Annotated in this window: 52 protein-coding genes (2 of these 52 cut by a window edge); 31 read left to right on the top strand and 21 right to left on the bottom strand. The window is 38.6% G+C overall.

Annotated features, from left to right (window positions below; translation table 11 throughout):
- A protein-coding gene (secA, locus tag OQ267_RS04320; RefSeq protein WP_265835033.1) for a preprotein translocase subunit SecA crosses the window boundary here: on the bottom strand, nucleotides 1-102 show its beginning. Its footprint begins 3,201 nt before the window's first position; 102 of the gene's 3,303 nt are visible here — the first part of the coding sequence; its start codon is at nucleotides 100-102; the stop codon falls past the left edge of the window.
- Between the two features lie 139 nt (nucleotides 103-241).
- Nucleotides 242-541 carry a hypothetical protein gene (locus OQ267_RS04315; RefSeq protein ID WP_088302588.1) on the bottom strand — a complete coding sequence of 100 codons (300 nt, stop codon included), beginning with the start codon at nucleotides 539-541 and terminating at the stop codon, nucleotides 242-244.
- Nucleotides 542-810: 269 nt separating this feature from the next.
- On the opposite strand from OQ267_RS04315, the gene OQ267_RS04310 reads away from it, so the two are divergent.
- From OQ267_RS04310 to OQ267_RS04290, 5 genes are all read left to right on the top strand, one after another.
- Complete coding sequence (locus OQ267_RS04310; RefSeq protein ID WP_265835032.1) at nucleotides 811-1,557, top strand: hypothetical protein; 747 nt, start codon at nucleotides 811-813, stop codon at nucleotides 1,555-1,557.
- A 152-nt stretch (nucleotides 1,558-1,709) separates the two neighbouring features.
- Entirely contained in the window at nucleotides 1,710-2,807 is a 1,098-nt protein-coding gene (locus tag OQ267_RS04305; RefSeq protein ID WP_047798931.1) for a vWA domain-containing protein, read from the top strand.
- Between the two features lie 86 nt (nucleotides 2,808-2,893).
- On the top strand, nucleotides 2,894-4,381 hold the full coding sequence (locus OQ267_RS04300) for a sigma 54-interacting transcriptional regulator (RefSeq protein ID WP_265835031.1): 1,488 nt from the start codon (nucleotides 2,894-2,896) through the stop codon (nucleotides 4,379-4,381).
- Nucleotides 4,382-4,390: 9 nt separating this feature from the next.
- Entirely contained in the window at nucleotides 4,391-5,140 is a 750-nt protein-coding gene (locus OQ267_RS04295) for an AAA family ATPase (protein ID WP_265835030.1), read from the top strand.
- A gap of 55 nt (nucleotides 5,141-5,195) precedes the next feature.
- Nucleotides 5,196-6,440 (top strand): metallophosphoesterase, encoded by a 1,245-nt coding sequence (locus OQ267_RS04290; protein WP_265835029.1) that lies wholly within the window; start codon nucleotides 5,196-5,198, stop codon nucleotides 6,438-6,440.
- Between the two features lie 206 nt (nucleotides 6,441-6,646).
- Here the strand turns inward: OQ267_RS04290 and OQ267_RS04285 are convergent, their stop codons facing one another.
- From OQ267_RS04285 to OQ267_RS04275, 3 genes are all read right to left on the bottom strand, one after another.
- Complete coding sequence (locus tag OQ267_RS04285; protein ID WP_088302583.1) at nucleotides 6,647-7,336, bottom strand: response regulator transcription factor; 690 nt, start codon at nucleotides 7,334-7,336, stop codon at nucleotides 6,647-6,649.
- A gap of 81 nt (nucleotides 7,337-7,417) precedes the next feature.
- The gene (locus OQ267_RS04280) at nucleotides 7,418-9,085 is read right to left on the bottom strand and encodes a sensor histidine kinase (protein ID WP_088302582.1); all 1,668 of its coding nucleotides are present in this window, start codon (nucleotides 9,083-9,085) and stop codon (nucleotides 7,418-7,420) included.
- A gap of 3 nt (nucleotides 9,086-9,088) precedes the next feature.
- On the bottom strand, nucleotides 9,089-10,975 hold the full coding sequence (locus OQ267_RS04275; RefSeq protein ID WP_265835028.1) for a S9 family peptidase: 1,887 nt from the start codon (nucleotides 10,973-10,975) through the stop codon (nucleotides 9,089-9,091).
- A 269-nt stretch (nucleotides 10,976-11,244) separates the two neighbouring features.
- Between OQ267_RS04275 and OQ267_RS04270 the strand changes: the two genes are divergently transcribed.
- A complete protein-coding gene (locus tag OQ267_RS04270) occupies nucleotides 11,245-13,068 on the top strand; it encodes a tetratricopeptide repeat protein (RefSeq protein WP_265835027.1) in 1,824 nt (607 codons plus the stop codon).
- A 99-nt stretch (nucleotides 13,069-13,167) separates the two neighbouring features.
- On the opposite strand, the gene OQ267_RS04265 is transcribed toward OQ267_RS04270, so the two are convergent.
- Nucleotides 13,168-13,725 (bottom strand): GNAT family N-acetyltransferase, encoded by a 558-nt coding sequence (locus OQ267_RS04265; RefSeq protein ID WP_265835026.1) that lies wholly within the window; start codon nucleotides 13,723-13,725, stop codon nucleotides 13,168-13,170.
- Between the two features lie 75 nt (nucleotides 13,726-13,800).
- Here OQ267_RS04265 and OQ267_RS04260 point away from each other — a divergent pair, with 75 nt between their 5' ends.
- A complete protein-coding gene (locus tag OQ267_RS04260; RefSeq protein WP_265835025.1) occupies nucleotides 13,801-14,103 on the top strand; it encodes a DUF4286 family protein in 303 nt (100 codons plus the stop codon).
- A gap of 160 nt (nucleotides 14,104-14,263) precedes the next feature.
- Here OQ267_RS04260 and OQ267_RS04255 read toward each other — a convergent pair whose 3' ends face one another.
- A complete protein-coding gene (locus tag OQ267_RS04255) occupies nucleotides 14,264-14,590 on the bottom strand; it encodes a nucleotide pyrophosphohydrolase (RefSeq protein WP_265835024.1) in 327 nt (108 codons plus the stop codon).
- A 97-nt stretch (nucleotides 14,591-14,687) separates the two neighbouring features.
- Between OQ267_RS04255 and OQ267_RS04250 the strand changes: the two genes are divergently transcribed.
- Nucleotides 14,688-16,094, top strand: a complete 1,407-nt coding sequence (locus tag OQ267_RS04250; protein WP_265835023.1) for a hypothetical protein — start codon at nucleotides 14,688-14,690, stop codon at nucleotides 16,092-16,094.
- 5 nt (nucleotides 16,095-16,099) lie between these two features.
- On the opposite strand, the gene OQ267_RS04245 is transcribed toward OQ267_RS04250, so the two are convergent.
- From OQ267_RS04245 to dtd, 4 genes are all read right to left on the bottom strand, one after another.
- Nucleotides 16,100-16,588, bottom strand: coding sequence for a hypothetical protein (locus tag OQ267_RS04245; RefSeq protein ID WP_265835022.1), 489 nt, complete (start codon nucleotides 16,586-16,588; stop codon nucleotides 16,100-16,102).
- Between the two features lie 14 nt (nucleotides 16,589-16,602).
- Nucleotides 16,603-17,784 (bottom strand): hypothetical protein, encoded by a 1,182-nt coding sequence (locus OQ267_RS04240; RefSeq protein WP_265835021.1) that lies wholly within the window; start codon nucleotides 17,782-17,784, stop codon nucleotides 16,603-16,605.
- 86 nt (nucleotides 17,785-17,870) lie between these two features.
- Nucleotides 17,871-19,406: a glycosyltransferase family 39 protein gene (locus tag OQ267_RS04235; RefSeq protein ID WP_265835020.1), complete on the bottom strand. Its 1,536-nt coding sequence runs from the start codon at nucleotides 19,404-19,406 to the stop codon at nucleotides 17,871-17,873.
- Between the two features lie 91 nt (nucleotides 19,407-19,497).
- A complete protein-coding gene (dtd, locus tag OQ267_RS04230; RefSeq protein ID WP_088302572.1) occupies nucleotides 19,498-19,950 on the bottom strand; it encodes a D-aminoacyl-tRNA deacylase in 453 nt (150 codons plus the stop codon).
- Nucleotides 19,951-19,965: 15 nt separating this feature from the next.
- Between dtd and OQ267_RS04225 the strand changes: the two genes are divergently transcribed.
- The gene (locus OQ267_RS04225) at nucleotides 19,966-21,006 is read left to right on the top strand and encodes a hypothetical protein (RefSeq protein ID WP_265835019.1); all 1,041 of its coding nucleotides are present in this window, start codon (nucleotides 19,966-19,968) and stop codon (nucleotides 21,004-21,006) included.
- Nucleotides 20,972-23,416 (top strand): hypothetical protein, encoded by a 2,445-nt coding sequence (locus OQ267_RS04220; protein WP_265835018.1) that lies wholly within the window; start codon nucleotides 20,972-20,974, stop codon nucleotides 23,414-23,416. Before OQ267_RS04225 ends, OQ267_RS04220 begins: the two co-directional genes overlap by 35 nt.
- A gap of 117 nt (nucleotides 23,417-23,533) precedes the next feature.
- On the opposite strand, the gene OQ267_RS04215 is transcribed toward OQ267_RS04220, so the two are convergent.
- The gene (locus OQ267_RS04215; protein ID WP_265835017.1) at nucleotides 23,534-24,592 is read right to left on the bottom strand and encodes a 3-oxoacyl-ACP synthase III family protein; all 1,059 of its coding nucleotides are present in this window, start codon (nucleotides 24,590-24,592) and stop codon (nucleotides 23,534-23,536) included.
- 128 nt (nucleotides 24,593-24,720) lie between these two features.
- Here OQ267_RS04215 and OQ267_RS04210 point away from each other — a divergent pair, with 128 nt between their 5' ends.
- Entirely contained in the window at nucleotides 24,721-25,002 is a 282-nt protein-coding gene (locus tag OQ267_RS04210; protein ID WP_088302569.1) for an ATP-dependent Clp protease adaptor ClpS, read from the top strand.
- Between the two features lie 164 nt (nucleotides 25,003-25,166).
- Here the strand turns inward: OQ267_RS04210 and OQ267_RS04205 are convergent, their stop codons facing one another.
- Entirely contained in the window at nucleotides 25,167-25,763 is a 597-nt protein-coding gene (locus OQ267_RS04205) for a thioredoxin family protein (protein ID WP_265835016.1), read from the bottom strand.
- A gap of 227 nt (nucleotides 25,764-25,990) precedes the next feature.
- A complete protein-coding gene (rsmA, locus tag OQ267_RS04200) occupies nucleotides 25,991-26,776 on the bottom strand; it encodes a 16S rRNA (adenine(1518)-N(6)/adenine(1519)-N(6))-dimethyltransferase RsmA (protein WP_265835015.1) in 786 nt (261 codons plus the stop codon).
- A gap of 150 nt (nucleotides 26,777-26,926) precedes the next feature.
- Here rsmA and pdxA point away from each other — a divergent pair, with 150 nt between their 5' ends.
- The 16 genes from pdxA to ade all read left to right on the top strand — a co-directional run bounded on the left by pdxA (nucleotide 26,927) and on the right by ade (nucleotide 42,702).
- Nucleotides 26,927-28,006: a 4-hydroxythreonine-4-phosphate dehydrogenase PdxA gene (gene pdxA, locus OQ267_RS04195; RefSeq protein WP_265835014.1), complete on the top strand. Its 1,080-nt coding sequence runs from the start codon at nucleotides 26,927-26,929 to the stop codon at nucleotides 28,004-28,006.
- 53 nt (nucleotides 28,007-28,059) lie between these two features.
- Nucleotides 28,060-28,896 carry a sulfurtransferase gene (locus OQ267_RS04190; RefSeq protein ID WP_265835013.1) on the top strand — a complete coding sequence of 279 codons (837 nt, stop codon included), beginning with the start codon at nucleotides 28,060-28,062 and terminating at the stop codon, nucleotides 28,894-28,896.
- 73 nt (nucleotides 28,897-28,969) lie between these two features.
- Nucleotides 28,970-29,500 (top strand): YceD family protein, encoded by a 531-nt coding sequence (locus OQ267_RS04185; protein ID WP_265820257.1) that lies wholly within the window; start codon nucleotides 28,970-28,972, stop codon nucleotides 29,498-29,500.
- Between the two features lie 15 nt (nucleotides 29,501-29,515).
- Nucleotides 29,516-29,707, top strand: coding sequence for a 50S ribosomal protein L32 (rpmF, locus tag OQ267_RS22420; protein WP_010600130.1), 192 nt, complete (start codon nucleotides 29,516-29,518; stop codon nucleotides 29,705-29,707).
- A gap of 100 nt (nucleotides 29,708-29,807) precedes the next feature.
- On the top strand, nucleotides 29,808-30,746 hold the full coding sequence (gene plsX, locus OQ267_RS04175; RefSeq protein WP_265820258.1) for a phosphate acyltransferase PlsX: 939 nt from the start codon (nucleotides 29,808-29,810) through the stop codon (nucleotides 30,744-30,746).
- 17 nt (nucleotides 30,747-30,763) lie between these two features.
- Nucleotides 30,764-31,762, top strand: coding sequence for a beta-ketoacyl-ACP synthase III (locus tag OQ267_RS04170; protein WP_088302562.1), 999 nt, complete (start codon nucleotides 30,764-30,766; stop codon nucleotides 31,760-31,762).
- 113 nt (nucleotides 31,763-31,875) lie between these two features.
- Nucleotides 31,876-32,355 carry an acetyl-CoA carboxylase biotin carboxyl carrier protein gene (gene accB / locus OQ267_RS04165; protein WP_088302561.1) on the top strand — a complete coding sequence of 160 codons (480 nt, stop codon included), beginning with the start codon at nucleotides 31,876-31,878 and terminating at the stop codon, nucleotides 32,353-32,355.
- A gap of 97 nt (nucleotides 32,356-32,452) precedes the next feature.
- Nucleotides 32,453-33,793, top strand: a complete 1,341-nt coding sequence (gene accC / locus OQ267_RS04160) for an acetyl-CoA carboxylase biotin carboxylase subunit (protein WP_265835012.1) — start codon at nucleotides 32,453-32,455, stop codon at nucleotides 33,791-33,793.
- Nucleotides 33,794-33,889: 96 nt separating this feature from the next.
- On the top strand, nucleotides 33,890-34,087 hold the full coding sequence (locus tag OQ267_RS04155) for a DUF2683 family protein (RefSeq protein ID WP_265820261.1): 198 nt from the start codon (nucleotides 33,890-33,892) through the stop codon (nucleotides 34,085-34,087).
- Nucleotides 34,078-34,344, top strand: coding sequence for a Txe/YoeB family addiction module toxin (locus OQ267_RS04150; protein ID WP_265835011.1), 267 nt, complete (start codon nucleotides 34,078-34,080; stop codon nucleotides 34,342-34,344). Before OQ267_RS04155 ends, OQ267_RS04150 begins: the two co-directional genes overlap by 10 nt.
- A 105-nt stretch (nucleotides 34,345-34,449) precedes the next feature.
- Nucleotides 34,450-35,334 (top strand): twin-arginine translocase subunit TatC, encoded by an 885-nt coding sequence (gene tatC / locus OQ267_RS04145; RefSeq protein ID WP_029287019.1) that lies wholly within the window; start codon nucleotides 34,450-34,452, stop codon nucleotides 35,332-35,334.
- Between the two features lie 45 nt (nucleotides 35,335-35,379).
- Complete coding sequence (gene rpiB / locus OQ267_RS04140) at nucleotides 35,380-35,817, top strand: ribose 5-phosphate isomerase B (RefSeq protein ID WP_088302559.1); 438 nt, start codon at nucleotides 35,380-35,382, stop codon at nucleotides 35,815-35,817.
- Between the two features lie 30 nt (nucleotides 35,818-35,847).
- The gene (locus OQ267_RS04135; RefSeq protein WP_088302558.1) at nucleotides 35,848-37,485 is read left to right on the top strand and encodes a M28 family peptidase; all 1,638 of its coding nucleotides are present in this window, start codon (nucleotides 35,848-35,850) and stop codon (nucleotides 37,483-37,485) included.
- Between the two features lie 89 nt (nucleotides 37,486-37,574).
- Entirely contained in the window at nucleotides 37,575-38,963 is a 1,389-nt protein-coding gene (locus OQ267_RS04130) for a LutB/LldF family L-lactate oxidation iron-sulfur protein (RefSeq protein WP_265835010.1), read from the top strand.
- Between the two features lie 30 nt (nucleotides 38,964-38,993).
- Nucleotides 38,994-40,970, top strand: coding sequence for an alpha-ketoacid dehydrogenase subunit alpha/beta (locus OQ267_RS04125; protein WP_265835009.1), 1,977 nt, complete (start codon nucleotides 38,994-38,996; stop codon nucleotides 40,968-40,970).
- A gap of 94 nt (nucleotides 40,971-41,064) precedes the next feature.
- Nucleotides 41,065-42,702 (top strand): adenine deaminase, encoded by a 1,638-nt coding sequence (gene ade, locus OQ267_RS04120; protein ID WP_265835008.1) that lies wholly within the window; start codon nucleotides 41,065-41,067, stop codon nucleotides 42,700-42,702.
- 84 nt (nucleotides 42,703-42,786) lie between these two features.
- On the opposite strand, the gene OQ267_RS04115 is transcribed toward ade, so the two are convergent.
- From OQ267_RS04115 to OQ267_RS22380, 3 genes are all read right to left on the bottom strand, one after another.
- Nucleotides 42,787-43,395 (bottom strand): SprT-like domain-containing protein, encoded by a 609-nt coding sequence (locus tag OQ267_RS04115; RefSeq protein ID WP_265820266.1) that lies wholly within the window; start codon nucleotides 43,393-43,395, stop codon nucleotides 42,787-42,789.
- A 129-nt stretch (nucleotides 43,396-43,524) separates the two neighbouring features.
- Nucleotides 43,525-43,902, bottom strand: coding sequence for a GxxExxY protein (locus OQ267_RS04110; RefSeq protein WP_265835007.1), 378 nt, complete (start codon nucleotides 43,900-43,902; stop codon nucleotides 43,525-43,527).
- A gap of 55 nt (nucleotides 43,903-43,957) precedes the next feature.
- Complete coding sequence (locus OQ267_RS22380; protein ID WP_322974752.1) at nucleotides 43,958-46,228, bottom strand: helix-turn-helix domain-containing protein; 2,271 nt, start codon at nucleotides 46,226-46,228, stop codon at nucleotides 43,958-43,960.
- 505 nt (nucleotides 46,229-46,733) lie between these two features.
- Here OQ267_RS22380 and OQ267_RS04090 point away from each other — a divergent pair.
- Both OQ267_RS04090 and OQ267_RS04085 read left to right on the top strand, forming a co-directional pair.
- Nucleotides 46,734-48,317, top strand: a complete 1,584-nt coding sequence (locus tag OQ267_RS04090) for a peptide chain release factor 3 (protein ID WP_088302554.1) — start codon at nucleotides 46,734-46,736, stop codon at nucleotides 48,315-48,317.
- Between the two features lie 156 nt (nucleotides 48,318-48,473).
- On the top strand, nucleotides 48,474-49,448 hold the full coding sequence (locus OQ267_RS04085) for a thiol-activated cytolysin family protein (RefSeq protein WP_265835006.1): 975 nt from the start codon (nucleotides 48,474-48,476) through the stop codon (nucleotides 49,446-49,448).
- A 33-nt stretch (nucleotides 49,449-49,481) separates the two neighbouring features.
- Here the strand turns inward: OQ267_RS04085 and OQ267_RS04080 are convergent, their stop codons facing one another.
- Nucleotides 49,482-50,516: a helix-turn-helix transcriptional regulator gene (locus OQ267_RS04080; protein ID WP_265835005.1), complete on the bottom strand. Its 1,035-nt coding sequence runs from the start codon at nucleotides 50,514-50,516 to the stop codon at nucleotides 49,482-49,484.
- Between the two features lie 865 nt (nucleotides 50,517-51,381).
- Here OQ267_RS04080 and OQ267_RS04075 point away from each other — a divergent pair.
- Nucleotides 51,382-52,479 carry a slipin family protein gene (locus OQ267_RS04075; protein WP_265835004.1) on the top strand — a complete coding sequence of 366 codons (1,098 nt, stop codon included), beginning with the start codon at nucleotides 51,382-51,384 and terminating at the stop codon, nucleotides 52,477-52,479.
- Nucleotides 52,480-52,540: 61 nt separating this feature from the next.
- Nucleotides 52,541-53,965: an RtcB family protein gene (locus tag OQ267_RS04070; protein ID WP_265835003.1), complete on the top strand. Its 1,425-nt coding sequence runs from the start codon at nucleotides 52,541-52,543 to the stop codon at nucleotides 53,963-53,965.
- A 189-nt stretch (nucleotides 53,966-54,154) separates the two neighbouring features.
- Here OQ267_RS04070 and OQ267_RS04065 read toward each other — a convergent pair whose 3' ends face one another.
- The 3 genes from OQ267_RS04065 to OQ267_RS04055 form a co-directional block, all read right to left on the bottom strand.
- The gene (locus tag OQ267_RS04065) at nucleotides 54,155-55,408 is read right to left on the bottom strand and encodes a pyridoxal phosphate-dependent aminotransferase (protein ID WP_265835002.1); all 1,254 of its coding nucleotides are present in this window, start codon (nucleotides 55,406-55,408) and stop codon (nucleotides 54,155-54,157) included.
- 1 nt (nucleotide 55,409) lies between these two features.
- Entirely contained in the window at nucleotides 55,410-56,741 is a 1,332-nt protein-coding gene (argH, locus tag OQ267_RS04060) for an argininosuccinate lyase (RefSeq protein WP_265835001.1), read from the bottom strand.
- A gap of 213 nt (nucleotides 56,742-56,954) precedes the next feature.
- Nucleotides 56,955-57,671 carry the 3' portion of a M20 family metallo-hydrolase gene (locus tag OQ267_RS04055; protein WP_265835000.1) on the bottom strand. 351 nt of this gene lie beyond the right edge of the window, so the window shows 717 of its 1,068 coding nt (coding positions 352-1,068); its start codon lies beyond the right edge, outside the window — the gene reads right to left on this strand; the stop codon is at nucleotides 56,955-56,957.

Below are 57,671 nucleotides of genomic sequence, written 5' to 3'. Positions count from 1 at the left end.
AAGTTTGCTGTACTGTTCATTGATTTTGCCAACCAATGGCTGAATAGCCTTAATATCTCTTTCTGATTTACTTCCGAAAACCTTCGCTAAAAATCCTAACATTATGTTTTAAATCGTATTTATTATTAAAAAAATGGTGTGTTACAACAACTAAGCCATTGTATTGCGCTGGTCAGTTTGGCAGTTGCTGGTATAAACGGGGGCACAAAACCTTATAAAAGATTTGTTTAAGAAAAGTGTATTAAGGACTATTGTTCTTCGGTTTTTTCCTGATTGTTAAATCAGAAATCACTTGATTTACACTTACATATTTTGCAGCTTTTAATTGAGGTTGAGTTCCGATTAAAGCTAACCTTGAGTAAGATAACAAATAAGGATTCCGGTCTTCATTCAGTTGAACCGATGCCTTACCGATGGTATTGGTGCTGATATTATGCTCATTACAATACTCATTTAATATCCTTAAACCTTCAACACGTTCGGCTTTTGCCAAATGCGTTAAGCTAAAAAATACTAGCGATATGGTAACGAGGTGTTTCATGAATAGCGACAAAGCTACTTTTAATCTTTTACAAAAAAAAATCGTCCTGTTGCAAAAAGCATAGCGCAATTTTTGACTAATTTTTTGTTTACGCTCCCCCCGTATGCCCTGGCAGATTTGTAGATTGTACCTTTGCTTAAATGAAACGTCAGTGCCTGGTAAGCCATATTTTCGTATTTTAGCGGGGTCGTTAAGAATTTCCTGGCGCTTTTTTAAATTTTACTCCATGGCAAAAAACGTCATTAACATGTGTTACCGGAAACTAATTGATGCAGGCAGAAGCAATTATTGTGGTCAGCATCCATTCATTAAAAATACCAACTAAGCTAATGGATATTCAGGGAAAAGTATACCCGGCAGATGAGCGGGGTTTAACAGAAACTTCAATAGTAAAAAGGCATAGCACATTCAACTTTGAAAAGTATTACCATAAAGACAAAGTGGCTTCGGGAGCATTATTTATTTGTAATGACGAATACATTGCCGGAGGTAAGCTTTCCTTCTTTCTATCCAGGGAAGATTCCTATCAGCTGTTTTTTCCGGTTACCGGCAGATTAGATATTGTACAGAATGGCAAAGCATTTTCCATTGAAACCGGACAGGTACAGGTTTTGAATGCTGGTAAAGGTGAGGTATTGGAAATCAGCAACCCTTATTCAAACGATTTGGTAAATTACCTGCAGATTGGACTTACGACAGATCTGTTTTTACTCCGGGCAGGTGAAATGCGCTTCAACTTTGATTTCGAAAAATATCCAAATCAGCTGACAGAGATTATTTCCAGCACGAAATTACCATTTAAATTAAGCACAGGGATTTTTACCCCACAGGAAGAAATCACCTATCAGCTTCAAAACCCGGAAAACAAATTTTTCTGTTTCATTATTGATGGCGCTTTCGAAGTAGAAGGCAGGCGATTGCATGCAAGAGATAGCTTAGCACTTTGGAATGTAGAACAGGTGAAATGGAGTGCCTTGAGTAATCATGCCATTATTTTGATCTTAGCACATTTGTAGCATGTGTTTAATTTTTTATTTCTCTATTCCCTGATTATCTATTCCTACCCCACAATTCCCACTATAATCTTTCTTTACGCTCAAATATGACACCCTACTTAAATTAATGCAAATCGAAACTTTTATCTTCGATAAACCGTTAATACAAGCACATGAGAGGTTTCCGTTTTTCTGATTATAAGCCTGGCGATACGCCAAAAGGTGGGTTTGATGAGTTGTTGAAATTATTCAGCGAGTTGCTGAATTATACAGCAGGTGATGCAGCAGAGGCTTTAAGCTGGCTCAACGAACTTGACAAGCAATATAAATTAACCAATAACGACTATGGCATTGGAAATTTTATCGATGATTTGAAGGATAAGGGGTATCTAACAGAAGACAATCAATCCGGAGAATTTAAAATCACCGCTAAAACGGAGCAAACCATTCGCAAATCTGCATTGGATGAAATTTTTGGCAAGCTTAAAAAATCAGGTCGCGGCAATCATAACAGCAACCAGTCTGGTATCGGTGAAGAAAAAAATGCCGACAGGAGGGAATATAACTTCGGCGACAGTTTAGATCAGATCGACATGACAGCCTCCATCCAGAATGCACAGATCAATCATGGCATCGGTGATTTTACTTTAACAGACCGGGATCTGGAAGTAGAGGAAAAGGATTTTAAAACCTTAACTTCTACCGTATTGATGATTGATATTTCACACTCTATGATCCTGTATGGTGAAGACAGGATTACACCCGCGAAGAAAGTAGCAATGGCCTTAGCCGAATTGATTAAAACCAAATACCCGAAAGATACCTTGGATATTGTGGTTTTTGGAAATGATGCCTGGCCCATTACCGTAAAAGATTTACCTTACCTCCAGGTGGGGCCCTACCATACCAATACTTTTGCAGGTTTGGAACTGGCAACAGATTTACTCCGTCGCCGAAAAACGCATAACAAACAAATTTTCATGATTACGGATGGGAAACCAACCTGTTTAAAGGAAAATGGCAAATACTATAAAAATAGCATGGGACTGGATAGAAAGGTTATTAATAAAACCTTAAATATGGCAGCCCAATGTAAGCGGTTGAAAATTCCGATTACCACCTTTATGATTGCCAAAGACCCTTATTTGCAACAGTTTGTACGCCAGTTTACTGAAATAAATGGTGGCCGGGCATTCTACAGTTCATTAAATGGCCTGGGCGAATACATTTTCGAAGATTATATTAAAAACAGAAGAAAAACAGTAAAATAGATGAAAGAACAAAGATTAAGGCACAATGACGGGATTTTGCAATTAAATCTTTTATCCTTGCTCCTTTATCCTTACTCCAAAAACATATGCAAAACACCACACTAGGCGAATTAAAAACCACAGGATATCAGTCAAGATCAGTTAAGGAAGAATTAAGAGAGAACCTGATTAAAGTTTTAAGAGATAAAAAAACAGAATTTGAAGGTATAATCGGATACGATGAAACCGTAATACCCGAATTACAGACTGCCATTCTTTCCCGCCACAACATTTTACTGTTGGGTTTACGCGGACAAGCCAAAACACGCATTGCCCGTTTAATGGTCAACCTGTTGGATGAGTATGTGCCGTATGTAGCGGGTAGTGAAATCTTCGACGATCCGTTGAACCCAATTTCCTGGTATGCCAGAAATGAAATCGCTACCAAAGGTGATGCTACTGAAATTGCCTGGCTACACCGGAGTGAACGCTATACGGAAAAACTGGCTACACCGGATGTTACCGTAGCTGATTTAATTGGTGATGTAGATCCGATTAAGGCAGCCACGTTAAAACTGACATATAACGACGAGCGGGTAATCCACTTTGGCCTGATTCCGCGGGCGCACCGCAGTATTTTCGTAATTAATGAGTTACCAGATTTACAGGCCCGGATTCAGGTAGCACTATTCAATATGCTGCAGGAAAAAGATATCCAGATTCGTGGTTTTAAACTGCGTTTACCATTGGATATCCAGTTTGTATTTACTGCAAACCCGGAAGATTATACCAACCGTGGAAGTATTGTTACGCCACTAAAAGACAGGATAGAAAGTCAGATTCTAACCCATTACCCGAAAAGCATCGAAATATCGCGTAAAATTACTTTTCAGGAAGCCAGGCTTACCGCAGCACAAAAAGCAAATATTGAGGCCGATGGCCTGTTAAAAGACCTGATTGAGCAGATTGCATTTGAAGCCCGTAAAAGTGAGTACATTGACCAGAAATCTGGTGTATCTGCCCGGCTGACCATCTCAGCCTATGAAAATTTAATCAGTACGGCCGAGCGCAGGATGCTTATTTTGGGCGAAAAGGCTACGTTTGTACGCTTATCAGATTTTGCCGGAATTATTCCCGCCATCACCGGAAAAATAGAGCTGGTTTATGAAGGTGAGCTGGAAGGGCCGGCACATGTGGCCACCACCTTAATCGGCAAGGCCGTAAAAACCTTATTTGCCCGCTATTTTCCTGATCCTGAAAAAGCAAAAAAAACCAAAACAGCCAATCCATATACCGAAATTACAGAATGGTTTACAGAAGGAAACAATGTCGACGTAACAGACCATTTAAGCAACACACAATACAAAAAAGCACTGATGTTGGTGCCCGGTTTATATGATACCGTTAAAAAGTTTCATCCAAAACTGAGTGAAAACCAAACTTTACTGCTGATGGAATTTGTTTTACACGGACTGGCAGCGTATTCCCAGTTAAGTAAAAATTATTTAAATGGTGGCTTTGGTTTTTCTGACATGTTTGGCAGTTTATTTAATGCCGAATTTGATGAAGAAGAAGACGAGGATGATTTCAGATAAACATGATGAATGGAGTTTAACGGATATCTTTTATCGCTAAGGTTACAAAGAGAGAATCTTCCTGAAGGATATCCGTTTAACATTCCATGCCTGCAAACTTTTCAAGAACTTGCATTCCACCCGAATGTTACATTTTTCACCGGCGAAAATGGGATTGGAAAATCAACTTTTATAGAGGCAATTGCCGTTAACCTAGGCTTTAATGCCGAAGGAGGAAGTAAAAACTTCCATTTTAGCAGCAGGGAAACTCATTCCATATTACGCCAATACCTTACGATTTCCAAAAGTTTCAGGCATTTCAAAGATGGTTTTTTCTTAAGAGGAGAAAGTTTTTATAATGTTGCCAGCCAAATTGATAAGCTTGATGAAGAACCTGGTTTTAGTCAGAAGATAATAGCATCTTACGGCGGCATATCCCTACATGAACAATCTCATGGTGAATCTTTTTGGTCACTGTTCATGAACCGATTCAACGGACATGGCGTTTATATTTTAGATGAACCAGAGTCTGCACTTTCAGCAAATAAACAAATTGCCATGTTAGCAAAGATTAATAGTCTGGTACATACAAATGCTCAATTTATTATCACAACCCATTCTCCCATCCTTTTGGCCTACCCTAATGCGATCATTTATGAAATGGCCGATGGTGAAATCAATAGCATTAAATATGAAGAATCTGAAGTTTACAGGATTTATAAATCTTTTTTAGATAATCCAAAAAGAATTTTAGATAATTTATTTACATCAAATACCTAATTTAGGCAGGCCAAAAACCTGCCTTATTTTTTAAACTAATTTTTCAAACCCGATCATGGGAAGACTACCTTTTATCATTGCTGCCTGCATTTTCATTATCATTTTCGATATCTATTGTTTCAAGGCAATTGTAGCTGTTTTCAAAAAATGGAAACCAACCACAAAAAAAATCTTTGCTATCATATACTGGAGTTACAGCATCTTGCTGATAATAGGCGTCTTTGCCGGGATTTACCTCAACCTTTTTTTAACACTAAGGGCCATGATTCTGGTGGCATTCTTTTTAACTGTAGCCTGCAAAATGGCCATGTTACCGTTTTTGGTGTTAGATGATTTAAGAAGGCTTTGGATCAAAGTATTCAGGGAAAAAGAAGTCGCACCAACTGTACCAGTATCAGAAACTGATCAGATTTCCCGTTCAGAATTTTTAGTAAAGGCGGGGTTAGTCGCTGCTGCGGTACCATTAACATCATTAAGCTGGGGAATTATTTCCGGCGCTTATGATTACCAGGTAAGAAAGGTAAATCTCATTTTACCAAACTTGCCAAAAGCTTTTGATGGCATCACCATGGCACAAATTTCTGATATCCATTCCGGCAGTTTTTACAATAAAACAGCTGTAAAAGGTGGCGTGGAAATGCTGCTGGCAGAAAAACCTGAATTCGTTTTCTTTACCGGCGATTTAGTAAATAACCTCACCAATGAAGTGAGCGATTATCAGGATATATTTTCAAAAGTAAAAGCACCTCTAGGTGTTTATTCTTCACTTGGAAACCATGATTATGGCGATTATTATTTTGGTAAAGAAACATCGCCGGCTAAGGTTAAAAACCTGAAAGACATGGTTGATGTACACAAGATAATGGGTTATGATTTGTTGATGAATGAACACCGCAGACTTAAAGTAGACGGCGAAGAAATTGGCATCCTGGGGATCGAAAACTGGGGAATGGGGCGTTTTCCGAAGTATGGAAAAATGGAACTGGCGGTTCAGCATACGGATGACTTACCTGTAAAATTATTATTAAGTCATGATCCTTCACACTGGCGTGGCGAAGTATTACAGAAATATCCTCAAATTGATGCCATGTTTAGCGGTCATACCCATGGGATGCAGTTCGGCGTGAGGCTGAAGGAATACCAATGGAGCCCTGTACAATACATCTATAAAGAATGGGCAGGCTTATATCAGGAGCAAAAACAACAGCTTTACGTGAATGTTGGCTATGGTTTTCTAGGCTATCCTGGAAGGGTTGGAATTTTACCAGAGATTACGGTTTTTACCTTGAAAAGAGCTTAATGGGAGAATGACTGAATGAAAGAATTACTGAAGGACTGAAGGAGGGAATAGTGAATGACTGAAGGAAAGAATGACTGAAGGAAGGAATGATGGATTAATTGAAAGGAATGAGAGAATGGATAGGTATTACGCCAACACATTCAATCATTCAAAATTCAATCATTCAAAACTTTCTCATTCAAAACTCAATCATTCATGCATTAAATCTACCCTGCGTTAAAACGATATCCAACACCTCTTACCGTTTGTAATAACTGCGGATTATCCGGGTTTAATTCTATCTTCTTACGCAAGCGTACAATATGCATATCAAGGGTCCTGGTGTTCACATCAGAATTATAGCCCCAAACCACCAGCATCAGTTCATCGCGGTTAATGACTTTACCAGGGTTGCGCAAAAAGTACAATAAAATACGGTTTTCCAGTATGGTGAGCTCAATTTTCTTTCCATCTCTGAATAAAGTATGAATATTCGGATGATGCTCCATATTACCAAAGCGGTGAATTTCAGCAGTATCTTTATTGACGATAAACTTCACCTTACTCTCCAGCATGGCCACCAATACATCCATATTAAAAGGTTTGGTAATATAGTCTGATGCGCCAAAATTATAAGCATCAATTTTATCTACATCCTGCGCCTTTGCTGTCATCATAATGACCAGGTTTTCGAAGCCTTGTTTACGCACACTCTCGCAAACTTCTGCACCTTGTTTGCCCGGCATCATCCAATCCAGCAATACAATATCAGGCTGGTCTGCCATAATAATCCGTTCACCAGATTCACCGTCATTGGCTTCCAATATGTGGTAACCCTCGCCTTTTAAACGGTGTGCAACCAAAAAACGAAGATTTTCATCATCTTCAACAATTAATATTTTTACTTCTTTAGACATCTATATGTGTATTTATATTTTAATGTTTAAAGGTTAATTCCGTTTTATAACCTTCCAACTTTAATTTTCAACTTTTAACATTCAGCTATTAAAGGGCAATACGATCTTAAATTCTGTGCCTGAACCTACTTTACTTTTAACCGAAATTTCGCCTTCCATAAAGTTAACCAGTTCCTTGCAAAAAGCCAAACCAAGCCCCACGCTCCCCATTTGATTGTATTCGTTTTGTATCCTGAAAAACTTCTTAAAAATATTATTTAATTCCCCCGAAGCGATACCAATTCCCTTATCGGCAAAACGGAATACCAGCACACCTTTAATCAGCTTGGCACTGATGTGCAATTTCTTGTTTTCGGGTTTTGAATATTTGTATGCATTTTCAGCCAGGTTATCAAACAAGCTACCTAATAACACCGGATCGGTAATGAAGGTTTTAAAACCAACCACTTCATAGGTCATCTGAAAATCGGGATGTTTTAATGTATGAGACTCAATGGTACTTTCTATAAAATCGCGAATATTTACTGTTTCCTGGTTCAGTTTAATGGCTTTGTTTTCAATTTGCGTAAAGGCCAGTAATTTATTCATTAAGCCATTCAGTTTATCGGCCTCCTCATCCAGTATCTTACCATAAAGCTGTTGTTCCTTCTGGCTTAAAGCAGTAGCACTTTTAATATTATTACCTGCAATTTTAATCACACTTACCGGAGTTTTAAACTCATGCGTCAGGTTATTTACAAAATCGTACTGCAGCTTAAACATTTTACTGTTGATATTTAAATTGCGGTAAATTAAAAAGGCCACTAAAAGCAGCACGCCATACACCAGGAGCAGCACAAGCGCAATGGGCATAAAGTAGATAAAAATTTCTCTTTTAACGTAAGATTTAGAGCTGGTGAGGTATAGTTTGAAGTCGGAAAAAGCACCAGGCAAAGCAATTTCAGTGGTCATGTTTTCCTCAGAAGTATCAATCGGATCGTATGTTAACGGCTCTACCTGAATTTTCTGGTATAACAATGGCCGGGTATTTACCACTTTAATTTTATTTGGATTCAGCTGAAAAACAAGCATATCCTGCTGATAAACCGGCAAAGGATTGAGTTTACGCCGCATCATATCCTTATAAATTTTCAGGTCTTCTCTCCTGGGAATATTTAAGTAAGTGATTTTATTGGAATTTACGACAGAAAAATTGGTGAACAATTCTTCCTGAGAGGGTACCGCAACCGTATCCAGCTGATCAACAAAAGTAACCAGCTTATAGGCCATGGTATTAAAATCATCGCCAACCTTGAAAGACCGGGTATCGGCTTCTGAAAATAATCTGATAGAATCAGCAGGAACATTTTTACCAAACTGGAAAATAGACTTCGGACCGATCGATAATTTCCCTACGTTCATTCCATCCTTTACCGGTATATTTTTAACCTCGGTATCGTAAAAAGTAACCCTCGACACGAACGGATATTTGAGCACAATGGTATCTACAAATTTTGATGCCGTAGCAGAATCCAGAAATCCATTATAATAAGAAATCTCGGGCATTTTATTCTGAAAGAAATCGTTATAAGGTTTGATGCTCTGCTCCAGCACATTTACCTTCTCTGAAACAAATTCATTTTCGATGGATTTTTTACTGAAATTAAAAGCCAGGAAAAGCGATAAGACAAACAAAATGGAAATGAGTACAATGAAAGTAACACCCAATGAGAAATTTTTGCGATAGCCGCTTTTCTTATCCAGCGTCATAACTTATTTCCTGCTGATGTTGTTTTTTAAGAATTCTTCCAGTGCTTTATACAAAGCTGTTCTCCCCTGTTGCCTTTTAACCGGATTTGGTCCTTCTTCCTTTTCTATGTAGGTAACCGGGATGCTTCTCTTTTTAAGTTCTTTGATAAACTGTACCCCTTCTGTAACGTTAACCCTCGGATCTTTTGGGTTCTGGGCAATAAACAATGGCGACTTAAAACGGTCGGCATGAAAAACAGGTGAAGCCAAGCGCAGGTAGTCTGTATCTGTTACCGGATTGCCAATGATTTCGTAATACATCTGTAGATTTGACTTTAAAAATGGTGGAATCCCTTTCAGGTAACTGAATAAATTAATAACGCCAGAATTTGATCCGCCACAACTATAAAGATCGGCATTTTTATACAAACAATTTAGGGCAATATACCCTCCGAAACCATTACCATAAATGGCAATCTTTTTAGGGTTTGCAATCTTTTTTGCAATCAGCCAGCGTACACCATCATTAACATCTTCCTGAATTTTATTACTCCATTCTTTAAAACCTGCCGCATAAAAAGATTTGCCATAACCATTTGATCCCCGATAATTAACCTGCAAAACCGCATAACCCCGGTTAGCCAGAAACTGAACTTCGGCATTATAACCCCAGGAATTCCTTCCCCCCGGACCATTGTGAGGCATTACAACCACAGGTAAATTGGTTTTCTTGTTCCCTTTAGGCAAGGTGAGATAGCCGTTAATAGTTAAACTGTCAGAACTTTTAAAACTAACCGGCTTCATATCGCTCATCAATTCCTCCTGAATAGAAGAGTTAATATCATTTAGTTTTTTAAGCTTATTCTCAGCAGCCATGTATAAATAGTACGATCCCGGATTTTTATCGGTAAATGTTCTGATGATGAAAACATTATCCATTTTATCATTATCCATAATGCGCCACTCGGTGCCTGGCAGCAGCCGGTCTATTTTACTATAAGTTAGTTTACTTTGTGCATCCAGGTAATATTTCTGTTTTTTCCAGGTTTCACAGGTAACAAACATAATTTTATTTTGTGTTCTGGAATATCTGGTTTCCGTAACATTCAGGGTATCATTGGCAAACAGTACTTCTTTCTCTTTACCTGTTTTTAAATCAAAAGATACCAATGCATTTTTATCCCTGTTTACGCTGGATATGGCATATAATACATCAGGTTCATTTTCCGGAAAGGCCACCGGCTGAAAAGTCGTTTCAAAATTATTTGTCATCAGCGGTGCAAAAGGTTTGCTCTCATTTTCACGGTAAAGCAAGGTTTCATTCACCCCATCGCTGGCCACGGCAATTTTGAGAATACCTTTATTATCGGTTACCCATTCGGTAACATTACCCGGGTTTTTAGCCGCAATTTCCATTTTGCCGTTCCGGACATTCAGGCGATACACATCGAAAACTGTTGAATCGCGTTTATTGGAAGCCACAATAATATATTTATCATCAATCAGCTGATCTTCAATTACGCGGACTCTTGTTTTTTCATTCGAACTCAATTGCACTTGCCTGCTTCCATCCTTATTGATGACAAAGAGATCAGATTTACGCTCCTTTGTATCATCTTCAGCATAATAAATCAACTCATTGTTGCTGGTCCAGAAGTAAAAACTGATCGATTTTTCTGTCAGGTGTGTCAATTGGGTGCTTTTCCCTGTGGCCAGGTTCTCCACAAATAAGTCAAGCTTTTTATCCTGAAGTTTAAGGTAGGAAAGGCTTTTCCCGTCAGGCGATATGTGGTAATAAGCCTTATCCTGTGTTTTAAAAAAATCATCAACAGGTATAATGCCTGCTTTATCTGAGCGCTTACAGGCACAGATCAGAGCGATTAAAACCAATAAACCAATTCTTTTCAGCATAAATATTTTTTCACCGGGATGACAAAAATAGGCATCTCAACCACTTAACTATACTTTACACTAACAATGTTACTTTAACTTGTTTCCTGTTAATGGCCACTTAACAGCATACATCCCGGCAACATACAAAATAAAAATGATGTCACCAGAACGATCAGATTTAATATGACAGCTACCATACTACACGAAATCCATTCGGCCAATGTTTAGCGTTAAATCTTTTACCTTTCATGTCTTTTTATTACATTTAAAATTTATAAACCAGGATTATGAATCGTTTAATTGTCTTTGCATTTTTGATGTTGAGCTGGAATGTGCAGGCACAAATTTCACGCAATAATCAGGCTGTATTAAATGATGAAAGTGCTTTAGCCACGCAGTATTATCGCGATGGAGATTATGAAAAGGCTGTTGTTTTACTGGAGAAAATGTTTGCCAATCCTGATAACGAAGGTTATTTCGACATCTATTTCAATGCCTTATTAAAATTGAAGCGTTATGATGCTGCGGAAAAGATCGTCAAAAAAACCATTAAACAGCATCCGGAAAATGATGCTTATCCGATTGCAATGGGTAAACTTTATGAGGAACAGGGCAATGTATCATCTGCCAATAAGATATTTACCGACATCATTGCCAAACTTCCAAAAGATGAATTTAAGATCCGGAATTTAGCGAACAACTTTTACCGTTTTGAAAACTATGATCTGGCTGTTCAAACGTTTAAGCAGGGCAGAAAACTTTTAGGAAACGACCAGCTGTTTACTTATGAATTGCTGAACATATACCGGTATAAAAAAGACAAACCCATGCTGATGCAGGAGTACCTGGATGTATTGCCTTCCACCCCTCAATTGCTCCCACAGGCAGAGAATGTACTTTCCATGATTTTTGAAGATAAAAGTGACTACCAGACTTTTCAGACCGCAATACTCAGAAAGATTCAGAAAGCACCCGACGCAGAAGTATACATCAAGCTGCTGACATGGAACTATATCCAGCAGCAGGAGTTTGAACCGGCATTACGCCAGTTGATTGCCTTTGATAAACGAACAAAAGCTGATGGCGGAACCCTCTTTAATGCCATTTATACATTTGTTGATAACGGCGCGTACGAAACCGCTATAAAGGCTTATGAATACCTGCTCACTAAAGGAAAGGAAAGCCAGTACTATCTTCCATCGAAGATTGAAATGCTAAGCACACGGTACAACCTTCAAACCTCCGGAAAATATACGACAGCCGACTTAAGTTTACTGGCCAAAGATTACCAGGGCCTGCTGGATGAATATGGTAAAAACAGGAATACATTATTTGCCATTAAAAAACTCGCCAATCTGCAAGCCTACTATTTAAATGAGGCAGCCAAAGCTGAAAAAGGGCTGGAAGAAGCTTTGCAAATACCTGGAATTGGCACAGCAGACCTGGGCCAGCTAAAGCTGGATTTGGGTGATGTTTATATTTTAACCAATCAGCCATGGGAAGCATTTCTGGTTTATGAACAGGTAAGTAAACAGTTTGAAAGTCAGCCCATCGGGAATGAGGCACGCTTCAGAAGTGCCAGACTTTCCTTTTACCAGGGCAATTTTGAATACAGCAACGGACAATGCCAGGTACTCAAAGCGGCAACTTCCCAGCTGATTGCCAATGATGCCCTTAACCTGAGTTTACTCATTTCTGACAACATTCAAACACCAACTGATAGCAATGCATTAAAAATGTATGCTGATGCTGAAATGCTGGAATTCAGAAACCTGCCGGCACGGGCCATTAAAAAGCTGGATAGCATCGGAATCTCTTACCCCCAAAATGAACTGGCCGATGCCGTATTAATGAGTAAAGCCAAAATATTTATTAAATCTGCTGATTTTCAAAAAGCGGCAGATATGCTCAAAAAAGTTGCAGATAACTTTAAGGATGGAATCTGGACTGATGATGCCTTGTTTACATTAGGCGATTTATACGAAAAGAAACTCCATGATATTGTACAGGCCAAAAGCTATTTTCAACAATTGATTACGGATTACCCGGGCAGTATGTTCAGTGCCGAAGCCAGAAAAAGGTTCAGAAATTTAAGGGGAGACGGGGTTTGATGATGAGTTCAGTTGTCATGAGTTTAGTGGTTCATTAGTCAATTGGAAAATTCTTTGATGGATAATATTTAAGTTGAACGGACTCCAAATGCCACAAAACTAGCTTTTCCAATCCCACACTACAACATTCCATTCCACCCCACTACTGTCTGTATAAACATGAATAACTTCAAAGCCAATGCGTTTATGCGCATTCATTGAGCGCAGGTTAATACCTGCAATTTCGGTGATTGCGAAATCATATTTTTCCTTAAAGTAATGCTTATAGGAATTGTAGCATTGATCAAATAAACCCTGCCCCCGATAGGCTTTATCTACACAAACCTGCCCGACAACGATATAATGGTAATCATCAACCGGTTTTCCATTAAAATGAATATGCTCAAAGCTTTCGTACAATTCAACCAGGCGCGGTATTTCGTGCTTTGATTGTTCGGACATCCCCAATACATAGGCAATCACCTGACCGCCGTCTTTAGCAATGATATTCTTTTCATGCAAATGCATTTTCTTCAGGTCATCCCATGTATGCGAAACCGTTACAAAACCCTCCGCTATAATTTCATCAGGAGATAAATCCGTTTTCAGGTTTCTCTTTTGAAGTGCAAGAATCCCTTCGAGATCTTGATTGGTTTCAGATGTGGTTATTTCAATCATTGGATCATGCAATTAATAGCTTTCGAATATAAGCAATCTGTTTTGTTCCTCTGTTTTCTTCCTTATCTTTGCCACATGCTTTTATATAATGTTACGCTAATTTTAGAAGAATCTGCTGCAGCAGAATGGTTACAATGGATGCAGGAAACTCATATTCCAGCGGTAATGGCTACCGGCATGTTTGTTTCCAACCGTTTATTAAAAGTGTTGGATTCGCCAAATGAAGGTGTTACCTATTGCACACAATATGTTGCGGAGAATCAGGAAAACTACAATCAATATCAACAGGCCTATGCGCCAGCTTTACAGGCAGACCTGAATGAAAAGTTCAAAAATCGTTTTGTTGCTTATAGAACATTAATGGAGTTTGTTGGCTAAGCCAATGAGTGAGTGAATCAATTTTGAATGACTAACTGAGTGAATGAATTTTGAATGAATAACTGAATGAATGAATCTTCGGGTTTTTTTCTCATTCTCTCATTCAAAATTCTCTCATTCAAAATTGACTTTCTCATTCAAACTGCTCCCAATCAAACCCTTACTTTAACTTTTCGTTATTCTTGTGCCGGTCTGCATCGCGGATGCTTTTCTTTTCCAGGTTTTTGTGAAGTGCTTCTGTTAAATTGATGCCGGTTTGGTTGGCCAGGCAAATCAGCACAAAGAGTACATCGGCCATTTCATCTGCCAGGTTTACAGATTCATCACTTTTTTTAAAAGATTGCTCACCATATTGACGGGCCATTATCCGGGCCACTTCCCCAACCTCTTCCATTAGAATTGCGGTGTTGGTGAGTTCATTAAAATACCTGATACCCGTGGTATTTATCCATTGGTCTACGGTTTCCTGTGCTTCGTTAATGGTCATGATTTTCTTTTATTTTTTACTGGGTTAAATTTCCTAATTTAGGCTGACATAAAACTTATCTTTCTAAAGATAAACGCTAATCATCTAAATTGAACTTATGAATATGCTCTTCAGTGAAAAACAACAAAAAGCCATCAAATCGATTTGGATTTTATGGGCAATCGTAGCTTGTCTGCAAATCAGTTGTTATTTTATAGATAGCTACGGACCAGATACCACAGCATATGATTACTTATGGAGAATACAGACCTGGTTTCTGGAGAGTTTGATCTTTGCGTGGTATTTTTATAAAAATAAGATGTTCTCGAAAGCCATCATCATTCAGCTACTATTTTCTCCATACTATATTTTTAAAAAAGACTGGCCAAGTTTTATCGATTACCATTTCAATTTTACAAATAGTGGATTAATTTACCAGGTTATTGGTGTACTTTCTTTCTTTGCACCTATACTCATCTTCGCTTATTTCTATTTTAAAGCAGAAGGAAACCTCAATACCATTTCTAAAATTAAATCATTGGTAATACAGCTGATTTTTGTTCTGATTTTCAGTGTAACCATTTCTTCCGATCCTGATTCTTTATACAATTATATCAGCAGTTTCAGCACAAGTAATCTTTATTTAAAAGATGCCATCGTTGCCCTTATTTTTGCCATAATATCCCTCAAAATGATTTCGGTTTTAATTGGCTTCTTTTATCTTTCCAATAGAATTTATTCGGTAAAGCAGGTTTTAAATCCAATAGATGAACAGCCTGTTTCCAGCAGTTTTTTTAAATATGGGTTTTTGATTACTTATCCGATTTTACTGCTCTCTATTTTAGATATGGGTGCCTCTGCACTTAAGGTTTCTTTCTCTTTTTCATCAATAGAACTTGTAACGGTGTTTTATATCACGGCAAATCTGATTGTACTTTTTATTTGCGGACGGTTTTTTGCCACATTAATTCAATATAGAAACTTCACACTCAGGCGTTATTTCGGCGTAGTGAACACATTATCCATTTTACCTGTAATTAACCTGGCTCCATTTTTCGCCTTACTTTTCTTTAAGCAAAAACCGGAAACAACCGGCACCTATATCGATAAATTAAAACAGAATAGAAATGTACATCTCTCGATTTATTGTGCTTTACTTATTCTATATTATACCTATCATTATGTTTCGGTAAAAGCCGATTACAGAACCTTCGAGCCCATTTATAAATTAGTGGTATTTAGCATATCGGCTATTTTACTGGCAAAATTCAAATGGAGCACCAAGGTAATTCCGTTTTTAGCCGTGATGAGTTTGTACTATGCTGATTTTAAAGACTTTTTCGACTTTGCTGATGGCTTGTGGCCTTTCATTCAGAAAAAATTAATCTCATTTGTCTGGATAGGAACCTTGGCGATGTTTATCACCTACTACATTATAGATTACATCATTCATAAGTGCTTTTACACACCTTACTTTGAAGATCAAAACCGTGATGAGTTTGAAGCCTACATCAATAAGTTCTGATTGGTTTACGATTTACGCAAGATTATAGCCAGTTTATTTCCGAAGAGGCTGCTATTATTGGAACGGTCTATGCGTTTGAAATCAAAAGTATATTTTCCTTCAGCAGGTGCGGTAAATTTTTTACTCTCTGTTTCATACTCATGCACCGTGTAATAAACAGTACTATCGCCTGAAGAACTGCTTTCTGTGTAAGATTCCTTCGTTTTTTTTGAATTGATGATGTGATCTTCTGCATTCACATTTAAGCTATCAAGAAGAATGGATTGTCCGTTGGTTTCGACATTAAACTTTACAGCAAATACACCAGCTTCATCTTTACTGCTTTTGGAAACCTTCGTCCAGATGGTAATTACATCACCTTTTTTTAAACTCACGTTTTCTGCAGATATGATCTCGCCGCTTGCCAATTCTAAAACCGTTAATTCTTTCCCAACAGGATTACAAGAACTAAGACCTAAAATAAATAAAACTGGAAATAAATAGTGTTTAGACATGTCAGAGGGGGGCGTTATGGGTGAGCAGTTATTTGTAAGGTATTATGTTTACTGAAATAGCTGAACATTTTTACAAAAAAATCAGCATTGGATGGTGTCAGTTCTTGATCTGTTTTGAGGATAAAAGTTCTTCCCTTATAAATAACCGGACAAAAAACAGTTGCAAAAGTATGGGCTGCATAGCCATCTCTCATTTTTGCAGTACTTGTAACCACATAGCAGCCGGAATCTTCCTTTAATTGATATGAATATTGGTTACTTATATTTAAAATAATTCCTCGTGAACCATAATCCGATTCAACAACCTGATTGCTTCTGATCTGATTGATGCTTTTATTAAAATCGCTTAAGGTTTCTGGTGATGGGCTAAACAACTCTACGAAAGTATAGTTACCGGGTGTTCGCGGAGAGACCTGATCATTTGTGTCGAGAAAATATTTGAGTTCTTTCTCTATTTTCATGAACATATTATTTACCCAGTTTATTTTTAAAGCAGGCATATTCTGAACATAATCATTCCACGACTCAAATTTAACGACCAGATAATTGGTTGCCATTAAATTTTTTGCATGTTTTAAAAGATGTACCGAAAGTTCCAGTTTTTGCTTTTTAGGGTATTTCTGGGTCCAGCTGATTTCAGCACTATAAACTAAAAAGCATTTTTTCACTGCATCATATTGGAGATTACAGGTGAAGAACGTTTCACCCTGACTATAAATAACGCTATTATCATCTTCGTAATAAACGGCATCTATTCTTTCACCGCCGGCCTTTAAATCAGCTACAGAAAACTGTTTCGAATCATTTGAAGGAATGATATAAATATGCTCCGAATGAAGCTTTTCATTACTGGTAAAAAAATCAGCTAAATTTACGCTTAGAGAATTGGTGTCGATTTTCGCAAGATCTATATCCCCTAATAAAACTTCTCCGGGTGCAACTTTTTCCACTTCAAAATCACAATTTTCGGGGATATTCAGTGAATAAGTTTTGTTGATTAAAACTGTTTTTAAGGGCAGTTTTAATTTCATAATTCTTTGATATTCTGTTTTGGAAACCTGTTCCATATCATCAATGCCAGAATCCTCTTCACGATCCGTTTTTACTGTCCGTTTGCAACCATAAAAACATACGGCTGATAATATGATAAAGACCAGGAATTTTTTAATATAGAAATGGGAGCGCATATTCATCATAAGTTTTTTGAAGATAATCAAATATAGAATAAACCTGTTAATTACACTTATTCTATGATCAACTGTTTCTTGTACGCTTCAAAATTTTATTGTTGTTCTTCTATTATTTCTGCCTCAATGATTGGGTTGATGTTAATTTTGGCACCTTCCAGTAAGAAAACACTTGCACCAAATTCTCTTGAAGATGGATTTTTTACTTCGCCAATTTTGGTAATCTTCGCAAAAATGGGTTGCTCCTTCTTCCTTTGTGGATCTTCATCATAAGTACCCTGAATTAAAATTAAATCTTTAGCCGGCTTCTTCAACTTGAACCAATGCAAATAATCATCACTATAGGCAACAGCTCCGATATTGGGATATTTAGAATAATAATTGATTGCAGCTGCCTGCCCATAGTTATCTGCGCGTACGAGTACCGTGCTTTTATCTTTAACCTGGCTGTATGCCATATCCGCTAAATGTGCAATTTCCTTCCAACCCAGCATATCAGCATAATCCTGCGGAAGCTGATGATTTTTTCCATCTTCCCATCGCAATGCTCCTACGCTTTCAAACCGCTTATGGCTTTTGATAATTTGAGCAGGCGAATACACCGGCATAAGCAAAGGAAGTACATATACAAATGATACCATTGTAAAAGCTATAACTGCACCCTTTACCAAATATCGCTTTGATAAAATTTGCCCGAAATATACTGCACCAAAACAGAGCAGTACCGGATAAAGCCCTAAAGTATAATAATCCTTTCCTTTGAAATAGATAAACACCAGCATGGTGAAAAGATAAGTTAAAATTACCCAACGGTATTTTAAGAAGGTCTTATGCCAGATCAAAACAGAAACCCCGGACAGAAGGAAAAAGAAGGAATTGATGAAGAACAAAAACTGGCTCATCAAAAAATTTTTTAAAGAAACATTTACCAGCTGATATTTCTGCAACAGTTTCATATGGTGTAATACCGGGAAGCCACGGTTGATTTGCCAGATGATATTTGGAAGTGCAATGAATACCCCCACTAAAACCGCAAAATAAAAATGTTTCTGCGTAAATATTTTTCGCTGCCTGCCAATTAAGATAGCGGGGAATAAGCCAATAACCAGGAACAGGATATTGTATTTATTCAAAAAGCCGATAGCAATGGTGATGGCGAAAAAATACAGGTATTTGGGTTGTTCGCCATCAAAATAGCAGATCAGATAATAGAAAGCAGCTGTCCACGCTAAAACATCAAAGGAGTTTGGTTGATATAAGGTATTCAATCTTAAAAAGATTGAGCAGATCATGGCAATACAAACTAAACATTTTGACAACAAGTTACCGTTGATGGCCTCAACGATTTTCCAGCAAAAAACCAGTGTTAATGCGCCTAAAAAGGCAGGTACAAAACGTATCAGGTAAAAGCCGCCCCCTAGTAATTTAATCAACAATGAAAAAAATGATATCAATGGAGGTACGGAAGTAAATCCAAAGGCGGGGTGATTGGCCTGATCGAGGTACAAGAATTCATCCCGGTGTAATTCGTAAACTGAATTCACCAATACAAAAGATAAAACTAATTTTAAAATTAGAAAAAAAGCAAGACAACTATATTCTTTTATCCGGTTCTGATATTGAGCCTCCATATTTATTTAACCGCATTGATGTATTGAAATATATTATCGTCTTTGACAGCCAATTGCTTAAATAGTTACGGTTCTAAAGTTTAATTTTTATTTATTCTTTATTCTTAGTATCAATCAAAATAGTAGTGGGTCCATCATTTACTAAAGCAATTTTCATGTCTGCGCCAAAAATTCCGGTTTCAACTTTTTTCCCAAGCAAAGCCGATAACTTTTCTATCATTTTCTCGTACAGGGGAATAGCAACATCAGGCTTCGCAGCTTTGGTAAAGCCCGGCCGGTTGCCCTTTTTCGTGGAAGCAAACAAGGTAAACTGACTAATCAACAGAATATCCCCGTTAACATCGGCCAAAGCTTTATTCATCAGGCCGTTTTCGTCACCAAAAACACGCATCCCGATAATTTTCTGGGCCAGCCATTCCAAATCTTCAGTGGTATCGGCATCTTCAATACCCAGCAGCACCAGAAATCCGCCTTTGATTTCTCCTGTAATCTTTTCTTCTACTGTACAACTTGCTTCGGTAACCCTTTGTAAAACTGCCCGCATTTTATATTACTTTTGATGGATAAATTTAGTATGCGCAAGATAAGTATTTTAGTCATTGCTACAGTTCTGCTATTCAGCTGTAAGCAAAAATCAATCGTTCACCCTACCTTCTATTTTTGGAAAACCGATTACCATAATACTAAATCTGAGACCCAATATCTTGATCAGTTCAAATCGAAAGCCCTATATGTCCGGATCATGGATGTGGATGTTGACCCCGATCTTCAGCAGGCCGTTCCGGTATCTCCAATAAAATTTTCTGAGCCATTGCCACCTCAAGTGGAGATTATTCCAGTGGTTTTTCTGGTTAACCGGCTATTTTATGAAACCGATTCTAACAAGACCAAAATGCTCGCCAACCGGATCGCGAATTTTGTGGACGCAAAAGTAAAGCAAGCGGGAAAGCAGCGTTTTACGGAACTTCAAATCGATTGCGACTGGACCAAAGCCACCCGTGAGCAGTATTTTAAATTTCTTAGCCAATTGAAAAATCAGCCCTTACTAAAAGGAAAAAGTATTTCAGTTACCCTCCGGCTACATCAGGTAAAAAACATATTAACCAGCGGAATACCACCGGTAGAAAAGGCCATGCTGATGTGTTATAACATGGGCAATCTGAGGCAGTATGGCGATCAGAATTCTATCCTCAATCAACATGAAATGGATATTTACCTCAAAGATGTGCTTGAGAACTACCCACTGAAACTGGATGTGGCACTACCACTTTTTGAGTGGGCAGTGGTCTTTAGAAATAAGGGATACGCCGGGATTTCGAAAAGGATTAATCAAAGCCAATTGCAAAACAAAAAACTATTCAGACAGCGGGGAGATTCTATTTTATATGACCTCTTATCAGACTATCCTGCAGCCGGATTAAAGCAAGGGGATATAGTAAGATGGGAGGAAGTTTCAGCAAAAGATTTACTTGCCACATCCACTTTTTTATCCCGATATTTGAAACCAGACGAACGAAATCTCGTTTTTTACCATCTTGACGCCGATCTTTTAAAACATTATGCACATGAAGACCTTCAAAAAGTTATCGCTAATTTCTAGTGTTTTCCTGATTACATTTTTTGGCGAAATCGCAGTGAACCTAGCCTGTGGTGGAGAAGTAGATCCTTACGATTACTATATTTCATATTTCCATAACAATGTGCAGGGAGATGATTACATACCCTTTGCATTCAACCAAATGGCCTACTTAAACAGCGAAGAAGATGTGCTGAGTGAATCGGAAATTAACAGCAAAGAATGGGGAAAATATTTGGAGGTAAACCCGCAGGATGTACATAAAGTGATGTACCAGATAGATAGTGCCACCAATGTTAAACTGAAAAATTTTGATGAACAGGTTTCATCCTTACCGGATAGCTTACAGAAAAACACTTTTATCCAGGCTTTAGGGAAAAATAAAAATGCACGGAAGTACTTTACCTTCGCCAAAAGTACTGAACCTTTTGCCAATGTTAATTTTGATCTATGGGATCCTAAACCAAGGGATACCACCGCAATGGCTGACCTAGCCACAGCAGCATTGAAATTAACAGCATCAGAAAAAGACAGCTTTTTAAAACTCCGTTACGCTTATCAGGCCGAAAGAATGTTTCACTATGCCGGCTTACATGCCGAAAGCAAAAATGTTTATGATCAATTTATAAAAACGAATAAAACCACCAGTGCTGTTAAGGGATGGGCACTGGCACTCTATGCCGGATCAACCAGAAGGCTGGGCAATCCGGAAGAGTCTGCTTTCTTATTTTCGAAGGTGTTTACCACTAATCCTGAGCGTAGAATCCAGGCTTATAAAAATTATTATTACAATAGTTCTCCGGTAAATGGCGCTTTAAAATATGCCAAAACAAACGATGAAAAGGCCAGTATCTGGGCCATCAATGGTTTTGGAAATCCAGATTTTAATATCGAAAGCTTAACCAGGGTTTATCAATATGAACCGAAAAGTGAGTTAAATGGTGCCCTTTTAGTACGTGAGGTAAATAAGCTGGAACAGGCTTTAATTAAAGACAGCGATCTGGCTAAAATCTCCTACCAATATTATTTTTATGATAGTGATAACTCAAAATCCAGAGACAGCATTAAAACCCTGAACTTAAAGCAACTTCACCTGGTTAAAGATTTCGCCTTAAAACTGGCTGAAGAAAATAAATATCCACAACCAGAACTTGGTACTTTAACAGCCGCCTACTTATCCTGGATGGAAAATAAAGATCTCGAAGCCTCAGGTTACATGGCAAAGCTGGATGCTGATAAACTGCCGGAAAGATTGAAAGATCAATACCGGATTACGGATTTACTGATTAAAGCTAAAAACATTAAAAAGGGCAATCCATTTAATGAAAATGATTTGTTGCCCTCTTTAAAATGGCTGGATGAAAAACGATTTGCGGAGAATAAAACGGAGAAAAACGGACCATATGTCGCCTGGGCAGATCAGGATAAACGCTTTACCAGAACCACCAGAAATTTTTATCAGCAAATTCTGGCTCCGGCTTATTTGAAAATGGGCGATACCGCTAAAGCAGCTTTGGCCATGGTTAAGGGAGACCTCTCCTTCAGCCAAATGAAAAACAATTCACTGTTCGATAATATAAGTTATGCAAGCACTTCATTCTGGCGACAATATTTGAGTCCGGAGAGTATGCAGGGCATTGCAAACTATAAAACGAAAGCAAATGGAAATGACGTTACTGCTTTACTGGCGAAGGCCATAAACAGACTGAGTAAGGATGAATTTTATGAGCTTTGGGGCACTACTTATCTAAGAACGCATCAATATGATAAAGCGGTTCAAATGTTTGCGAAATTATCCCCTAACTATAACTATTCCAGTCCAACCAACTGGTATGCCGATGATGCAAATGGGAAGCTCTATTCGAATCCATTTATCCAAACCCTTAACGATTATCCAAAAAAATATGTGGTTGCAAAAGCTTCCGTTACAAAAAAAGCATTCGCAGCAGAAATGCTCCGGTTACAAAAATTAACCATCAGCGACAAAAAGAACGCGGCGCTTTACTTTTATAAAATGGCAAACGCAGTTTATCAAACGGGTTATTTTGGCAACAGCTGGTTTTTGATCAGTTATGACTGGTCATCTTATGATCATGCCAGTGCTGCAAAATTTGATTATGATATAGATTATAAAAAAGCACAAACGGCGAAAGCCTGGTATTTAAAAGCCAGAACTTTGAGCACAAATGCAGACTTCCGGGCGAAATGTACTTTCATGCTGGCCAAGTGTGCACAAAAGCAAATGATCTTAAATGCTAAATTAAACTCTTTCAGCTATTGGGACAAAAAAGATGTGAAATACAAAAACTTCATCAACGCCAATTATAACAATCCTTATTTTAAAGAAATGAAGTTGAAATACAGTAAAACACCATTTTATCAGGTTGCCGCCGGAGCGTGTAGTTATCTTGGAGATTTTATAGCGAAAAAGTAGCGCAAGAGCTGGAAGGAGCAAAGAATAAAGAGCAAGGAGTAAAAATCAAGAAAGCTAAAATCCAGCTAATAACGAGGGAAAAAACGATCAACCTGAAACCCTGAACCTTCTCCCCTGCTACCACCTGATCAATGCACTTGCCCAGGTAAAACCAGAGCCGAATGCAGCCAGACAAACCAGGTCGCCATCTTTTATTTTCCCGGCTTCCCAGGCTTCACAAAGCGCAATGGGCACAGAGGCTGCTGTGGTGTTCCCGTATTTCTGAATATTGTTAAAAACCTGATCATCACTTAGGCCAAGCAGTTGTTGTACATACTGGCTGATGCGTAAATTAGCCTGATGCGGCACGAGCATATCGATATCTTTTTCACTTAAATTATTTGCAGCCAGTGCTTCTTTAATCACTTCAGGGAATTTAACGACTGCCTTTTTAAAAACCGACGGACCATCCATATAAGGTAAGGCTGCACCACTATCTAAAATTTCTTTTGTCATGAACAACCCACCTAATTCCTGATCAGGAAAAGCTGGTTTATCCTTCATCCATTTATTGGCATGAGAACCTGGATAATGCATCGCCAGGATCTCTGCATCAGCGCCATCACTATGTAGGTGCGTACTCAAAATACCTTTTCCAGACTCATCTGTGGGCTGCAATACGACTGCACCTGCCCCATCACCAAAAATTACCGATACATTCCGGCTCCTGGTTTCGAAATCCATGGCAAAAGAATGTTTCTCGCTCCCCACTACCAGAATATTTTTATACATGCCGGTTTTAATAAACTGATCGGCAACAGAAAGTGCATAAACGAAACCTGAACACTGGTTACGAATATCCAAAGCACCAATTTCCCCCATGCCCATTTCCCGCTGTAATAATACTCCACAACCAGGAAAATAATAATCTGGACTGAGCGTAGCAAAAATGATAAAGTCAACATCCTGTACGGTGATGCCGGCACGTTCGATGGCAATTTTCGCAGCCTCGATTCCCATGGTCGTGGTAGTTTCTTCGTAACGATCAGCAAAACGACGTTCCTGGATTCCGGTACGCTCCTGAATCCATTCGTCATTGGTGTCCATAAAACGGCTTAAATCAGTATTGGTATAAACATTTTTAGGAACGTAGTAACCAATACCGCCTATTTTAGATTGATGCATGTTATTATTCATAATTTGGTTAGGTAAAGTTAGTTATTTTATAAAGATAGCGCGGCGTACTTCTAGTGGATAAGCAGCTAAATGTCTAACATCTCAAATCTAATCTCTCAAATCTTCCAATTATTGTTTATTTTTGCCTCATGTCTACAGAAACCAAAGAAGAGACCTTTACGCTCGAAGAAATTTTAACTTCCCTAAAAACTGTACATCGCCTTATTTTGTGGAATGATGACATCAATACTTTCGATCATGTGATCTATTGCATGATGAAGTACCTGGATTATAACGAATCTCAATCTGAAAAAATTGCCTGGAAAGTACATAATGATGGCAAATGCCCTGTCTTAGAAGGTTCTTTTACAGAAATGGAAGTTTACCGGAAAATTTTGCAACAAGAGGGATTGACCGTTTCAGTGGACTAGATGCCAGCTTCAATCGATAAATCTTTAGACTGTAGTTGAGGTGTCGTCATTGGGAGGAGTAACAAAGAAGCAATCTTTTCACTCAGGATCAAGATTGCTTCAGCCAATCAAAAATCGGCTTCGCAATGACGATTTCCGGGAAAGAAATGCTACCGAACGTACTATTATAGCAAGCCTTTCAATAGCCCAGTCAACTCTGCCTGAGTAGTTTGGGTTTTATCTTTAGTATACCAGCCATGCAGTTTTTCGGCCAGGATTGGCATCTCAGTTGTTTCCCTTTTCCATTCTTTTAAAAGTTCCTGCAAAACCTGTGGCCTGGGTGCCCAAGTGGCTAAAACCTGATCGGCTGATTCATTCAGCACAATTAAAACTGGAATTGCCCTGCCACCATTCGTCAAATGTGCATCAATTAATGGCAGATTTTGATCTCGCAGTACAAATTTCAAATCAATTTTACCTAAAGATGCAGTCGCGATTTTATTAAACACCGGAACAATCTGCGCAGCATCACCACACCAGCCTTCCGTAATGACTAAGAACTTACGATTACCCGCTAATTGATCAATAGCAGTGGTTAAATCATCAGTCAAACTAATGGTCTTATCTACCCGATTCATGCGCTGCACGTTCATTTTAGTGTAGTGCAAATCGTAAGTTACATCGCCAGTAGCTTTTCCTTCTAACAGCAGTTGATCTATCAGGGCACGATAGGTTAAATAATCCATCCCTTGTTCATTGAATATTCCGCTATAATTCACCATAGTGTTTTAAGATATACCGCAAATAAAAGCAGAAATTAAATCAAAATAATCATGGCTTTGCAAGAAATCGCTTCGCTAATGATTACAGAGATTTTTAGATTACACAGCTATTTTTACTGGCTAAAAACAGCTACGATTTACTGCGCTTCATTAATTATAGCTGTATTTTGAGTAAAATAAATTGAATAGAATCTATTGAGAAAGAAAGCTTACAAACTTGATTATATTTAAGCTTCCATTAGTTTGCTGAGGTGCTGCGTTAGCGTCACAAAGTCTTCAACAGTTAATTGCTCGGCACGTTTCTCAAAATAAAAATGATCATCCATTTTGTCTTTCGGCATTACAGCAGACACCGCATTACGCAATGTTTTTCTGCGTTGATTAAAGCCTGCTTTAACTACACGCCAGAACAGTTTTTCATCGCAATCCAGCGTTTCTACTTCGTTTCTGATTAAACGAATAACGGCAGAATGTACCTTTGGTGGCGGATTAAAAGTTCCGGGCTTTACGGTAAATAGGTATTCAATTTTATAATACGCCTGAAGAAAAACACTTAAAATTCCATAGTCCTTAGTGCCTGCTGGCGAAGCACAACGTTGCGCCACCTCTCTTTGAAACATCCCCACCATCTCCACAACCTTCTGGCGGTTATCTAAAATTTTAAATAGAATCTGAGAGGAAATATTATAGGGAAAGTTACCAATAATGGCAAAAGGACCTGGAAAAATGGTGTCGAAATCCAATTTTAAAAAGTCGCCGTTAATTAACCGGTCACCCAGCTGCGGGTATTTTTCATTCAGAAAATGATAAGATTCTGTATCAATATCAATCAGGTAAATTTGTAAATCTTCACGCTGCAGCAAAAAATCAGAAAGAATGCCCATTCCGGGGCCAACCTCTAAAACCTGATGATACTGATCGGTATTCACCAGACTTTCAACAATGCGGTTGGCAATGCCTTTATCGGTTAAAAAATGCTGACCTAAATGTTTTTTCGCTTTTACTAAACTCATATCTCAAATTTTTGCCGAATATTTAACCGCAAAGAGCACAAAGATAGACTTATTATTGCTTTGCGAATAACTTAGTATTCTTTGCCCTTTCATTTTTTTTAAAGTCTTTAAACGAAAATCAGTATTTTGCGCTAAAATTTTCCAATAATTATGAGCGATAAACTTAAAATAGGTATTAGTATAGGCGACGTGAACGGTATTGGTTTAGAGGTAATTATCAAAACGTTATCCAACCCGGCTATTTTAAATTATTGTATTCCAATTGTTTACGGACACACAAAGGTCTCCTCTTTTCACAGAAAGGCAAATAATCTAGGTGATTTCAGTTTTAATGTGATCAATCACGCCAGCCAGGCACAGGTAAAAAAAGCAAACATGATCAATTGCTGGGAGGAAGATGTAAAAATCGAACTCGGGCAGGTTACTGCTACAGGTGGAAAATATGCGCTTTTATCACTCGAAAAAGCTACAGCAGATTTAGTGAACGGCGACATTGACGCGTTAGTTACCGCGCCAATCAATAAGCACAATATCCAGTCTGAAACCTTCGCTTTCCCTGGTCACACGGAATATTTACAGGAAAAAAGTGCCAGTAAAGATGTGCTGATGTTCCTAATCAGTGAAAATTTACGTGTAGGTGTCGTTACCGGGCATATCCCGGTAAAAGATGTTCCAACTGCTATTACAAAAGATAAAATTTTAAGTAAACTGAAGCTGATTAACGAAAGCTTAAAAAAGGATTTCTGGATTGAGAAACCGAAAATTGCGGTACTAGGTTTAAATCCGCATGCCAGCGATAATGGCCTGCTTGGCGCGGAAGAGGCTGAAATTATTACGCCCGCCATTCAGGAAGCATATGATAAAGGCCTGATGGTTTTTGGCCCATACCCTGCCGATGGTTTTTTTGGAAATGGCAGTTACAAAAAATTTGATGCTGTTTTAGCCATGTACCACGATCAGGGCTTAATTCCGTTTAAAACTTTAGCCTTCCATAATGGTGTTAACTTCACTGCCGGATTAAACTTTGTCCGTACTTCTCCAGATCATGGAACAGGCTACGACATCGCCGGAAAAGACCTTGCAGATGCTACTTCATTTACAGAAGCATTATTTTCGGCCATCCACATTGTGAAAAACCGCAGAGAACAAGAGGAAATGCTAAGCGGCCAGTTGCGTTCGGGTGGGAAGGTCGTTGAAACGCAGTTTGATATTAAAGACGATGCTTCATAAGCAAACCTTTCAGGCTTTAGAAACACTATAGGTTTAATCAAAAGAAGAAAACCATGTCAAAATTACCTCCAATTATACATCCAGCTGCTTTAGCCTCGCTTAAGGCTAACAATGATATTATCATTATTGATGCCAGTGCAGGTTCAAAAGCACGATACTTGGAACAACATTTGGCGGGTGCGCTTTTTGCAGATGTAAACGAAGATTTGGCGAACATCGGTGACTTCGCTAAAGGTGGCCGTCATCCATTACCTGATGTTAAACAATTTGCTCAGGTGTTGCAAAAATTTGGCATCAGCAAGAATAGTCATGTTATTGTTTATGACGATAAGAATGGTGGCAATGCAGCTGCCAGGCTCTGGTGGATGCTCCGCGCAATCGGCCATGAAAAAGTTCAGGTGATAGATGGTGGATTTCAGGCAGCGGTAAAGGCTGGTTTTCCAACAACAAATAAGGTAGAAACCCCAAGGACTGCTGATGCGTACGAAGCGGATGCCTGGACTCTCCCCTTATCAGATATGGCCGAAGTGGAAGCAGTGGTAAAAACAGCCGGGCACCTGGTTATTGATGTACGTGATGCTAACCGTTATGCAGGCTTAACAGAACCCATTGATACCCTTGCAGGGCATATTCCGGGTGCGGTAAATATTCCTTTTACTGAGAATTTAGATGCTGAAGGATTTTTCCTTCCACCTGAAAAACTTAAAGCTAAATACAGTAAAGCCCTGGCTAACATTAAATCTGAAAATGTGATTGTACACTGTGGCTCCGGTATCACCGCCTGCCATACACTACTTGCTTTGGATTATGCCGGATTACCAATGGCTAAGCTTTATGTGGGATCATGGAGTGAGTGGAGCAGAAATAATAAGGAAATGGTTTTTAAATAGATAACAATTTTAAAAAACATTTTTTATCTAATTATTTTATCCATACATTTGCAGGCTAAAATTTTACAGTACTTTGAACCCATTAAAACAATTTTCTATACCGTTTACCGGACTAAAATTGGGAACTCATCAGTTTGATTATGAGCTTGATGACCGTTTTTTTAATGCCTTTGAGTATTCGTTAATTAAAAGTGGTAATTTAAAGGTTAACCTGGAACTTGATAAGCAAGAGACCATGTTACTCTTAAAATTTAAGGTTATTGGAACATTAAATTTAGATTGCGATAAATGCTTATCGGAATTTGCTTACCCGGTTAACTTATACGAAAGACAAATCGTAAAATTTGCAGGAGATGAGCTGGAAAGCGATGACGAAGAAATCATTTCGCTAAGCCGTAAAGATTCTGAGATTGATATATCAGGTCCATTATACGAAATGATTAACGTTTCTGTACCTTATATCAAAAACTGCGAGCAGGCAGATAAAGAGTGTGATCAGGAAATGATTGATCGCTTAGCGCAACTCTCTATTGATAAGCAGGCAGAAGAAAATGAACAAACAAGCGACCCACGTTGGGAAGCCCTTAATAAGTTAAAAAAATAATTAGATTATACACCAATGGCACATCCAAAACGGAAAATCTCGAAACAGAGAAAAAATAAAAGAAGAACACACTACAAAGCAGTGACACCTTCTTTGGCAACTTGCGCAGCAACAGGTGCTATTCACGTACCTCACCGTGCATACAACGTTGATGGTAACCTATACTATAACGGTAAATTGGTTATCGAAAATACTCAAATCGGGTAATTTTCTTAAGAAATTGTTTGTGTTTTCAGCGGCTTTAGTCATACCTTAGTCCACTGAAAATTTAGGATTGAACCTAACTTAACACAAACAGATTTTTTCGATGAAAATAGGCCTCGACATAATGGGCGGAGACTATGCTCCCAAAGCAATCGTTTTGGGAGCAATAGCAGCTCATCAATCGCTAAACGCCGGAGAACATATTGTTCTTATCGGTGATACCGAACAGATTAAACCCATTCTCGCTGAAGAAGGCTTTAATCCGGATCATTTTGAATACGTTCATACTGATGAAGTTATTGGTATGGGCGAACATCCCACCAAAGCAATTGTTCAGAAACCAAATTCGAGCATTGCAGTTGGTTTTAACCTTTTAAAAGAGGGTAAAATCGATTCATTCGCCAGTGCAGGTAATTCTGGGGCAATGCTGGTTGGCGCTGTATTTAGCGTTAAAACCATTCCGGGCATTATCCGCCCATGTTTATGTTCCATACTCCCAAAACTTAAAGGTGGTACAGGCTTGTTATTGGATGTTGGCGCCAATGCAGATTGTAAGCCAGATATCTTATTGCAGTTTGGCGTTTTAGGCAGCCTATATGCTGAAAATTTATTTAAAATAGATCATCCTAGAGTGGCCTTAATGAACATTGGTGAGGAAGATGAAAAAGGGAATATGCTCAGTATGGCTACATTTCCACTGATGAAGGAGACCAGTTTGTTTAATTTTGTAGGTAATGTAGAAGGAAGGGATCTCTTTAATGATAAATCAGATGTAATTGTTTGCGATGGCTTTACCGGAAATGTTATGCTTAAACTGGCAGAATCTTTCTACGTGATCACCATCAAAAAGGGATTAAAAGATGAATTTTTTGACCGGTTTAACTACGAACAGTATGGCGGAAGTCCGGTTTTAGGTGTTAATGCTCCTGTTGTTATCGGACATGGAATTTCCAGCCCGCTGGCTGTTAAAAATATGGTTCTTCAATCCCGGGAAATGATTACCACAGGATTGGTAGAAAAAATTAGAATGGCATTTAAATAATAAAAAAAATTCTTAAAATGAGTAAAATTCATGCTGCTATTACAGCAGTAAATGGTTACGTTCCAGACTATGTGCTCACCAATGAAGAGTTAGAAACCATGGTTGATACCTCTGATGAATGGATTACGAGCAGAACGGGTATTAAGGAACGTAGAATTTTAAAGGGCGAAGGCTTAGGTACATCAGATATGGCAGTTCATGCCGTAAATGGCCTGCTTAAGAAAAGGGGAATAGATGCAAAGGAAATTGAACTGATTATTTTTTGCACGACAACACCTGATTTTACTTTTCCGGCGACAGCCAATGTGTTAGCCGATAAAATTGGTGCCACTAACGCCTGGGGTTACGATTTACAGGCAGCATGTTCTGGTTTTATCTTCGGTTTAGCAACTGGTGCATCTTTTGTAGAATCTGGAAGACATAAAAAAGTTTTGGTTGTTGGTGGCGATAAAATGTCATCCATTATCAATTATGAAGACCGTACCACCTGCATCATCTTTGGTGATGGTTGTGGTTGCGCACTACTGGAGCCTAATGAAGAAGGCCTGGGTGTTCAGGATTCCATTCTTAGAACAGATGGTGCTGGAAGAGATTTCCTGGGCATGAAAGCAGGAGGTTCTGTTCAGCCGGCCACGCATGAAAGCATTGATGCTAAATTACATTACGCCCACCAGGAGGGCCCTACAGTATTCAAATTTGCCGTAACCAATATGGCAGATGTTGCTGCTGAAATTATGGAACGCAATAATTTAACGGCTGAAGATGTGGCATGGTTGGTTCCGCACCAGGCAAACAAACGGATTATTGATGCGACCGCAAACCGCATGGGGGTTACTACCGATAAAGTAATGATCAATATTGAGCGTTACGGAAATACCACCAATGGTACCATTCCATTGTGCTTATGGGAATGGGAAAGCAGGTTAAAAAAAGGCGATAACATCGTTTTGGCTGCTTTTGGTGGTGGTTTTACATGGGGATCAATTTACCTCAAATGGGCTTACGATTCGAACTAGTCCTCAGCCGGAAGTCGAAAGTCTTCAGTCTGTTAACTATAAAATTTAAAACAAAAAAAGTATAACTTAGTTAATTCATTATACACTATTTTTTACATAACAAGGATTAAAAAATGGATATCAAACAAATACAGGAACTGATTAAATTTGTTTCTCGTTCTGGAGTAAACGAAGTTGCTATTGAGCAGGAAAACTTCAAGATTACGATTAAAACAAACCAGGCACCAACAGTTGTGCATGCTACCGTACCACAAGCACCGCTTGTACAGGCAGCAGCTCCGGTTGCTACGGCTCCTACCGCTCCGGTCGCAGCAACACCTGCTGTTCCAGCTGCTGAAGAAGATGCATCAAAATATATTACGATTAAATCTCCGATGATTGGTACTTTTTACCGTTCAGCAAGTCCCGAAAAACCAATGTTTGTAAATGTTGGCGATGAGGTTGGCATTGGTAAGGTTGTTTGTATCATTGAGGCAATGAAGCTTTTTAATGAAATTGAAAGTGAAGTTTCAGGTCGTATCGTTAAAATTCTGGTTGATAATGCATCTCCGGTAGAATATGATCAACCATTATTTTTAGTAGAACCTATTTAGAAGCTGATTTCACAGATTAATTTGATTTCACAGATTTTTGATCATACCGTTAAACCGGTGTAATCGTTTAAATCTATGTAATCCTAAATTAAAAATTATGTTTAAAAAAATACTGATTGCCAACAGAGGGGAAATTGCATTACGCATTATCCGTACCTGTAAGGAAATGGGCATCAAAACAGTTGCTGTTTACTCTACCGCCGATCGCGAAAGTTTACATGTACGTTTTGCTGATGAGGCTGTTTGTATTGGTCCTCCACCAAGTAAAGATTCTTATTTAAATATTCCAAATATCATATCGGCCGCAGAATTAACCAACGCTGATGCCATACATCCGGGTTACGGTTTCCTGTCAGAAAATGCTAAGTTTTCTAACATTTGCCGTGAATACAACATCAAATTTATTGGTGCCACACCAGAGCAAATTAACGGGATGGGCGATAAAGCTTCTGCAAAAGAAACGATGAAAATTGCAGGTGTACCAACTATTCCGGGATCAGAAGGCTTACTTACCAGTGTTAAAGAAGGTATAGCTATTGCCAACGAAATGGGTTATCCGGTTATTTTAAAAGCTACTGCCGGTGGTGGTGGCCGTGGAATGCGCGTGGTTTGGAAAGATGAAGATTTCGAAAATGCATGGGATAGTGCACGTCAGGAATCTGGAGCTGCATTTGGTAATGATGGTTTGTATTTGGAAAAATATATTGAAGATCCCCGTCACATTGAAATCCAGATTATTGGTGACCAGTTTGGCAAAGCCTGTCACTTGTCAGAACGTGATTGTTCTATTCAACGCCGTCACCAGAAATTAGTGGAAGAATCTCCATCACCATTTATGACGGAAGAACTTCGTGTAAGAATGGGTGAAGCCGCGATTAAAGGGGCCATGGCTGTAAATTATGAAGGTGCCGGTACCATCGAATTTTTGGTTGATAAACACCGTAACTTCTACTTTATGGAAATGAACACCCGTATTCAGGTAGAACATCCGGTAACGGAAGAAGTCATTAACTTCGATTTAATTAAAGAACAAATCAAAGTTGCTGCCGGAATTCCGATTTCGGGTAAAAACTATTTCCCGGATATGCACGCCATTGAGTGTCGTATCAATGCCGAAGATCCTGCAAATAACTTCCGTCCTTCACCTGGAAGGATTACGAACTTCCATTCACCAGGTGGACATGGTGTTCGGGTAGATACCCACGTTTATGCTGGTTATTCTATTCCTTCAAATTACGATTCAATGATTGCAAAACTGATTTGTGTGGCACAAACCCGCGAAGAAGCCATTTGCACAATGGAACGTGCTTTAGGTGAATTTGTAATCGAAGGGATCAAAACCACCATCCCATTCCATTTACAATTGATGAAAGACCCTAATTTCAGAGCAGGAAATTTCACCACTAAATTCATGGAAACATTTGAATTTGCAGAATAAAATATACTGATAGATCAATTATTAATCCCATTTTGTTTTATCAAAATGGGATTTTTTGCTTATTTAAATTTAGATTTTTTTTCATTAAATTTGATTATGGAAACATTAATTGTACATCCCGAAAATAAAGCTCAATTAAATGCTGTAAAACAAGTTTTGAAAGCGATGAAAATTTCTTTCGAAAAGGAAGAGAAACCATACAATCCTGAGTTTGTTGCAAAAATCCAAGAATCAGATCAAAATTACAGGGATGGCAAATTTAAGATTATAAAAGTAGATGATTTATGGAAATAGCCTTTGATGAAGTTGCCGAAAATGATCTTCTTTTTTGGAAAAAATCTGGCAATAAGGCTATTCAAAATAAAATTCAAGAATTAATACAATCTATTGTAGCTACTCCTTTTTCTGGTATAGGGAAACCAGAAGCTCTAAAACACAATCTGACAGGAAAGTGGTCGAGAAGAATCAATTCACAACATAGAATTATTTATGAAGTTTTAGAAGATAAGCAGATTATTAAAATACATTCATTAAAAGGCCATTATCACTAATTATTGACGTCAGCACCTGAAATTTTTAATAAAAGCCTAAACTATTTCTATATTTAACACGTAAATACCATTCTATTCATTTAGAATGGTATTTTTGTTTTCAACATGAGCGACACTACAGAAAAAACATCCCTACGCAAAGCAATCGGGCAAAAAGGAACAACACTGGAAGCAGAAATGTCTTTTTTTGATCACCTTGATGTACTCCGTAAACATTTAATCAGAGCCGTAATTGCCATTGGTGTATTTACAGGTATCGCCTTCTATTTCAATGAAGAAATTTTAGACAAAGTTATTTTCGGACCTAAAAAACCTGATTTCTGGACCTATAGAATGATGTGCAAACTGGTTGAAAATTTTCCATCACTCGGTAAAGATATGTGTATCACTAAAATTAATGGTGAGATTATCAATACTGAAATGGCTGGTCAGTTTAATCTGCAGCTCAATGTGTGCGTAATGTGTGGCATTATTGCAGGCTTCCCCTATCTTCTCTGGGAAATCTGGCGTTTCATTAAACCAGCGCTACACGATAATGAACGGAAATCTGCCAGCGGATTTGTCTTTTTCGCATCCATCCTGTTTATCATTGGTATTCTTTTCGGCTATTTCGTGGTTTGTCCGCTTTCGGTTAATTTCCTAACAGGCTATACCGTAAGTGCAGAAATTAAAAATACTTTTACCGTAGATTCTTATCTTTCTTCTGTTGCCACATTAACTTTAGGAACAGGTATCATTTTCGAGCTTCCGGTCATTATTTTCATTTTATCGAAATTGGGATTAATGACGCCTAAACTGATGAGATCAAGCAGAAGATATGCCGCCGTGATTATTCTGATTATAGCTGCCATTGTAACGCCAACTCCGGATATCATGACGATGCTGATTGTGGCCACACCTTTATTCTTATTATATGAATTAAGTATTTTCGTATCTGCATACATCGAAAGAAAGAAGAAAAAAGCAGATGCTGCTTTCTATGCTAACTAACAAAAACATTACGAACAGATTTTATAATTCTGTATAAATTTGAACATGTCTGAGACTAAAATTAAAATCGCCATTGGAGGTGATCATGCAGGCTTTGAATACAAGGAAATACTTAAGGATTTTCTAAAAGATTATGAAGTAAAAGATTTTGGACCACATTCTGCTGTTTCAGTTGATTATCCTGACTTTGCACACCCCCTGGCCTCCTCAGTAGAAAAAGGCGAATTTACTTATGGTATACTGCTTTGCGGTTCTGCAAATGGTGTGGCCATTACCGCGAATAAACATAACGGAATCAGGGCAGGCTTATGCTGGGAGAATGAAGTGGCCGCTTTGGTTCGAAAGCATAACAATGCCAACATCTTATGTATCCCAGCCAGATTTGTTTCAATAGCACAGGCCAAAGAAATCACCAACACTTTTTTAAATACTGCATTTGAAGGTGGCCGTCATCAAAACAGAATTGAAAAAATTTCATGTTAACCCTATTCACTCAACTAACCATTACCCATAATGAATAAAAGATTTTTAACCCTTGGGCTAGCCTCACTACTTAGTGTTTCCTGCTTTGCACAAGTTAAACCACTGGTGCCAAACAAAGATGCCATCAGATTCAGCAAGGCTATTAATCCTGAAACGGCATTCAAACACCTTTCTGTTCTAGCTTCTGATGCATATGAAGGACGGGAAACCGGGAAAAAAGGTGCCTGGATGGCTGCAGATTACATTCGCGATTATTTTAAATCAATCGGATTAAAAGGACCAGTTGACGGCAGTTACTTCCAGAAAATTGACCTTGCCAGTTATGTGGTTAGTGAAAGTATGTTCACCATCAACGGACAGCCAAAACAAGCATACAAAGATTATCTGATTACCAGTAATGCCGTAGGTTTAAATGGCTTCACTTTCAGTGCAGATGAAGTTGTTTTTGCAGGTTATGGAATTTCTAAAGATGGTTTTAACGAATATGATGGCCTTAACATTGAAGGCAAAGTCGTGATGATTTTTGGATCGGGAGACCCAACTTTGAAAGCTACGGATAAAACAGACAGACGCGCAGCCATGATGGCGAGGCAAAAAAAATTAAATTACCTGGCCCAAAATAAGGCAAAAGCAGTAATTGTAATTGACCCTGCTGTTGATCAGATCTCTCCGGAACGCAAAGCAGCCTATGAAGCGGGCCAAGTGATAATGAGAACAGAAGAAGTGGTAGAGCGCATGAAAAAACAAAACCCTTTTACTATCATCAGCATTTCTACAGCTACTGCAAATGAAATTTTAAAAGCGGCAAATACTTCTGTTGATGCTTTTCAGAAAAAGACAGCTGAAACAACAAAACCAGCATCTCAAACCATCAATGTTGCCCTTTCTGCAAGTGCAATGAAAAAAGGAATGGCTGTTCGTGGAGAAAACGTATTGGGTTATTTAGAAGGTTCTGATCCTAAACTTAAAAAAGAAGTGCTGGTATTAACTGGTCATTACGATCATATTGGAATTACACCTGAAGTAGAAGGGCCAGACAAAATTAATAACGGCGCAGATGATGACGGATCAGGCACCACTGGTGTTCTTTTAATGGCTAAAGCATTTACTGATGCAAAAAAAGCAGGTAAAGGCCCGAAACGGAGCATTTTATTTATGACCGTAGTAGGAGAAGAAAAAGGTTTGTGGGGTTCTGATTGGTACTCGCAACATCCTGTTTTTCCGGTAGAGAATACCATTGCAGATTTAAATACAGATATGATTGGCCGTATCGGCGAGGAGTATCTTGGAAAACCTGATTCTGCCAATTATATTTATTCTGTAGGTTCAAAAATGTTGAGTTCTGATTTAGGCAAGTTAAGTGAACAGGTAAATGCAACTTATACTAAAATGAAACTGGATTATAAATATGATGATCCTCAGGATACCCAGCGCATTTATTACCGTTCAGATCATTATAACTTTGCTAAACTGGGTATTCCAATTATTTTCTATTATGACGGAATGCTGGAACAGGATTACCATAGGCCGGGGGATGAAGTCAGCAAGATTAACTTCACTCTATTGACAAAAAGGGCAAAATTAACTTACTACACTGCCTGGGAATTGGCTAATGGTGCGAAAAGACCAGCCGTTGATTTAGATGGAAAAGGAAATCCTAAGAAATAATAAAGTCATAAAATTAAGCCTCCTGATATTCGGGAGGCTTTTTTATGCACATTACTTTTGGCGGCAATAGAAATTCATATCTTTGGTTTATGATGAAGACAGCCGAGGAATTTTTAGAAAAATCTGATGAAAAAGCTTTCGATTTACCGCATCGTAAAACCATAAATTATAATATTGGCAAATACAATACGGCAGTAGAACGTGGATTATCAAAATTCGAAAACCTCGAGGCATCTAAAAAGAAGGCTCACGTGATCAAATGGCGTGTGATGGAGAATCTGGATAAATTCCTGCCTGAGTTTGAATCAAATTTTCAACGTCGAGGAGGCAAAGTCATCTGGGCAAATGATGCCGAAGAAGCCCAGCGGGAGATCCTGAACATCATCCAACGCAATAATGGCAAAACGGTAATCAAATCAAAATCGATGACCACCGAGGAAATTCACCTGAATGATTTCCTGGAAAGTAACCAAATCGAATCTTTAGAAAGCGATTTAGGTGAATACATTGTGCAATTGCTGGGACAAGCACCTTATCATATTGTTACGCCAGCCATGCACCTGAGTGCAACCGACATCGCCAAATTGTTTCATGATAAATTCGGTACGCCTATAGATGCCACGCCACCACAGCTCGTTCAAAAAGCACGTGAATTGCTTCGCGATAAATATTTAAAAGCAGATATCGGCATCAGTGGTGGGAACTTCCTGATTGCTGATACCGGCAGTATTGCGCTTACTGAAAATGAAGGGAATGCCCGTTTAAGTACCACTTTCCCAAAAATACATATTGCTATTGTGGGTATTGAAAAGGTAATCCCTTCCATGGCAGATTTAGATTTATTCTGGCCGCTGCTGGCCTCACACGGAACCGGACAAAACTTAACGGTTTACAATACCATTTTAAGTGGCCCGCGTCAGCCAAATGAAACCGATGGCCCTGAAGAAATGTACGTTATCCTTTTAGATAACGGCCGTACAAATTTACTTGCTCAAAAAGACCAGCGCCAGGGCCTATACTGCATCCGTTGCGGCGCATGTTTAAATGCCTGTCCGGTTTATAAAAACATTGGTGGTCATACCTATAACACTACCTATAGCGGACCAATTGGCGCTGTAATTACGCCGCACCTTAAAGGCATGGAAGAGTTTAAACACTTAAGTTATGCCTCAAGTTTGTGCGGAAAATGTTCAGAAGTTTGTCCGGTTAAAATTGACATCCACAAGATGCTTTTGCTGAACCGCAGAGATGCTGCGACAGCACATGAAAACGGTAAGGTGGAAGAAATGGGCTGGGGAATGTTTAACCGGATGATGCAGAAACGTAAATGGATGGATTTCTTCGGCGGAAAGTTTAAAAATTTTATGCTTAAATCCTTTTTTAAAAAAAGTTGGGGTAAATATCGTGAAATGCCAAAGGTTGCCGATAAATCTTTCGCAAAACAATGGGAGGAGTTGAAGAAAAGTAAGGAGTCTTGAGTCCAGAGTCATTAGTCAAAATAACCAGATATGCAATTTCACAGAGGAGATAAAGACGACAAATTCTTACTGAATTTATATAAAAAGCTGCTTTATCCCCGTTTGGTAGAAGAGAAAATGCTGAAATTATTGCGCCAGGGCAGAATTGGAAAATGGTTTTCGGGTATTGGTCAGGAAGCCATCGCAGTAGGCAGCACTTTGGCGATGCATAATGATGAATATATTTTACCCATGCACCGCAACCTGGGTGTTTTCACCTCGCGTGGTATTCCATTAAAAAAATTGGTGGCACAGTGGCAGGGCAAAATCACCGGCTTTACTAAGGGTCGCGACCGCTCTTTCCATTTTGGGACACAAGATTATAAAATTATTGGAATGATATCCCATCTCGGCCCGCAAATGGCCTTGGCTGATGGTATAGCATTGGCTGATGTATTACGCCAGCGGCCTAATGCTACACTGGTTTATACCGGAGAAGGTGCAACCAGTGAAGGCGATTTCCACGAAGCTGTAAATGTTGCCGCTGTTTGGAATCTTCCGGTTATTTTCCTCATTGAGAATAATGGTTACGGATTATCCACACCAAAATCAGAACAATTCAGCTGCAAAAATTTAGTTGATAAAGCCGTTGGCTATGGCATAGAAGGAATCCAAGTTGATGGCAACAACATTTTAGAAGTTTACGATACGATTGATCGTATTGCAACGGATATTCGTCAAAATCCGCGGCCGGTTTTATTGGAATGCATCACCTTCAGGATGCGTGGACACGAAGAAGCATCAGGTACTAAATACGTTCCTCAGGAATTATTTGAGGAATGGGAAAAGAAAGATCCGCTCAGCAATTATGAAGCTTATTTAATTGAGCAAGGTATTTTAACATCCGACTCAATCATTGATCTCAAAATTAAAAATAAACGGGACATTGAACTGGAAGTGGAAGAAGCCTTTAATGAACCGGAACCAGTGGCAGATACCCATCATGAAGAAGCTGATATGTATTTTCCCTTCACTCAACAGGTTACAGAACCGGAACACTCATCAACAGAAAAGCGATATCTGGATGCCATAAGCGAAGGACTGGACTTGGCCATGCAGAAATACCCCAATTTGGTTTTAATGGGACAAGACATTGCAGATTATGGAGGAGCCTTTAAAATTACAGATGGCTTTACCGCTAAATATGGTAAAGAAAGGGTAAGGAACACACCGATTTGCGAATCTGCCATTGTTGGTGCAGGCTTGGGTTTATCCATCAATGGCTACAAGGCTGTGGTAGAAATGCAATTTGCAGATTTTGTAACCGTTGGATTTAACCAGATTGTAAATAATTTAGCGAAAACACATTATCGGTGGGGTGAAAAGGCCGATGTAGTGATACGTATGCCTACAGGGGCTGGAACGGGTGCCGGACCATTTCACTCACAAAGCAATGAAGCCTGGTTCACCAAAACCCCGGGATTGAAAATTGTTTACCCCGCTTTTCCGGCTGATGCAAAAGGATTATTACTGGCTGCCATTGAAGACCCAAATCCTGTGCTTTATTTTGAGCATAAGTATTTATACAGAAGCTTAACCGCTCCTGTTCCCGATGGTTATTACACTACTGCCATTGGAAAGGCCGTTACTTTAAAAAAAGGCGAAAAGTTCACCATCATAACTTATGGTTTAGGCGTTCATTGGGCTTTAGATTACCTAAAAAACAATCCGGATAGCGATGCAACCTTAATTGATTTAAGAACATTGCAACCCTGGGATAAGGAAACTGTTGCCAAAGCAGTAAGAACCACAGGAAGAGTTTTAATTTTGCATGAGGACACGTTAACCAATGGATTTGGTGCTGAAATTTCAGCCTGGATCGGAGAACATTGTTTTACTGATTTGGATGCTCCGGTTATGCGATGCGCCAGTTTAGACACCGCAATTCCGATGAGTAAAATATTGGAGGAAGATTTTTTAGCGAAAGCAAGATTAGCGCAAACGATAGATAAGTTATTAAAATATTAAATAATTTTTGCCACGGAATACAGAAATTACGGAGGATATTAGTTGTCATTCCATCTCAATCTGTATTTCTGTGGCCAATTCATAAAAAGCACAAATGAACAATTTTAAAGTCAAAGGAAACATAGTTGATATCACAAACCGAAATATTTTCTTTGGCGAAGTGGAAGTTGAGGATGGAAAAATAAAGTATATAAACGCGATTTCCGAGGCAAAAGAAGATACTCATTTTATTTTGCCAGGATTCATCGACAGCCATGTACATATTGAAAGCAGCATGTTAATTCCGAGTGAATTTGCCAGATTAGCGGTTGTGCACGGAACAGTTTCTACCATTAGTGATCCACACGAAATTGCCAATGTTTGCGGCATGAAAGGTGTTGAGTTTATGATTGAAAACGGAAATACCGTACCTTTTAAGTTCAATTTTGGTGCACCCAGCTGCGTGCCGGCTACCATTTTTGAAACAGCAGGAGCCGAACTCAATCATGATGATGTTAGCAAGCTTTTAGAACGGCCGGAGATCAAATACCTGAGTGAAATGATGAATTTTCCGGGTGTGCTTTTTAAAGATGAAGAGGTTTTACAGAAAATTGCTTCTGCACATAAATTGGGCAAACCTGTAGACGGGCATGCCCCAGGTTTACGTGGTGATACCGTTCAACAGTATATTGATGCCGGTATTTCTACAGATCATGAATGTTTCACTGCTGAAGAAGCATTGGATAAATTACAGCGAGGGATGAAAATCCTCATCCGCGAGGGAAGTGCCGCTAAAAATTTCGATGCCCTGATCGGTTTATTAAATGAATGGCCCGACATGATGATGTTTTGCAGTGACGACAAACATCCTGATAGTCTGGTCGACAATCATATTAATGCACTTTGTGCAAGGGCAATAGATAAAGGAATTGATATTTTTAATGTTCTTCAGGCTGCGTGTATTAATCCGGTTCTTCATTATAAACTGGATGTTGGTACCCTAAAGCTTAATGATCCGGCAGATTTTATCGTGATCGAAGATCTGAAAAACTTCCAGGTTAAACAAACCTACATCAACGGCATATTGCTTGCTGAAAATGGAAAAACAGCTGGTGACTGGGTGAAGCACCTGCCTGATCAGGAATCAGTAAACCATTTCAGCTGCAGTTTCAAAAAAGAAGAAGATTTTGTTTATCCGTTTACAGACCAGCAGGAAATCCCAGTGATCGAAGCTTTAGACGGGCAGTTAATTACCAACAGGCTTTACTCCAAACCTCAGGTTTTAAATGGAAACATCGTCAGCGATTTGAAGAATGATGTATTAAAAATGGTGGTGGTGAATCGTTATCATAACGCCCCCATTGCTGTTTCCTTTGTGAAAAATTTTGGCCTCATAAAAGGCGCTATTGCATCCAGCGTAGCGCATGACAGTCATAACATCATTGCTGTTGGTGTAGATGACAAAAGCATTTGTGATGCAGTTAATCTGGTTATTAAAGAAACTGGTGGTGTAGTTGCATTAGGAGATGGGAAAGAAGAGGTTCTGCCTTTACCGGTAGCGGGTTTGATGAGTAACCAAAACGGCTATCAGGTGGCTGAGCGTTATACCTCAATTGATCAGTTTGCCAAGAAATTGGGTTCGACTTTGGTCGCTCCTTTCATGACACTTTCTTTTATGGCACTCTTAGTGATTCCACATTTAAAGCTGAGCGATAAAGGTTTATTTGATGGGGATAAGTTTGAGTTTGTGTAAGGCGTTCGTCACCCCGAATTTATTTCAGGGTCTTTTTTGTTGATAAAGATGCCGGAACAGTTCAGCAGGGCGATCGCGAAAAAATTATTCTACCACAAAAACCTCCGCTAAGGGATTAAACAGATACAAACGTTTATCATCCAGACAAATACAGCGGTAGCGCTTTCTGATTCGTTCTCCTTTGGTAAAACGCCGGCCATCTTTAATTTTAAAGTTAGCGTTAAGCGGAATTTGTTCTAAATGTAAAGTCTCCGTTTGATTGCGATCATACTTTTTTAAAACACGTGATAAATGCAGGTCAGAGCAACTTGATGCAGCCGGATTGGACATATAATTGTTTATGGCCTGATGAATATCTGCCGGAAAGATGTGCATATCAAAAAACGGAACCATCATCCGCTGGAAGTTTTTTTTCCACTCTGCACCATGAGGTTTTACTTTGTTCTTGAAATCGTTCCAGGTGAGTAAGTGCGCAAATTCATGGACAGTAGTTACCAGAAAGGCGTAATGATTGAGGTTAAAGTTTACCGAAATTCTGTGGCCCTTGCCCTGATAAGGATGGCGGTAATCGCCCAGTTTTGTAGAACGGGTTTTAGAGATTTTAAATTCGCACTGAAAATAATCAATCCACTTGGCAATTAGCGGTGCCGCGGGCTCGGGCATGTACTGCGCTAAAACTTTAACCTTTTCCACGGATGCTAAGATAAATAATTTTAAGGTTTAACCACAAAGGACACAAAGTTTTACACAGAGGAAACAGAATCTTCTTGTAGTGTATAACCACAGAGTGCACTAAGTTTACACAGAGAAAACGGAGATGTTTTAGTAACCATTAACAACTCTTTTGATCCCATCTTTCAATCTTAAAACATTAAAATTAATCAACAATCCAAACCTATAACCACCTAATTTCATATAAGTTAAGGTTTGTGCTAAATGAATATCATTTAAGCCTTCAACACTTTTCAATTCTAAAACCAACTTATTCTCTACCAAGAGATCAATTCGATAGCCACAATCCAAACTTACCTCTTCAAAGAACAAAGGCATTATTTTTTCTTTTTCAACCTGAAAACCTGCTTTATCAATTTTATAAAACAGACATTCCTTGTAAGCACTCTCAAGCAATCCAGGGCCAAGAGCTGTGTGAATATCTATAGCCAATCCAATAATGGTCCTAGTTAATAAATCCTCTTTCATAATCCTTTGTGTTCTCTGTGCCTCACTCTGTTCGCTCTGTGGTAAAAACATCGATCTATTCCTCGGATGGGAACAACGACGCCAGCACCAACTTAATCTCCCCGAAAGAATAATCCTTTCCCAAAAACTCCCTTATGGTAGCCATCGATTTTGTTTTCTGGCTTTCTACCGCATCCGTAATATTCTTAATTTTGTTAGGCTTTACCAGCTTACTCACATCTAATTGTTGTGTAGAAACATAATAGGCTAAATGGCCTTCAATGGTGCCCGCAGAAAAGCCACGTTCTTTGGCGATTTCATTAATAGTTTTTCCCTGCTCATAAAGTTCGAAGCTTACCAGCTTGGTATCAATTTTAGGCTCCTTTTTCTTTTTCTCCACTGCAGACTTTACCTTCAGTGTTTCACCTTTCAACTGAATGGCCTTTTGCAGCTGCCGGTTTCTTTCTGAGGCATTTAATAACGCATCTGTATCTGCCTTGCTAAACTCCTTACCATCGATAATTGCCTGCAGTAAGGCCTTGCTTTTATGCATTTTCTTCAGCTGTTCATACACCAGTATCTCCAGTTCCAGCAACTCTGTCAGATAAGTTTTAATCTGTTTTTCTTCTTTTACCGCCTCAATATGAGCTAATAACTGATCTGAAACACCCTTAATTAGCGGATTGAAATATTTTAATGCAGCCCCTACCCTTTTTGAAACATTAAATAAAGTGTGTTCAGTTTGTTGAGCGAACAGGTTTTTCAGTTGATTGATAAAGGTATCAGCCGTTGCCGCTATTTTCTGAAAATCACGGTAGAGATTCATCGTCCACTCATCATAACGCTGCTTGGTGGATTTGGCCTCACTTTTATCAAAAGTCTGAACATGTTCCTTCAGGTAATACCTCACCAGGTTCAGGTCAAAAGCCGACAATAAATAAGTTCTGATAAAATCATAGCTCTCCAAACTGATCCGCTGATTCAGCACTTCATTTGGTTGTTTCGTTTTAGAAAAATAATGAATATTCTGATCCTGCTGCAGACCGGTTTCACGCAGGTGAGAAGTTAATACCAAGCCTTTTAATGAACGTAAACGCGAAAGGGCAACATAAGCCTGTCCGGGTGCAAAAGCATCTCCAATATCGATGATGGCTTTATCAAAGGTTAAACCCTGACTTTTATGTACCGTAATGGCCCAGGCCAGTTTAATCGGATATTGTACAAATGAGCCAGCAACATTTTCATCGATTTCATTGGTCGCTTCATTCAGTTTATACTTGACATTTTCCCAGGTATAAGGCGAAATCTGAATCACCACCTTGTCTTCCGGCAATTCAATTTCTACCACATCCTTTTCAATATGATGAACCACACCTATTTTACCATTGTAATATCGCTTCTCGGCCGTCATATCATTTTTAATGAACATGATTTGTGCCCCCACTTTAAGTTCCAGGCGTTTATCATTGGGATAGGCATGTTCATTAAAATCACCGGTAATTTTGGCATCAAAGAAATAGGATTTCGTTTTTAACTGCGTTAACCTTTCTCTGTTAATTGTATCTGCCTTATTATTATGCGTGGTTAGCGTAATATAATTTTCATCAGTATCCGGTTTAAAATCCTGTCTGAAATGTTGCTTCAGCAAAGCCGTATCCTCAGCAGTAATCTGATTATTTCGTAAGTTGTTCAGTAAATTAATAAATACGCTATCATTCTGACGGTAGATTTTATCCAGCTCGATGTAAACCGGTGGATTTTCCTGCAAAGCCAGTGCATCAAAAAAATAAATGCTCTTATAAAAGCCGGCCATCACCCGCCATTCATCATTTTTCACTACTGGTGGCAACTGGTGCAAATCACCAATAAAAAGTAGCTGAACACCTCCGAAAGGTATATTTCTGTTTCTGCGGATATATCGAAGAGAAAAATCAATTGCATCCAGCATATCGGCACGCAACATACTGACTTCATCAATGACCAGTAATTCTAATTCCTGAATCATCCGCCGCTTATTGCCCTGCATATTTAAATGCTTCACAATGGTTTTGGGTGTATTAAAATTAAAAGTGATATTCTGACTGATAATACCTGCCGCCGCATCCGGAAAAAACGCACCAAACGGCAGCTGAAAAAGAGAATGAATGGTTACACCGGCGGCATTAATGGCAGCAATACCCGTTGGCGCACAAATCATTGCTTTTTTGTGCGTAAGCTGAATGAGTTTTCTTAAAAAGGTAGTTTTACCTGTACCAGCTTTCCCGGTTAAGAAAACGTGCTTAGCGGTATAATTCACAAATTTTGCCGCGATCTCAGCGGGCATAGATGTTTCTTCCAGAGTGGGCATTAGCAGTAAAATTTTAGTTGGTAATAAACGGAGGGACGAATAAAGCTAAACATTTTAGTACAAAACTAAAGAATGATTGATGAGAAAATTTAATTTTAGGTGGATATTTTTGGTCTAATGTTTATTTAATCGATAATATCATCATTCGCAGAATAAAAACCTCAATAGAATTACTGCATAAGCAAACTAAACCTGACAGAAACGGCAGCCTCCGATTTAAGCAACGGTTTATGCTATATTTTGGTGTGCTTGCTTGTTTCACAGGTTTTCTATCGGAGCTATTAGTGTATGGCAGGGCTTCAATAACAAATGAACCACTGTCCTTACTTTTCCAAATCATTTTCTAAATCTATCCACCTCAACAATAAAACAATACAACAACCTAACAATTAATGATAAAGCTTTTTATTATCTTTGCGGCCTGATGAAACAACAATACTCAAATCTTATCGCTGTTAAATTCCTTTAACCAGGTTTCATCTCCCTTTACACCCAACATTTTATTATGCTTAACCCTGAAATAGAAAAACGTAAAACCTTTGCCATTATTAGTCACCCCGATGCGGGCAAAACCACTTTGACGGAAAAATTCCTGCTCTTTGGTGGTGCGATCAATACTGCAGGTGCAGTAAAACGGAACAAAGCCAACCAAAGCAATACTTCCGACTTTATGGAAATTGAAAAGCAACGTGGTATCTCGGTGGCTACATCCGTAATGGGTTTTGAGTATAGTGGAAAACGGATCAACATCCTGGATACACCTGGTCACAAGGATTTTGCCGAAGATACTTACAGAACTTTATCAGCGGTAGACAGCGTTATTCTGGTGGTTGATTGTGTGAAAGGTGTTGAGGAACAAACAGAAAAGCTCATGTCGGTTTGCCGCATGCGGAACACCCCGGTTATCATCTTCATTAACAAAATGGACCGCGAAGGTAAAGAGGCTTATGATTTACTGGATGAAATTGAGGAAAAACTGAACATCAGCTTATGCCCGCTTTCATGGCCTATCGGACAGGGCCACACCTTTAAAGGCGTTTACAGCATTTACAATAAACACTTGAATTTATTCAATTCTGATAAAACAAAAGTAACCGATTCAGTTGTGGCGGCCAGTGACTTAAATGACCCCTCCTTATTAAATTACCTGAAGGAAAACGAAATCAACACCTTAAAAGATGATGTAGAACTGGTTGACGGCATTTATGGCAAAATCGACAAAGATTTATACACGGAAGGCTTAGTGGCACCGGTATTTTTTGGCAGTGCCATCAACAACTTCGGGATCAAAGAGCTTTTAGATACTTTTATTGATATCGCCCCTAGTCCGAGATTACGTGAGGCTGAAGAAAGAGATGTATTGGTTGAAGAGAAAAATTTCAGTGGATTTGTATTTAAAATTCATGCCAACCTTGATCCGAAACACCGCGACAGAATTGCTTTCCTGCGTATTTGTTCAGGCAAATTTGAGCGAAATAAATTTTACTACCATACCCGTCAGGATAAAAAACTGAAATTCTCCAATCCGATGGATTTCATGGCCAACGAGAAAAGTATTGTGGAAGAGGCCTGGCCAGGTGACGTGGTGGGTTTATATGATAGTGGCAACTTTAAAATTGGCGATACCTTAACTGAAGGCGAAAAACTGCAGTTTAAGGGCATTCCAAGTTTCTCTCCATCTATCTTTAAAGAAGTAGAAAACATGGATCCGATGCGCACCAAACAATTGGAAAAAGGTATTGAGCAGTTAACGGATGAAGGTGTGGCGCAGCTATTTGTAATGCAGCCCGGAAATCGTAAAGTAATTGGTGCCGTAGGTGAACTTCAGTTTGAGGTAATCAATTTCCGTTTGGAACATGAATATGGCGCAAAATGCCGTTTCCGTACCTTAAGTTATACCCGCTCAAGTTGGGTAACTTCAACTGATAAAAAGAAACTGGATGAATTTGTAAAACGTAAACAACAGCACATTGGCTTTGATAAAGAAGCCAATCCTGTTTATCTGGCTGATAGTGAATACATGATTAATTTAACTAAACAGGATTATCCGGATATCGATTTCCACAAAACAAGCGAGTTTAAGAGTTAGTTGGGAGTTTCCAGTCCTGAGGCTGAAGTTTAAATGACAGAAGAACCTGTAAGATTTATTTATGTACCCGTAACATAATCATAACTTAAGAACAGATTTTTGAACTCAAAAATTGTGTAGATTCGAGCGTTTTTATACCTAATACTGATGCACTTGATGAAAAATAAAATAAATTATTTTTTGGTTGTTTCTACACTTTTATTTGTGGTTTCCTGTAAGAAAGCTAATGATACGGTTCCAGTTCCTGAGCCTGTTAATCCTACAGAAATAGATAAGACAGAAGTAATAACCTGGAAATTCGATTCCTTTATTGTTGATGATCTTAACGTTAAACAAGTTTTTCCAGGAGCAATCTTCACCATCAGGGAGAATGGGAACGATCTTGAAGTAGTGTCGTTAAAAGATAAATATACCCCGTTGCCCATTACTGCTTCTACTTCTCTTGTTGGTGAGATCAACAACAGTTTTAAAGATGTTCCCTCCTCAGAAAAGATTGCTGCTTATGCCAAAAGCCTGCCGATTAAAAATGATAATGAAAGTCTGGCCTATACAGAAGATGAATTTAAGGATTATAATGTAATAAAGTATTATTTATCGAACAACGATGATGTAAAATCAATATTTGAAAAAATTGGAATTACAACATCTACAAGGATCACCAAAAAACACGCTGCATACTTTTTCTCCAACCATATTAAGTTTTCACTTGATATGGACTTGCCCACTAAAACCGAATTATTATCCATAGCGGATGTAGAAAAGATAAACACCACGAATAATGCATACTATATTAATAGTGTGATGTATGGAAATAATACTTTAATTTTAGCCGAAGCTGATACCGATTATGCCATCCTCAAAAATGCGCTAAAAGCCGTGCTTTTAAAACAGGAATTAACACCCGCACAAATTCAATCCTTAAGCACAGCAAAAGTTACTTTTTATGCCAGGGGAGGAAGCGAAAAGTCTTTTATCAAGATTGCTAAAGGCTCAGAAGAGATAAAAGCTGCAAACAAAGAATTTGAAATATTTAACAATACAGCCATTTCTTATCCCATTTCATATTCGCTACACTCGGTAAAAAATTTCACCTTGTTTAAACATGAAATAAAGGTTAATATGATTCATTAGTAAATGCACCAATTGACCAGGTTTAAGAGCTAATTATTTTAGCGTCTGCATTTTTTCTATTTCATATCGCTGATAAGTTTGCGCCAATCTTCTTTTGATTTTAGCAATCAATATTCTTGGGGCTAGCACTTTAACGCATTCTCCAAAACCCAGAATTTCACGCTCCAGTTCATAGTTTAATACGACATCAATCCTGAAGGTGGTAGTTTTTTCATTCTTATTTAATACAACCTGAGAATGGTGCAAGGGTTTAGTTACCACATATGGTGCATGGTCATTGGTAAATTCGAGAATTACTTTTTGTGCACGGTCACGTTCGCTCTTGCTTACGCCAATTAAATCTTCATAATAGCGGTCGAAATCTACCCCTTTGTAAGCAACAAATTCTTCGTTGGGCAGTTCTTGAAATTCTATTATCCTATCTAAGGCAAGGTTCAGGATTCCAGCTCGTTTTTTTTTTTTACAGATCAAAAACCACCTGTTTCTATATTCCTTTAACAGATACGGATAATAAATGCCCTGTTGAGCCTGCTGCGCCTTGAAAGATTTATATTCGATCAGCAGTGAACGCTTATTTAAAACCGCCTGGTATAATGGCGGAATGCAGTCTAATCCTTTAACCAGTTTATTGCTTTCCAACTGGATATGATTGCCACTTTGCTTGGTTGATTTGTTAAGGTTATTCTCCAATCGTGCAATCATATCACTCATTTCATCGAAATAATTAAAAGCATTAAACTGCTTTAATACCCCAACAATCTCCTTCATTTTATCCACGTCGGCATTATTGATCGGTGCTTTGGTAATGCTGAAAGCCGGATCTTCGTAAGCATAAAATCGTTTGTCTTTCACTACAATTGGAGCATTATAGCCCAGTTTATCACTCCGCATCAGTTGAATATCAGCCTGGATAGTTCTTTTGCTTACCCCTGATGTGATACCTTCCAATTCGTATAAGGTTTCTGATACTTTCTCGATAATATCTTCTAATGTCCATTTTCGGAAACGGTTTCTTAAGCAATCATCGATGGTTTTGTAACGGATCAGTGCCAGTTTATTTACAGCCATTTTGGAGTGGATTTGGGTTTCTGCTAAAAATCTGTTGATTTCGCTGATCTAAATATAAGAAAGAGTTTTACTACTACGCAACACATTTGCGTAGTTTATGATTAAAAGAGCTATTCTACGCAATAAATAAAATTTATTTATTTAATTATCAAACACTTAAAAATGATCTGCTAAATATTTTTATCTGTGCAAATGTAGCGCGTAATAGTGGTGGCATCTTTGTAATGTCGCCAGTCGATAAAGTTCTTTGAGAAATATTAATCATCATATATAAGATATTCCGAAAGGGATGGCAATACTAAATAATGACTATCCATAGTTGCGGGTTTCGAAACAGCCCCAAAGTATTCACGCTTTTGCGCAGCATATTCTGATAGAAATTATGATAGATTGTCTAAAACACGTTGTGTGTCGTGGGTTCGAATCCCACTTCCGGGAAATCGGAATAGCTCAGGGGTTAGCGTAACAACCAAACATGCAGGTTCGAATCCTGCTTCCAAATACCACTTGGAATAGCAAAATGGTAATGCAATGGATTTAGGTTCCATCTAAAAAGAAGAGATACTTTAAATTTCTCAAAACCAGCGTTGCGAAACCGCATTTGGCTTCAAGATTTTTCGAAATCAAAAAAGCAAATCTGTGTTTTGCTCAGTAAGGATCAGCGCAGCAAGAAGAGATTTAAAAATCAAAAAGGTTAAATCTAAAAGGTAAAATGTTCTCAGGAGCACTAACCCAATTAGAGAAATTAGTTTCATTTTTAAACAAGCTTGATAAACTTTTACTTCCGCAGAAAACAGGTAAATGTTTTTCCGCAACGCTTTTAAAAGAATAAATAATTATAAAATAAATTTTAACTCCAGAAAACATGAAAAGAGTAACCATTAACACCAATTATGTTGGATTGGTGTTTAAAAAAGGAAAATTAAAAAGCGTATTAACTGCAGGAACTTACTGGTTAGGTTTTGGCGAAGACATTACCGTATACGACATGGGCAAGGAATATTGCTTCACCATTGCAGAGTTAGAAGTTTTGTTAATGAACAACGACTTTGTAAACTTAGTGCATGTTGTTGAAGTAGCTGATAATGAGTTGGCTTTGGTTTACAGAAATAACAATTTTAAAAGTGTATTAACCGCAGGTAAACATGCCATCTGGAAAGGTTTATCAGAATACAACTTTGTTAAGGTAAACATCAGCAACATTAATATTGACGAAACAATTGATAAAAACTTATTGGACAAAGCACCCTTAATAAATTACATCAGGGCCAACAAAGTAGAATCATACGAAAAAGGATTGTTATTTATCGATGGAAAATTTGAAAAAATAGTGGGTGCAGGAAACTATTTGTACTGGAAAAATGCCACTACAATTCATGTTTTAAAAACTGATATGAGACAATTGAACATGGAAATTCTTGGACAAGAAATCTTAACCAAAGATAAAGCACAATTGAGGGTAAACTTCAGCATTCAGTATAAAGTTGATGATATCATCAGGGCGTTATTGGAGAACAAGGAATTCGAAAAACAATTGTACATCACCATGCAATTGGCATTAAGAGAATCTATTGGCCTTATGACTTTTGACGAATTGATGGAAAGCAAGGAAAAAATTGCCGAAATGGTAATGGCCACCACATTGGATAAGGTTGAAAGCTTAGGTGTAAAATTGACCAACTGTGGTGTTAAAGACATTGTTTTACCAGGTGACGTGAAGGAGATTATGAACCAGGTTTTAGTTGCTGAAAAACGGGCACAAGCCAATATCATTACCCGCAGAGAAGAAACGGCCTCGACCAGAAGTTTGTTGAATACTGCCAAATTAATGGAAGACAACAGCATGTTGTATAAGTTGAAAGAGATGGAATACGTAGAGAAAATCGCAGAGAAAATCAATAACATCAGCTTATCTGGCAGTGGACAAATTGTAGATCAATTGAAACAGATCTTCGTAAAATAAAATAAATTTAGAAACCCTCGGTTAGGTGAATGTTGCCTGCCGGGGATTAATGTAGAAAAAAATGAACAACAACATCACAGGTAATAACCTGATCGAAATAGGTTATACCGAAGGAAAAATAGTAGGCTTAGCATTAGCTATCGTGAAAGAAAATTTTGCGGATATTGAAGAAAAAGAATTATTGGCCTTATTTAAGAAAGTAAAAGATTATCCGGAAAGTTTTTTGGATGATGAAATATTGAACACTTTGGCAACAGCCTTGATTGAGGAAGCCAATGCGCCAAAAGATGAAACCATCGAACTGGTAAACCATGTTAAACCCTACGCGGTATTTGGTCCTGATTACATTGAAGAAGGCGCAAGAAACCAAATGGATATTGCCATGAAATTACCGGTTACGGTTGCAGGTGCATTAATGCCTGATGCCCACCAAGGTTATGGTTTGCCCATCGGTGGCGTATTGGCTACGAGAAATGCGATTATTCCTTATGGAGTAGGTGTAGATATCGGTTGCCGGATGGCTTTGAGTATTTTTGATATTCCCGAAAAACATTATTTCGGTAAAGATGCCATGTACAAACGGGAACTGATTGCTTTTACCAAATTTGGTGCAGGTCAAAATTTTAAAGGTGATGAAAAAGCAGATCATGAGGTTTTAGAGAACGGGGCTTTCAACAGCATTCCTTTCCTGAAAAACCTGCATGGAAAAGCCTGGGCACAATTGGGTACTTCGGGTGGTGGAAATCACTTTGTGGAATGGGGGATCATTGACTTCGCAGAACGAGATGAAATTTTAAACATTGATAAAGGCCGTTATGTGGCTTTATTAACGCATTCAGGTTCACGAGGCCTTGGCGCAACAATTGCTGGTCATTATACTAAACTGGCTAAAGAGATCTGTAAATTGCCTAAGGAGGCTGTAAATCTGGCTTACCTTGACTTAAACACTTCCGAAGGACAAGAATATTGGATTGCCATGAATTTAGCCGGCGATTATGCATCAGCCTGTCATGAAGTGATCCATAAAAGGTTGACTAAAGCCATTGGTGCCAAAGTTTTGGCCAAAGTAGAAAACCATCATAATTTTGCCTGGAAAGAAATGCTTGATGGCGAAGAAGTAATTGTTCACCGAAAAGGTGCAACGCCTGCCGGTAAAGGCGTGATGGGGATCATCCCGGGAAGTATGACTGCACCAGGATTTTTAGTTAGGGGAAAAGGTGAAGTGAATGCCATCAATTCTGCTTCGCATGGTGCAGGTAGACAAATGAGCCGAACAAAAGCGATTCAATCGATTACGAAATCAGATATGAAGGCCATTTTGAAAGACCATCATGTCACTTTAATCGGCGCAGGTTTAGATGAGGCACCAATGGCCTATAAAGACATTGACAAAGTGATGGCAGCACAAACTGAACTGGTTGATGTTATCGCTAAATTCGAGCCTAAAATGGTGAGAATGGCTGATGATGGAAGCAGGGAGGATTAGCGTGGAGTGTTGAGTCTTTAGTCCAAAGTCCTTAGTCTATAGAAAAGTCGTCATCTCGACTGAAGCATATGGAAAATGGAGAGATTTATATTAGATTTCTCAACTACGTTGCATGTGCCCCAAATGACGATCAAACTAAAAAAACCTCTTCAAAATTAATTGAAGAGGTTTTTTTATCTATTTATAATCTTATTTCAATTTACTCAATGCCGCTTTAATCCTTGGCAACATATCTTTAATATCCTGCAAAGTACAAGCACCAACTGATGCCCTGAACCAAGGCATACTATCTGCATTTCCGAAGGCAGAAAAAGGAACTAAAGCTGCGCCAGCTTCTTTGATCAGGTAGAAATTCACATCTGCACTGTCTTTTAAAACCTGACCATCTTCAGTGGTTTTTCCGATATAGTCGATTTTAATGGTTAAATAAATGGCACCCATCGGCTCTACAGCTTCCACATTAAAGCCTTCATTCTTTAATTCGTTAAAGCCATTATAAAGGGCATTCAAACTATCCTGAATCTGGCTCTTAAAACTGGTTAAGAAAGTATCAACCTGTACTTTATTATTAAAGTAATTTGACATAGCCACCTGCTCAGCCTTAGGTGCCCAGGCACCCATGTGCCCAACCAATGCTTTCATCCTGTTGATAATATCTTCCGGACCAAAACCCCAGCCTACACGCACGCCGGTTGCAGCTAAACACTTAGAACTGCCATCCACAAATACGGTAAACTCACGCATCGCCGGACGTAAAGAAACCGGATTTACATGGGCTTTGCCAAAAGTTAAAAGGGAATAAATCTGATCATACATCATGTACAATGGTTTTTCATCTGCGCCACGCGAAGCATTTTCTTCTAAAACCGCATCACAGATTTCAGCAAGCGAATTTGCATCAAACATGGTTCCGGTTGGATTTAATGGCGAACATAAAGCCAATAAAGTTGCTCCTTTTAAATGCGGTTTTAATTGTGCAGCTGTTGGCATAAAATTATGCGCAGCATCAGTTTCTACAGCAATAGTTTTAGCCGAAGTTAAGTGGCAATAGTGATTGTTATTCCAGGAGGGTGCCGGAAAAACAACGGTATCTCCCGGATCGATTAAGGCTAAATAAGTTGCATAAATTAACGGACGGGAACCGCCTGAAACCAAAATACTGTTTGTATTGTATTCCAATCCGAATCTATCTTTCAGTAATTCAGAAACGGTTTCGCGTAATTGTAAAACGCCATCTGCAGGAGGATAGTTAGTTTGATTTGCATGGTATGCATCTACAATTCCGGCTTTCAATTCGCTTGGTATCGGGTAAATATTCGAATCGAAATCACCGATGGTTAAGTTAGCGATTGAAGCGCCTTTGCGTTTCATTTCGTTAACTTCATTGCCAATTTTTATAATTTCTGAGCCAATTAATGCACTGGCTAATACTGAAACTTTCATATTATGCTATTAAATCTTCTATTGCTTTATTCACTTTTTTAAAACCAAACTGAGCTAAAACCTGCTGCATTGCTGCCGTAATCTGCTCGTTACAAAGGTTGCCAATACTGCCTTCATGTGTATGTTTGATCTCACTTGATGGTGCAAAGGTACCATTTTCAATCTGTTCGCCTACAATTTTATATGCTTCCCTGAATGGAACCCCCTGCAACGCCAGTTCATTAACCACCTCTACACTAAACAGATAATCGTATTTTTTATCTTTTAAGATGTCATCCTTGATGGTGATGTTTTGAAACATAAATGTAGCGATCTCCAAACATTCATTCAGGGAAGTAATGGCTGGAAAAAGATTTTCTTTCAGCAATTGTAAATCTCTGTGATAACCTGATGGCAAATTGGTGATCATCATGGCAATTTCATTGGGCAAAGCCTGTATTTTATTGCAACGTGAACGAATCAGTTCAAAAACATCCGGATTTTTCTTGTGCGGCATAATACTCGAACCTGTAGTCAGTTCTGCCGGAAAACTAATGAAACTGAAATTCTGGTTGATGAATAAACATACATCCATTGCCATTTTGGCCAAAGTAGCCGCAATGGAACTCATGGCCTGTGCCAAAATTCTTTCTGTTTTTCCACGCCCCATCTGCGCATAAACCACATTGTAGTTTAAACTTTCGAATCCTAATAATTCAGTCGTTAAAGTTCTGTTTAATGGGAATGACGAACCATAACCAGCGGCAGAACCCAATGGATTTTTATTGGTAATTTTCCAGGCAGCAAGCATCAGTTCAAGATCATCGGCAAGGCTTTCCGCATAGGCACCAAACCATAGTCCGAATGATGATGGCATGGCAATCTGCAAATGCGTGTAGCCTGGCATCAATTTATCTTGGTGTGTATTACTTAATTCGATTAATTGGTTAAACAAGGTTGATGTCTGATTGACCATATCTTCAATACAAGCCCTGAAAAATAGCTTTAAATCAACCAAAACCTGATCATTACGTGAGCGTCCGCTGTGGATTTTCTTTCCTGCCTCACCAATTCGCTGCGTAAGCAACCATTCTACCTGCGAATGAACATCTTCTACGGTATCTTCAATAGTGAAATTTCCAGCCTCAATTTCAGCATAAATATTTTTCAATTCCTGTTGAACGTTTTTTAATTCATCAGCAGTAAGCAGGTTAATGGTTTCCAACATTTGCGTATGGGCCAGAGAGCCCAACACATCAAATTTTGCCATTTGTAGATCCAGTTCACGGTCTTTTCCAACCGTAAAGGTTTCTACAAATTTATTTACGTCTGTATTTTTTTGCCAGATTTTCATTTTAAATCTATTTAACCGCAAAGGGCACTAAGTTTTTTCGCAAAGTGCGCCAAGCTATTTTATAATTTTAGCACAGAGTTCATGAAGTTTTTCAGAGAACACAAGGCTATTTTTACCACAAAGACACTAAGCACAAAGGTTTTTGAGTCTTTTAAAAGATAAAGGGGGCATTTAAGTTTCACACCTGAACCTTACGCCCTCAACTTAAAACCATTAACCTTCAATAACCGGTTTCAGCATATTCACATATCCTTCCACACCTTCTGCTACTTCCCTCACATACAAAAACTCATCAGCCATGTGCGAGCGGCCAGAAAAACCTGGTCCGCATTTTACAGATGGAATATCTAATAAAGCCTGATCGGATGTTGTTGGCGAACCATAAGTGGTTTTACCCAATGCCATACCAGCCTGAACTACAGGATGGTTTTTATCGATTGATGATGGCTTTAAACGGATAGATCGTGGCGTAACATCACAATCTACATTGGCCCGGATAATTTCTAAAACTTCTTCGTTGGTATATGCATCAGTCACCCGGACATCTACTGTAAAAGTACAATTTGCCGGAACCACATTATGCTGCGAACCCGCATTGATAATGGTAACCGTCATTTTCAGCGGACCAAAAACCTCAGAGACTTTCGGGAACTGATAATTCCTGAACCATTCGATAGCTGCCAATGCTTTGTAAATGGCATTTTCACCTTCTTCACGTGCCGCATGACCTGCTTTGCCATGAGAAACACAATCCAATACTAATAATCCACGTTCAGCAATGGCTAAATTCATTTCTGTCGGTTCACCCACAATTCCGAATTCCAATTCACCTAAATCAGGCAGAACCAATTCTAATCCGTTATTACCGGAAATTTCTTCTTCCGCCGTTGCGGCCAAACAGATGTTATATTTTAAATTTTCCTGTTCATA

This window comes from Pedobacter sp. MR22-3 (assembly GCF_026240075.1).
GTDB lineage: Bacteria > Bacteroidota > Bacteroidia > Sphingobacteriales > Sphingobacteriaceae > Pedobacter.
Note: the sequence above shows the minus strand (reverse complement) of the source record. Positions and strands in the feature narration are given on the sequence as shown.

What these genes read in the sequence shown, in the direction of transcription:
- OQ267_RS04080 (WP_265835005.1), bottom strand. Translation starts at nt 50,516, where the DNA reads ATGGCTGTAAATAAACTGGCACTGATCCGTTACAAAACCATCGATGAT.
- OQ267_RS04290 (WP_265835029.1), top strand. Translation starts at nt 5,196, where the DNA reads ATGGGAAGACTACCTTTTATCATTGCTGCCTGCATTTTCATTATCATT.
- OQ267_RS04310 (WP_265835032.1), top strand. Translation starts at nt 811, where the DNA reads ATGCAGGCAGAAGCAATTATTGTGGTCAGCATCCATTCATTAAAAATA.
- OQ267_RS04085 (WP_265835006.1), top strand. Translation starts at nt 48,474, where the DNA reads ATGAAAAATAAAATAAATTATTTTTTGGTTGTTTCTACACTTTTATTT.
- OQ267_RS04285 (WP_088302583.1), bottom strand. Translation starts at nt 7,336, where the DNA reads ATGTCTAAAGAAGTAAAAATATTAATTGTTGAAGATGATGAAAATCTT.
- OQ267_RS04135 (WP_088302558.1), top strand. Translation starts at nt 35,848, where the DNA reads ATGAATAAAAGATTTTTAACCCTTGGGCTAGCCTCACTACTTAGTGTT.
- accC (WP_265835012.1), top strand. Translation starts at nt 32,453, where the DNA reads ATGTTTAAAAAAATACTGATTGCCAACAGAGGGGAAATTGCATTACGC.
- accB (WP_088302561.1), top strand. Translation starts at nt 31,876, where the DNA reads ATGGATATCAAACAAATACAGGAACTGATTAAATTTGTTTCTCGTTCT.
- OQ267_RS04225 (WP_265835019.1), top strand. Translation starts at nt 19,966, where the DNA reads ATGGATAAATTTAGTATGCGCAAGATAAGTATTTTAGTCATTGCTACA.
- OQ267_RS04125 (WP_265835009.1), top strand. Translation starts at nt 38,994, where the DNA reads ATGCAATTTCACAGAGGAGATAAAGACGACAAATTCTTACTGAATTTA.
- OQ267_RS04110 (WP_265835007.1), bottom strand. Translation starts at nt 43,902, where the DNA reads ATGAAAGAGGATTTATTAACTAGGACCATTATTGGATTGGCTATAGAT.
- dtd (WP_088302572.1), bottom strand. Translation starts at nt 19,950, where the DNA reads ATGCGGGCAGTTTTACAAAGGGTTACCGAAGCAAGTTGTACAGTAGAA.
- rpiB (WP_088302559.1), top strand. Translation starts at nt 35,380, where the DNA reads ATGTCTGAGACTAAAATTAAAATCGCCATTGGAGGTGATCATGCAGGC.
- argH (WP_265835001.1), bottom strand. Translation starts at nt 56,741, where the DNA reads ATGAAAATCTGGCAAAAAAATACAGACGTAAATAAATTTGTAGAAACC.
- OQ267_RS04215 (WP_265835017.1), bottom strand. Translation starts at nt 24,592, where the DNA reads ATGAATAATAACATGCATCAATCTAAAATAGGCGGTATTGGTTACTAC.
- OQ267_RS04245 (WP_265835022.1), bottom strand. Translation starts at nt 16,588, where the DNA reads ATGTCTAAACACTATTTATTTCCAGTTTTATTTATTTTAGGTCTTAGT.
- OQ267_RS04130 (WP_265835010.1), top strand. Translation starts at nt 37,575, where the DNA reads ATGATGAAGACAGCCGAGGAATTTTTAGAAAAATCTGATGAAAAAGCT.
- OQ267_RS04255 (WP_265835024.1), bottom strand. Translation starts at nt 14,590, where the DNA reads ATGACCATTAACGAAGCACAGGAAACCGTAGACCAATGGATAAATACC.
- OQ267_RS04065 (WP_265835002.1), bottom strand. Translation starts at nt 55,408, where the DNA reads ATGAAAGTTTCAGTATTAGCCAGTGCATTAATTGGCTCAGAAATTATA.
- OQ267_RS04260 (WP_265835025.1), top strand. Translation starts at nt 13,801, where the DNA reads ATGCTTTTATATAATGTTACGCTAATTTTAGAAGAATCTGCTGCAGCA.
- OQ267_RS04270 (WP_265835027.1), top strand. Translation starts at nt 11,245, where the DNA reads ATGAATCGTTTAATTGTCTTTGCATTTTTGATGTTGAGCTGGAATGTG.
- pdxA (WP_265835014.1), top strand. Translation starts at nt 26,927, where the DNA reads ATGAGCGATAAACTTAAAATAGGTATTAGTATAGGCGACGTGAACGGT.
- OQ267_RS04170 (WP_088302562.1), top strand. Translation starts at nt 30,764, where the DNA reads ATGAGTAAAATTCATGCTGCTATTACAGCAGTAAATGGTTACGTTCCA.
- OQ267_RS04300 (WP_265835031.1), top strand. Translation starts at nt 2,894, where the DNA reads ATGCAAAACACCACACTAGGCGAATTAAAAACCACAGGATATCAGTCA.
- rsmA (WP_265835015.1), bottom strand. Translation starts at nt 26,776, where the DNA reads ATGAGTTTAGTAAAAGCGAAAAAACATTTAGGTCAGCATTTTTTAACC.
- OQ267_RS04090 (WP_088302554.1), top strand. Translation starts at nt 46,734, where the DNA reads ATGCTTAACCCTGAAATAGAAAAACGTAAAACCTTTGCCATTATTAGT.
- OQ267_RS04075 (WP_265835004.1), top strand. Translation starts at nt 51,382, where the DNA reads ATGAAAAGAGTAACCATTAACACCAATTATGTTGGATTGGTGTTTAAA.
- plsX (WP_265820258.1), top strand. Translation starts at nt 29,808, where the DNA reads ATGAAAATAGGCCTCGACATAATGGGCGGAGACTATGCTCCCAAAGCA.
- OQ267_RS04155 (WP_265820261.1), top strand. Translation starts at nt 33,890, where the DNA reads ATGGAAACATTAATTGTACATCCCGAAAATAAAGCTCAATTAAATGCT.
- ade (WP_265835008.1), top strand. Translation starts at nt 41,065, where the DNA reads ATGAACAATTTTAAAGTCAAAGGAAACATAGTTGATATCACAAACCGA.
- OQ267_RS22380 (WP_322974752.1), bottom strand. Translation starts at nt 46,228, where the DNA reads ATGCCCACTCTGGAAGAAACATCTATGCCCGCTGAGATCGCGGCAAAA.
- tatC (WP_029287019.1), top strand. Translation starts at nt 34,450, where the DNA reads ATGAGCGACACTACAGAAAAAACATCCCTACGCAAAGCAATCGGGCAA.
- OQ267_RS04275 (WP_265835028.1), bottom strand. Translation starts at nt 10,975, where the DNA reads ATGCTGAAAAGAATTGGTTTATTGGTTTTAATCGCTCTGATCTGTGCC.
- OQ267_RS04295 (WP_265835030.1), top strand. Translation starts at nt 4,391, where the DNA reads ATGGAGTTTAACGGATATCTTTTATCGCTAAGGTTACAAAGAGAGAAT.
- OQ267_RS04315 (WP_088302588.1), bottom strand. Translation starts at nt 541, where the DNA reads ATGAAACACCTCGTTACCATATCGCTAGTATTTTTTAGCTTAACGCAT.
- OQ267_RS04070 (WP_265835003.1), top strand. Translation starts at nt 52,541, where the DNA reads ATGAACAACAACATCACAGGTAATAACCTGATCGAAATAGGTTATACC.
- rpmF (WP_010600130.1), top strand. Translation starts at nt 29,516, where the DNA reads ATGGCACATCCAAAACGGAAAATCTCGAAACAGAGAAAAAATAAAAGA.
- OQ267_RS04250 (WP_265835023.1), top strand. Translation starts at nt 14,688, where the DNA reads ATGAATATGCTCTTCAGTGAAAAACAACAAAAAGCCATCAAATCGATT.
- OQ267_RS04280 (WP_088302582.1), bottom strand. Translation starts at nt 9,085, where the DNA reads ATGACGCTGGATAAGAAAAGCGGCTATCGCAAAAATTTCTCATTGGGT.
- OQ267_RS04210 (WP_088302569.1), top strand. Translation starts at nt 24,721, where the DNA reads ATGTCTACAGAAACCAAAGAAGAGACCTTTACGCTCGAAGAAATTTTA.
- OQ267_RS04305 (WP_047798931.1), top strand. Translation starts at nt 1,710, where the DNA reads ATGAGAGGTTTCCGTTTTTCTGATTATAAGCCTGGCGATACGCCAAAA.
- OQ267_RS04205 (WP_265835016.1), bottom strand. Translation starts at nt 25,763, where the DNA reads ATGGTGAATTATAGCGGAATATTCAATGAACAAGGGATGGATTATTTA.
- OQ267_RS04265 (WP_265835026.1), bottom strand. Translation starts at nt 13,725, where the DNA reads ATGATTGAAATAACCACATCTGAAACCAATCAAGATCTCGAAGGGATT.
- OQ267_RS04235 (WP_265835020.1), bottom strand. Translation starts at nt 19,406, where the DNA reads ATGGAGGCTCAATATCAGAACCGGATAAAAGAATATAGTTGTCTTGCT.
- OQ267_RS04150 (WP_265835011.1), top strand. Translation starts at nt 34,078, where the DNA reads ATGGAAATAGCCTTTGATGAAGTTGCCGAAAATGATCTTCTTTTTTGG.
- OQ267_RS04220 (WP_265835018.1), top strand. Translation starts at nt 20,972, where the DNA reads ATGAAGACCTTCAAAAAGTTATCGCTAATTTCTAGTGTTTTCCTGATT.
- OQ267_RS04240 (WP_265835021.1), bottom strand. Translation starts at nt 17,784, where the DNA reads ATGATGAATATGCGCTCCCATTTCTATATTAAAAAATTCCTGGTCTTT.
- OQ267_RS04190 (WP_265835013.1), top strand. Translation starts at nt 28,060, where the DNA reads ATGTCAAAATTACCTCCAATTATACATCCAGCTGCTTTAGCCTCGCTT.